This window comes from uncultured Kluyvera sp., assembly GCF_902485085.1.
GTDB lineage: Bacteria > Pseudomonadota > Gammaproteobacteria > Enterobacterales > Enterobacteriaceae > Kluyvera > Kluyvera ascorbata.
In genome coordinates this window covers 1-53,174 of sequence record NZ_CABTJS010000162.1, presented here as the reverse complement: position 1 = coordinate 53,174, position 53,174 = coordinate 1, and the positions used below count along the sequence as shown (strand labels likewise).

Here is a 53,174-nt window from a genome sequence, read left to right as displayed (position 1 = left end):
TCTACCAATTTCGCCACTCCCGCAAAAAAAGATGGTGGCTACGACGGGATTCGAACCTGTGACCCCATCATTATGAGTGATGTGCTCTAACCAACTGAGCTACGTAGCCATCTTTTTTTTCGCGTTACCTTATCGGCGTTGCGGGGCGCATTATGCGTATTGAGCCCAATACCGTCAACACCTTTTTCAATGAAATTCACCGGAATGTGACTGTTTGGTTGGGTTGTGAACAGCCTGGCGCATTATTCGGCAATTATTGGTTATTTCGCGTTAAATCATGCCATCAATACATCCGGATTCACTGCAAGGTTATCGCGTTAATACGCTAACAAGAGAAACCACCGGACCACCCACGGTACGCTTAAGCGCGCCGAAAGCCAGCGTTTTTAATAAATGACTGGCCCCTACGCGTAGGGTGTTCTCGATGTAGCTCTTATCTTTCTGGCTGCTAAGCCATTGCGCCTGTTCCAGCTCATTAAGCAGGGTTGAGGCAGAAATACGCGCGGGATCGAAGCTTACCGCCACGGAACCGGCATATAAGCGGTGAATCACCTCTTTAATACCGTCACGGGTGCGCAGTTGCTCAATCAACTTTTCAACCTCGTGCGGATGGCGCTGGATCCAGCTTGAGCGGATGCGGATGCGATTGGGGGTCTGGTGCAGGTAAGGAGTCATAGCCGCCTCATTTTTACTTATATAGTGGTAATGAGAGTAATTTATATTTGCATTCCGCCCGTGTCCAGCCTTCACCGCACGCAGCGCAAAAAAGAATCGGACGCTCCCTTTTGACGCATCGCAAGAGAAGGGCGATTAGTGCTATCTGGCGTTTTCTATCTGTGATTTCATTAATACCACCTATAAATATCAGGGTATTAAATGATATGCCTGCTGAATCCTTGGGCGACTTACTGACTTTGCGCCGCTTTGTTGAAGTGGCACACCATATCCCCGGGCGCTTACGCCTGCGGTTTTCCAACAAGCTTATAGCCAGCCTTAGCCAGGGGAAGCTCAAGCAGCTTGATGCTTATTGCTCTCCTGAAGGGTACCTCCGGCGTTATCAGATCAATAGCGATACCGGCTCTATCGTCCTTGAGTACGATGCAGCCGCGATTCGCCCGCACATCCTCAATCAGCTGTTTGGTCAGGATGGCGAGCAGGCCCAGCAGGCGCTGGAGCAACTGGCCGCCATTCTTAGCCCCTCTCACTAAATGAAAAAGGACAGTCATCATGAGCACCAATGACAACAACGCACAGCAAGTTCCACCGGCCGGTTACTATCCGCCATACGGCTACCCGTGGTATCCGTACCCACCAATGCCGCAGGGAATGGCGTGGCCGCAGAACGGGCAGGTTCCTCCTCAGCCACAGATGCCACCGCAGCCGCAAATGCAGATGCCACCACAAATGGCGATGGGTTTCCCACCTATGGGCTTCCCTCCGGCACCTCAGGGCGCAGTACCTCCGCAGTTTGCTCACCCGCATCACCATCATCACCATGCTGCCGCGCAGCAGGGCGTGGACTGGAGCCAGTACGCGCAGCACGTGGTTGATGGCGCGATGGGCGACCAGGCTGGCCTGCTGAAAAATATCATCAGCACCGTTGGGATGGACGACAAAGAGTTCTGGAAAGGGGCGATGGTTGGGGCGGCAGTGACGCTGCTGCTGACTAACGATTCCGTGCGCGGCATGCTGATGCAAACGCTGGCGGGCGCAGGTGACATGCTCAAAGCCGGTTCCAGCAAAGTCAAAGACGGCGTGAAGAATAGCTCTGAGGCCATCAAAGAGACGGCAACCTCCAGCGCGGCTATCTTTCGCGACACCATGAAAGCAGGGAAAGAGGGCTTTCAGGAGTCCGTAGAGCGCCATCGCCAACCGGGTGCCATGCCGTTTGATGATGAGGACGTAGCGGATGAACAACAGCCGTGACAGACAAAACCGAGTAGGCCGCGCCGCTATTGCCGGCGCGCTTGTCGGGGGAAGTGCTGCCTGCGCACGTGAATGGCAGCGCTACCAGCAAAATGAACAAACGCTGAATGAAGCGGCCTGCACGGTGATGAAGGCGACGGCGAAGGCCAGTCTTATCAGCGGAACGGTGATGGCGATAGCGGATGCCAATAAGACCCGTCCGCTGCAGTCCGTGCTGACCCTTATCGGGGTGGGTGCCGCTTCTCTTTATCTTATGGATGCGATAGCTAAGCGAGGAAACGATGAATCAGCCTGAATACCTGTACAACCCGTGGACCGGTGCGTGGGAACGTAATCCGGCAGCCATGCCGGTGCAGGCACCAGCGGCAACGACAAGCAATAGCCGCACCCACCTGTTAACCGGGCTGGTGGCCGGAGCGGCAATCACCTACCTTCTGACCAACCGTAACGTACAGCAGGGGATCACCAATACGGCGAGTAAAGCCTGGGGTACCGTGCGTGGCGAAATGGAAGAGATGAAAGAACGCATTGCCGATCTGCAGGCGGAACTGGACTACTACCGTAGCCAGAATAAGGATGAGATCGAGTGAGTGCGGTAGGCGAACGGGTTACCGTCGTTCACCAGATCCCCGGACGTGTGCGCCTGCGAATCGCGGCGCTCGGTGACTATCCGGATGCCGCCGGGTGGCTGAAACAGCAGATCCTGACGCTGCCAGGCGTCAGCGGTGTGCGCATTCGTCCTTCGGCGCGCAGTGCGGTGATCCAATGGGATCGCGCGCGAACGTCACTTACCGCCATTGTGGCGGCGGTGGATGCTCTGGACTGGCAAACGGCGGACGACTGCGAATTTGAAACCGAATACTGCGGCGGCGATAACCTCCTCAACCTCGCTGGGTTGGCGCTAACGCAGGTGCTGCCGCCTCGCTGGGCGCGTCTACCGGCGGCGCTGTTGACCGCTCCAACTATCCTGGAAGGGGCGAATACCCTGAGACAAGGGCAGTTGAAGGTCGAAGTGCTGGATGCGCTGGCGTTGAGTTTGTCGATGCTACGCGGGGATAACCGTACCGCCATGCTGACGCAGTCGCTGCTGACGCTCGGTGAGTACATGGAACAGGAGACCAGCCGTCACTCGGATGCGTTGCTGGCCGACCTGATGCAGCCGCGCGAGCACCCGGTATGGGTTGAGCGCGATGGCGAAAGCGTGGAGATCAACAGCAGCGAGCTGGTGGCGGGCGATGTGATGCTGCTTGGCCCGGGGGATAATATCCCGGCCGACGGCACGGTGCTGCGCGGTATTGCTCAGGTCAATCAGGCGTCGATGACCGGGGAAAGCGTGCCGGTACGTCGTGAACCGGGCTCCTGGGTCTATGCGGGAACGCAAATCCAGGACGGAAACGTCGCGATTACCGCCGAGCAGGTTGGGGAGTCTTCCTCGACGGCGCATATTCGCCGCTTTATCCGCGATTCGCTGACCCAGCGTAGTGAAACTCAGCAGGTTACTCAGGCCATGGCCGACCGTCGCGTCGGCATCACGCTTGGCGTGGGTGCGGCGGTGTTTGCCATGACCCGTAGCTGGCAGCGTCTGGCCTCCGTCTTCCTCGTGGACTATTCCTGTGCGCTGAAGCTCAGTACGCCAATCGCTTTTAAATCGATTATGTACCGGGCTGCGCAGAACGGTCTGTTGCTGAAAGGTGGGCGAGCGATTGAGAAGCTGGCGGATGTCGATACGGTGGTGTTCGATAAAACCGGCACCCTGACTCACGACGAGATGCAGGTGACGGACGTCATCAGCTTCAACGACCAACTGGTGCAGGCCAAGCGTCTGCTGGCGATTGCTGCCTCGGTAGAAGAGCACAGTAATCATCCGCTGGCTCATGCGGTCGTGGCGGCGGCAGAACACCACGAACTGCCGCATATTGCGCATGGTGAAGTGGAGTATGTCATTGCACATGGTCTGCTTTGCGCGCTGGAAGATCATCAGCTGGTGATTGGCAGCCGCCACTTCCTGGATTGCCACTACGACATCGATTTCACGCCGTATGAAGCGGAGATCGATGAACTGGCGGCCCAGGGGCGGCACCTGCTGTTTATCGGTTTTGATAATCAACTGGTGGGGATGATCGGCCTGCAGGATCATCTGCGCGATGAAGCCTCTGAAGTGATTGAGCAGCTTAAAGCGTCCGGCATTCGCCAGGTGGTCTTGCTGACTGGCGATCGCGCTGAGAAGGCGTGCCAGCTTGCAGAACGCGTAGGCATTGACCGCTACGTTGCCGAAGCCACGCCGGAGAGTAAGGTCGAGGTGGTGAAAGCGTTGCAGGAGGCGGGGCACAAGGTGATGTTCGTGGGGGATGGTATCAACGATGCGCCGGTGCTGACGCAGGCGGACGTTGGTTTAGCCATGAACCAGAGTACCGAGCTGGCACAGCAGGCGGCGGACGCCGTGCTGTTGCAGGACAATCTGTTCGGCGTGATTACCGCGCGTCAACTCTCGCTGGAGGCAATGAAGCTGGTGAACAGCAACATCAAGCTGACCGAGTGGGTGAACAGCGCCATTATGCTGGCAGCGGCGCTGGGCTGGTTGACGCCGGGGGCGAGTGCCATGTTGCATAATGGGACGACGCTGGGCGTGTTGCTGCGATCGCTGGCAGCGAAGAAGGGGCGTGGGGAGTAGTTTTGCTCTCACCCCGGCAAATAAAAAGCCCCTGATGTCACCATCAGGGGCTTTTTTCTATCTTACGACCACGCTTACTTGTAAGCCGACTGGTGCACGCCTACCGCACGACCAGAAGGATCGTCCATGGTTTTGAACGCTTCATCCCACTCAATTGCTTTCGCGGAAGAGCATGCAACGGATGGGCCGCCTGGGACGCATTCCGCAGCGCTTGGCACCGGGAATAGCTCTTCAAAGATTTCACGGTACAGATAGCCTTCTTTAGACGTCGGCGTGTTGTACGGGAAGCGGAAATGCGCGGTTTCCAGTTGCTGATCGGTCACCTGTTTCGCCGCCACTTCTTTCAGCGTATCAATCCAGCTATAGCCTACACCGTCGGAGAACTGCTCTTTCTGGCGCCATGCAACGCTTGCTGGCAGATACGATTCGAAGCACTCACGCAGCACGTGTTTTTCCATCTTGCCGTTGCCGCACATTTTGTCCTGCGGGTTGATGCGCATCGCCACGTCGAGGAATTTTTTATCCAGGAACGGTACGCGTGCTTCTACGCCCCAAGCGGACATCGCCTTGTTAGCACGCGCGCAGTCGTACATGTGCAGCGCCTGCAGTTTACGCACGGTCTCTTCATGCAGTTCTTTGGCGTTTGGCGCTTTGTGGAAGTACAGGTAGCCGCCAAACACTTCATCAGAACCTTCACCGGACAGCACCATTTTGATGCCCATCGCTTTGATTTTACGTGACATCAGATACATCGGTGTAGAGGCGCGAATGGTGGTCACGTCGTAGGTTTCGATGTGATAAATCACGTCGCGAATCGCATCCAGGCCTTCCTGCACGGTGAAGTGAATTTCATGGTGCACGGTACCCAGGTGGTTTGCCACTTCCTGCGCGGCTTTCAGGTCAGGAGACCCTTCCAGGCCGACGGCGAAGGAGTGCAACTGCGGCCACCAGGCTTCTGAGCGTTCCTGATCTTCTACACGGCGTGCGGCGAATTTTTTGGTGATAGCTGAAATGACCGAAGAATCCAGGCCGCCGGAAAGCAGCACGCCGTACGGTACGTCAGACATCAGGTGGCTTTTCACCGATTCTTCCAGCGCCTGGCGCAGTTCGTTTTTGTCGGTGACGTTGTCTTTAACCGCATCGTAGTCGAACCAATCACGCTGGTAATACTGACGGATTTCACCGTCTTTGCTCCACAGATAGCTACCGGCAGGGAACTCCTGAATGGTGCGGCAAACTGGGGTCAGTGCTTTCATTTCAGAAGCGACGTAGAAGTTACCGAATTCGTCGTGACCCATGTACAGCGGGATAATACCGATATGGTCGCGGCCAATCAGGTACGCGTCTTGCTCGCTGTCGTACAGCGCGAAGGCGAACATCCCTTGCAGATCGTCGAGGAATTCTGGACCTTTTTCCTGATACAGCGCGAGGATGACTTCGCAGTCAGAACCGGTCTGGAACTGGTAGCGGTCACCGTATTCAGCGCGCAGCGCCTGATGGTTGTAGATTTCACCGTTGACGGCCAGAGCGTGCGTTTTCTTTTCGTTATACAGCGGCTGGGCACCGGCGTTGACGTCAACAATCGACAAGCGTTCATGCGCGAGAATCGCTTTATCACTTGCGTAGATCCCAGACCAGTCCGGGCCACGGTGGCGCATCAGGCGTGAGAGCTCAAGCGCCTTTTTACGCAGCTCGACCGCATCAGTTTTAATATCCAGTACACCGAAAATAGAACACATAGACTTCTCCGTTAACCCTGTTGTGCTGTGAAATTGTGCGGCGCTGTACTGTCGCAGCGTCTTTGCATGACTAAAAAAATGCCGTAAAGGGTGAACAGGTGCAAGGTTTTTTCAGCCCCTGAAAGAAATAATGCAATAGGGGTTAATGAATACTAAAAAATACGTACGTTAACTTCTCTATTATTGATGAATTGTCATTTTAAACGTGTTTTTTTTAGTGAATCTGTTTTCTGTGGGGCAAGTTGTTAGCCAACTCTTCAGATATTACCGGGTGACGTTAGAACGGGTCTAAGCAACAGAAAAAAAAGATGAGAGAAGTCAGAGGGATTCGTTGGACCGATGCCCGAGCGGGCACCGGTGTTGCCGCTGCCATTTGCAGCGGCTGGATCATTAAAGGATATCGATTTCGGCAACCGATGGGTAAATCCACGACGGGCGGAACGGCATATTATCGATGTCATCAACGGTGGAGACGCCAGAGAGAACCAGAATGGTCTCGAGCCCTGCCTGGAAGCCAGCCAGAATATCAGTGCGAAGATTATCGCCGACGATAACCGTCTGCTCTGAGTGTGCCTGCATTTTGTTAAGGGCGGCGCGGATGATCCACGGGCTTGGCTTGCCAACAACAAACGGCTTACGGCCAGAGATTTTTTCGATACCGGCGCACAGTGCGCCACAGGCTGGGTAATAACCACGGCCATGGGTATCAGGGTTCGTTGCGATGAAGCGAGCGCCATTGGCGACGAAGAATGCCGCCTTGTGCATCATTTCCCAGTTAAAGGAACGTGTTTCACCCACGATAACGAAGTCCGGGTTGACGTCGGTAATGGTGAACCCGGCTTTATAGAGCTCGTGGATCAATGCCCCTTCACCAACCACGTAGGCTTTTTTCCCTTCCTGGCGGCGCAGGAAATCGGCGGTTGCCATGGCGGAGGTATAAAACACGCTGTCAGGCACGTCGATGCCTGCGGTGGCGAAGCGGTTTGCCAAATCCTGGCCCGTCTGTGAAGGGTAGTTGGTCAGACAGAGAAACGGCATACCTTTATCCAGTACGCGTGCGACGAATTCTGCTGCACCCGGCACGGCAACGTTGTCGTGCATCAGCACGCCGTCAATATCACAGATTACATTCTGAATGGTCATGGACTACCTGGCGTTTGTTTTTAAAGAGGCGTAATTATACACGTTATCCCCGGCGTTGCCTCTTAGGACTAACCTTCCAACAAATGTTGTAGCAGGATACCGTTGAGCATTGCGCGCTTGACCAGCGCAAATGCGCCAATCGCGGAGCGGTGGTCGAGGGTTGAACGTACCACCGGCAGATTCTTGCGAAAAGCCTTTAAAACCTGCGTGTTAATGCAGCCTTCAATGGCGGGCAGCAGGACGCGGTCGGCCTCGATGATTTCACCGGCAATCACCACTTTCTGCGGGTTAAACAGGTTAATGGCAATGGCGATGGTTTTACCGAGATGACGGCCTACATGCTCAATCACTTCGGTTGCCAGCGCGTCGCCCTTGTTAGCGGCTTTGCAGATAGTTTTGATGTGGCAATCGTCGAGCGTCACGCGGCTTTGGTAGCCCTGCTCCAGCAGATGGCGGACGCGTTGCTCAATGGCGGCATTGGCGGCCACGGTTTCCAGACAGCCAAAGTTACCGCAGTGGCAGCGCTCGCCGAGCGGATCGACCTGAATATGACCAATCTCACCGACGTTGCCGTTGCGGCCGATAAAAATGCGCCCGTTGGAGATGATGCCTGCGCCGGTACCGCGATGCACGCGCACCAGAATGGAGTCTTCACAGTCCTGGCTTGCACCAAAGTAGTGCTCGGCCAGCGCCAGGCTGCGGATATCGTGGCCCACAAAACAGGTCACTTTAAAGCGTTTTTCCAGCGCTTCAACCAGACGCCAGTTTTCCACCGGGATGTGCGGCATATAGCGAATAACGCCGCTCTCAGGATCAACCAGCCCAGGCAGAATCACTGAAATAGCAATCAGCTCACGAATTTTACGCTGGCACGATTCAATAAAAGTGCCGATGGTGTTAAGCAAGGCATGTTCCAGCGTTTCCTGGGTGCGCTCAGGCAGCGGATAGTGCTCTTCAGCAACCGCTTTACTGCTTAGATCGTACAGCGTGAGGGTCGTGTCGTGACGGCCAAGGCGAACGCCAATGGCGTGGAAATTACGGGTTTCGGTAATGATGGAGATAGCGCGGCGGCCTCCGGTGGAGGCCTGCTGATCGACTTCTTTGATCAATCCGCGCTCAATAAGCTGACGCGTGATTTTGGTCACGCTGGCGGGAGCAAGCTGGCTCTGCTCGGCAATCTGAATACGCGAGATTGGCCCATGCTGGTCAATCAGGCGGTAAACGGCCGCGCTGTTAAGCTGTTTTACGAGGTCAACATTACCAATTTGAGCTTGTCCGCCTGATGTCATACTTTCTCTTACTCAGTAACGACCTCGTTGCCATTAACGATGGTCTTGATGATTTTAAAGTCGTGCGTGAATGCGGTCAGGTTCGCGACCTTGCCCGGTGCAATGCTGCCGAGACGTTTTTCAACGCCAATGGCGCGAGCAGGGTAGAGCGTTGCCATGCGAAGCACTTCGTCGAGCGCAATATTGGCATGTTCTACCAGATTGCGAACGCCTTCGATCATGGTCAGCGAGGAACCGCTCAATGTACCGTTTTCATCAACACAGAGTCCATTACGGTAGTATATTGTTTTACCAGCAAAAATGAACTGATCAATATCGGCACCCGCCGGTGCGGTGGCATCGGTTACCAGACACAGCTTATCGCCTTTCAGGCGCTTGGCGTTACGGATATTGATGTAGTCCACGTGTAGGCCGTCAGCAATGATGCCGCAGTAGATTTCGTTCGCATCCAGGATAGCCCCGGTCAGACCCGGTTCGCGGCCAGACATATAAGGCATCGCGTTAAACAGGTGCGTCGCGAAGGTGATACCTGCGCGGAAACCTACGCGTGCTTCTTGCGCGGTGGCGTTGGAGTGGCCCGCAGAAACGACGATACCGGCATTGGCCAGCGCGGTGATGACTTCCGGTGCAACCATTTCGGGTGCCAGGGTCACTTTGGTGATGACGTCTGCGTTATCACAGAGGAACTTCACTAATTCAGCATCGGGTTTACGCACGAAGCTTGGGTTGTGAGTGCCTTTTTTCACCAGATTTAACCACGGGCCTTCAAGGTGCAGACCTAGCGCCTGGTTAGGATGCTTCGCCAGATATTCGCGCATCACGCGGATACCCTGTTTCATCAGGTCGTCGCTGGTGGTGATGAGCGTAGGCAGATAGTTAGTGCAGCCCGATTTCTCGTTGGCTTTCTGCATGATTTCCAGCGTTTCAACGGTGACCGCTTCGGCGGTGTCGTTGAACTGCACGCCGCCGCAGCCGTTAAGCTGAACGTCGATAAAACCAGGGGCGAGAATGCCGCCATTAACAGAACGCTGTTCGACGTTCGCTGGTACATCGGCCAGTGGGCAAATATGTTCAATAAGGCCATTGGCGACGATAATCGCATGGTCATCCAGAATTTCGTGGCCAGTATAGATTCGGCCATGGGTTAATGCATACATTACGACCCCCGGTGTTCTAAAAATTTGTCCCGCGGTAGATCACGGGACGATAAGACATTACAGACCTTTAATATTTTCAGCTTCTAATTCATTGAAATATTTCAGGGTCTTGACCTTCAACTCCATGGTAGAAGGTTCGTCGCAGACAATCAGCGATTTCGGATGCAGCTGCAGACAGGTGATGGTCCACATATGGTTAACGTTGCCTTCAACCGCTTGCTGCAGCGCCAGCGCTTTAGTTGATCCCTGCACCAGAATCATCACTTCTTCAGCGTCCAGCAATGTACCTACGCCAACGGTCAGCGCGTATTTTGGTACCAGTGCAACGTCGCCGTCAAAGAAACGGGAGTTTGCGACGCGGGTTTCATGCGTCAACGTTTTGATACGGGTACGGGAAGAAAGGGAAGACGCCGGTTCGTTGAACGCGATGTGACCATCGTTGCCCACGCCACCCATAAACAGGTGAATTTTGCCGTAAGAACGAATTTTTTCTTCATAACGACGACATTCTGCGTCAACATCCGGCGCGTTGCCGTTCAGCAGGTTGATATTTTCTTCTGGGATATCAATGTGGTCGAAGAAATTGCGGTGCATGAAGCTGTAATAGCTTTCCGGATGCTCTTTTGGCAGACCAACGTATTCGTCCATGTTGAAGGTGACGACATGCTTAAAGCTCACCTGGCCCGCTTTATGCATTTCAACTAATACTTTATAGGTTGCCAGCGGGGTGCCGCCGGTTGGCAAGCCGAGGACGAATGGACGGTCCGCGGTAGGTTTGAAAGCATTGATACGGTTAACGATGTGGCGGGCAGCCCATTTGCCGACTTGTTCAGCGTTAACGAGAGGAATCAGTCTCATTCTTCACCTCAAAATGTAAAATGTAAGAAGTTGGCGGATGGCATCTCCGTACACGCTTTAAGCGTCACCTGTTTGCATCGTCAGGGAGCAATCCGTTTTGATTTTTTGAATCATAAAATAAGTTTTCATGGTTAGCCAGCGAAAGGGAGTGGTGATAACAATATTTGGTGACAATAGTCACAAAAAACACGTGTTTAATTTGCGATACGAATTAAACTTCCACACACTCATAATCCTCAGAGTTGTGATTGCAGTTTACAAGACATCGCAGTGTCATGCTTTTTTGCACAATAAAAAAATGGCTTAAATGAGCCGTATCGGGGTCTCGTAGGGGGAATAAGATGAATATTTTAGGGTTTTTCCAGCGACTAGGTAGGGCGTTACAGCTCCCTATCGCTGTGCTGCCGGTGGCGGCGCTGTTGCTGCGATTCGGTCAGCCAGACTTACTTAACGTGCCGTTCATCGCACAAGCGGGCGGGTCTATCTTTGATAACCTGGCGCTGATTTTTGCCATCGGTGTGGCATCCAGCTGGTCTAAAGACAGCGCGGGTGCAGCAGCATTGGCAGGCGCAGTCGGTTATTTCGTACTGACTAAAGCAATGGTCACCATCAACCCAGCCATTAACATGGGTGTCCTGGCGGGTATCATTACCGGTCTGGTCGGTGGTGCCGTTTATAACCGTTGGGCGGGTATCAAACTGCCTGACTTCCTGAGCTTCTTCGGCGGCAAACGCTTCGTGCCGATCGCCACTGGCTTCTTCTGTCTGGTGCTGGCAGCCATCTTTGGCTACGTGTGGCCACCGGTGCAGAACGCCATCCACGCAGGTGGTGAGTGGATCGTTGGCGCTGGCGCGCTGGGCTCCGGTATCTTTGGTTTCATCAACCGTTTGCTGATCCCAACTGGTCTGCATCAGGTGCTGAACACCATCGCCTGGTTCCAGATTGGTGAGTTCACCAACGCGGCCGGTGCGGTCTTCCACGGTGACATCAACCGCTTCTATGCGGGTGACGGCACTGCGGGTATGTTCATGTCCGGCTTCTTCCCAATCATGATGTTTGGTCTGCCGGGTGCGGCGCTGGCGATGTACTTCGCAGCACCGAAAGCGCGTCGTCCAATGGTTGGCGGTATGCTGCTGTCCGTGGCGGTCACCGCATTCCTGACCGGTGTAACCGAGCCGCTGGAATTCCTGTTCATGTTCCTGGCGCCGGTACTGTACCTGCTGCACGCGATTCTGACCGGCGTTAGCCTGTTCATCGCAACGCTGCTGGGTATCCACGCGGGCTTCTCCTTCTCCGCAGGCGCTATCGACTACGTGTTGATGTACAGCCTGCCGGCAGCAAGTAAGAACGTCTGGATGCTGGTGGTAATGGGTCTGGTCTTCTTCGTTATCTACTTCGTCCTGTTCAGTGTGGTTATCCGCATGTTCAACCTGAAAACACCAGGTCGTGAAGATAAAGACGACAACGTGGTGACTGAAGAAGCGAACAGTAACACCGAAGAAGGTCTGAATCAGCTGGCAACTAACTACATTGCCGCAGTTGGTGGTACTGACAACCTGAAAGCGATTGATGCCTGTATTACCCGTCTGCGCCTGACCGTAGGCGACTCCGCGAAGGTAAGCGACGCGATGTGCAAACGTCTGGGCGCTTCCGGTGTGGTGAAACTGAACAAACAAACCATCCAGGTTATCGTGGGTGCGAAAGCTGAGTCTATCGGCGACGCGATGAAGAAAGTCGTTGCGCGTGGCCCGGTTGCCGCAGCAGCAGCGGAAAGCGCAGCGCCAGCAGCACCAGCGGCGGCAAAACCGCAGGCTGTGGCTAACACCGCGACCGTAGAAACTCTGGTTTCTCCGATTACCGGTGATGTGGTTGCACTGGAGCAGGTTCCTGATGAAGCCTTCGCCAGCAAAGCGGTCGGTGACGGTGTGGCGGTTAAACCAACGGATAAAACCGTAGTTTCCCCAGCAACGGGCACCATCGTGAAAATCTTCAACACCAACCACGCGTTCTGCCTGGAAACTGACAAAGGCGCGGAAATCGTTGTCCACATGGGTATCGATACCGTGGCGCTGGAAGGTAAAGGCTTCAAACGTCTGGTTGAAGAGGGTGCAGAAGTGAAAGCGGGTGAGCCAATCCTGGAAATGGACCTGGACTTCCTGAACGCCAATGCGCGCTCGATGATTAGCCCGGTAGTTTGCAGCAACAGCGATGATTTCGGCGGTCTGGTGATTAAAGCCGAAGGTCATGTGGTTGCCGGTCAAACGCCACTGTATGAGATTAAAGGTAAATAACTGCTCCTGAGTAAAGTGAGTTAAGTGCCTTAAGCGGCGGGGGGAAATCCTCCGCCGCTTTTTTTTGCAGCAAATACCCCCATATTCGATATTCCATCGCCTTTTTTGTGCAACAAATAGTTGTCTCCGGGCGCGGCTTATAAGATCATGTGCCGTTATACGTTGTTTACGCTTTGAGGAATCCACGATGAGTGAGGCTGAAGCCCGCCCGACTAACTTTATTCGTCAGATCATTGATGAAGATCTGGCTACCGGTAAGCACAACACGGTGCATACTCGTTTTCCGCCAGAGCCGAATGGCTATCTGCACATCGGCCATGCGAAATCCATCTGCCTGAACTTTGGCATTGCGCAAGATTATCAAGGCCAGTGCAACCTGCGTTTCGATGACACCAACCCGGTTAAAGAAGATATCGAATACGTTGAGTCCATCAAAAACGACGTCGAGTGGTTAGGTTTTCACTGGTCTGGCAACGTCCGTTACTCTTCTGATTACTTCGATCAGCTGCATGCCTACGCGGTCGAGCTTATCAACAAAGGCCTGGCGTACGTTGATGAATTAACGCCTGAGCAGATCCGCGAATACCGCGGTTCGCTGACCGCACCGGGCAAAAACAGCCCGTACCGCGATCGCAGCGTGGAAGAGAACCTGGCGCTGTTCGAAAAAATGCGTACCGGCGGCTTTGCTGAAGGTACTGCCTGCCTGCGCGCTAAAATCGATATGGCTTCGCCGTTTATCGTCATGCGCGATCCGGTGCTGTACCGCATTAAATTTGCCGATCACCACCAGACCGGCACTAAGTGGTGCATCTACCCGATGTACGACTTTACTCACTGCATCAGCGATGCGCTGGAAGGCATTACGCACTCCCTGTGTACGCTGGAATTCCAGGACAACCGCCGTCTGTACGACTGGGTGCTGGACAACATCACCATCCCGGTTCACCCGCGCCAGTACGAATTCTCGCGCCTGAATCTGGAATACACCGTGATGTCCAAGCGTAAGCTGAACCAGCTGGTAATGGAAAAACACGTAGAAGGCTGGGATGACCCACGTATGCCGACCATTTCCGGTCTGCGTCGTCGTGGTTATACCGCGGCGTCTATCCGTGAATTCTGTAAGCGCATCGGCGTCACCAAGCAGGACAACACCATTGAGATGGCTTCGCTGGAATCCTGCATTCGCGAAGATCTCAACGAAAACGCGCCGCGCGCAATGGCGGTTATCGACCCGGTTAAACTGGTTATCGAAAACTACCCGCAGGGCGAAAGCGAGCTGGTTTCTATGCCTAACCATCCGAATAAGCCGGAAATGGGTAGCCGTGACGTGCCGTTTAGCGCTGAGATCTGGATCGACCGCGCGGACTTCCGTGAAGAAGCCAACAAGCAGTACAAGCGCCTGGTGATGGGTAAAGAAGTTCGTCTGCGTAACGCCTATGTGGTGAAAGCAGAGCGCGTAGAGAAAGATGCTGAAGGCAATATCACCACCATCTTCTGTACCTACGATGCTGATACCCTGAGCAAAGACCCAGCAGATGGTCGTAAAGTGAAGGGCGTCATTCACTGGGTTAGCGCGGCACATGCGCTGCCGGTTGAAATTCGTCTGTACGACCGTCTCTTCAGCGTGCCAAACCCTGGTGCCGCAGAAGACTTCCTGTCGGTAATGAACCCAGAGTCACTGGTTATCAAGCAGGGCTACGCTGAGCCGTCTCTGCAGGCCGCTGAAGCCGGTAAAGCGTTCCAGTTCGAGCGTGAGGGTTACTTCTGCCTGGACAGCCGCTACACCACGGCTGAGAAGCTGGTGTTTAACCGTACCGTTGGTTTACGAGACACCTGGGTGGGGTAATTAACACCCAATAATAAAAACGCCGCCCATGCGGCGTTTTTTTTGCCTCGTTTTTAACGAAAACTTTCGTTGGAATAACGGTGTTCTTTCGGATGAAAAAATACGTCCCTCATAGTTTCGCGTAGCGAATTAATGCAAACCTTCTAAGCCTAAGCGCTTCTTCATTTTTGATCTCTTCTATCACAGAAACATTATGTAAACGCTCTCATTCACATTTAACCCAGAGCCCACAAGGCCTGACGTGAATATGTTTCAATAACGCACGCTGTTACAAACAGAAACCAAATATGTGCGCTTTGTCATAATCCTGCACTCTCGTTGAGGAAAAGGATTGATAATTCGCGTCGCGAAAAATAGTCTATCGGTGTAGCGAAACACCTTTTTTAAGAAGTTCATTTTTTTTAAAGTTTTTATTTTTTGCTTCTGCTTTGCAGCGGCATTTTTAAAAGTCAAAGAGGATATAACTATGCGTACGTTTAGTGGCAAACGTAGTACGCTGGCGCTGGCTATCGCCGGTGTGACAGCAATGTCAGGCTTTATGATGACCCCGGAAGCAAAAGCAGAAGGTTTCATCGATGATTCTACACTGACCGGCGGTATCTATTACTGGCAGCGTGAGCGTGACCGTAAAGATGTCACCGATAATGACAAATACAAAACCAACCTTTCTCATTCCACCTGGAACGCCAACCTCGACTTCCAGTCTGGCTATGCTGCCGATATGTTCGGTATTGATATTGCTGCGTTCACCGCAATTGAAATGGCGGAAAGTGCAGAAAGCGGTCACCCGAACGAAATTGCGTTCTCCTCTAAGAACAAAGGCTACAGCGAAGATTACAGCGGCGATAAGAGCGGTATCAGCCTGTACAAAGCGGCAGCTAAATTTAAATTAGGGCCAGCATGGGCTCGCGCAGGTTACATCCAGCCAACCGGTCAGACGCTACTGGCGCCGCACTGGAGCTTTATGCCAGGTACCTATCAGGGTGCTGAAGCTGGGGCCAATTTCGACTACGGTGATGCTGGCGCGCTGAGCTTCTCCTACATGTGGACCAACAACTACAAGGCGCCTTGGCACCTTGAAATGGACAACTTCTATCAGAACGATAAGAAGACCAAAGTTGATTACCTGCACTCCATCGGTGCGAAATACGATTTCAAAAATGACCTGGTGCTGGAAGCCGCATTTGGTCAGGCAGAAGGCTATATCGATCAGTACTTCGCCAAAGGTAGCTACAAATTTGATATCCCTGGCGGCCCGCTGACCACCAGCTACCAGTTCTACGGTACCCGTGACAAGGTGAGCGATCACGGCGTCAACGACATCTATGACGGCACCGCATGGCTGCAAGCATTAACCTTCGGCTACAAGCTGCAAGAAGTCTTCGACTTCCGTCTGGAAGGGACCTGGGTTAAAGCAGAAGGCCAGCAGGGTTACTTCCTGCAGCGTATGACGCCAACCTACGCCTCCTCTAACGGTCGTCTGGATATCTGGTGGGATAACCGCTCTGACTTCAACGCCAACGGCGAAAAAGCGGTCTTCTTCGGTACTATGTATGACCTGAAAAACTGGGATCTGCCGGGTTGGGCAGTGGGTGCTTCTTACGTTTACGCATGGGATGCTAAGCCAGCGACCTGGCAGTTGAGCCCGGATGCGTACTACGACAAGAACAACAAGATTAAAGAGTCTGCCTACAGCCTCGATGTAGCATACACCGTACAGGATGGTCGTGCGAAAGGTACGCTGTTCAAACTGCACTTCACTCAGTATGACAACCACTCCGATATCCCAAGCTGGGGCGGTGGTTACGGCAACATCTTCCAGGATGAGCGTGACGTGAAATTCATGGTTATCGCACCGTTCACCATTTTCTGATGCTAACGTGGCAGGGGGAGACCTCTGCCGCCGCTAAGAGGCTCATCGTATGAAAAAACTGATTATTGTTGCGCTGATGGCTGCTGGGTTAACCGCCTGTGCGCAATCTCCTGCGCCGAAGGAAGATAGCAAGCTGAAGGATGCCTACAGCGCCTGTATTAACACCGCAGAAGGCAACCCGGATAAAATTCAGGCCTGTCAAAGCGTACTGAACGTGCTGAAGCAAGAGAAAGCACACGAGCAGTTCGCGAACCAGGAAAGCGTGCGCGTCATCGACTACCAGAAATGCATTAACGCTAGAAAAATGGGCAATGATGAAGCAGTAGCAAAAAACTGCGATAAGATCTGGCAAGAAATTCGCAGCAACAATACGCCGCAGAAATAGGCTTACGCTGATAATAAAAAACCGCTGCTTGCAGCGGTTTTTTTGTGGGCGTCGTAAAACGCAGAGTATAAAAAAACCAGCGCATAGGCTGGCTTTTCGAGAGGCTGTACGCTTATTTTGCGACTGCGTCATGCGCGTGTTCATCTTCACGGCAGTCGCCTTCAGCGCAGTGACCGTAGAGATAAAGACTGTGGTTCGTTAAGCGAATACCATGCTTCGACGCGATTTCACGCTGACGAGCTTCGATGGAATCATCGCTGAACTCGATCACTTTGCCGCAGTCGAGGCAAATCAGGTGATCGTGGTGATGCTGCTGGGTCAGTTCGAAAACGGATTTACCGCCTTCAAAATTATGACGAGTCACGATGCCGGCGTCATCAAACTGGTTAAGTACGCGGTAAACCGTGGCCAAACCAATCTCTTCACCCATGTCGATCAGGCGTTTATATAAGTCTTCCGCGCTGACATGGTGGTTATCCGGTTCCTGAAGGACTTCCAGAATCTTTAACCGTGGAAGTGTGACTTTCAGGCCAGCCTTCTTTAATGCGGTATTGTTGTCAGTCATGCGGAATCTGTCCTGTTGCTAAACGATCAACTTCCATCAGCGAAAGTATCACAGAGAATGCACCCGAATTAATGCGTCTCATTATAGAATGACCCTATTGAAATGAAAACAGCAAGAGCCGGGTAAACTAAGCTATCAAAAACGAGGCTTCACCGACAAAGTTACGATGAGACCGCGCTAAATCAGAAGATATTGTACAGGTATGCGCTAAAAAGTTAAAAAATTGTAGCTATTATTTTAATTGCTTTTACCTATTAATGAGGCGTAGTTTCATCACTACGCCTCACTGTTTTGCATCAGGCGTTTTTGATCTCTTCCAGGTGCAGCTCTTCTGCAACCTGCTTAACCCATTTTTCAACGCGTTCAGCGGTCAGCTCAGGCTGACGGTCTTCGTCGATGGCCAGACCAACAAAGTGGTCGTCATCGGCCAGGCCTTTAGACGCTTCGAAATGGTAACCTGCCGTTGGCCAGTGACCGACGATGGTCGCGCCGCGTGGTTCAATGATGTCGCGAATGGTACCCAGCGCATCACAGAAATATTCAGCATAGTCTTCCTGGTCGCCGCAGCCAAACAGCGCGACCAGCTTGCCGTTGAAGTCCACTTCTTCCAGCGTTGGGAAGAAATCGTCCCAATCGCACTGCGCTTCGCCGTAGTACCAGGTTGGGATACCCAGCAGCAGAATATCGAATGCTTCCAGATCTTCTTTGCTGCTCTTGGCAATGTCGTGAACGTCAGCGACATCTTTACCAAGCTGTTTTTGAATCATTTTTGCGATATTTTCGGTGTTCCCGGTATCGCTACCGAAAAAGATGCCAACGATTGCCATGAGTAAAATAACCTCTTGAAACTTAATGATATGGTGGTGGCTTATTGCCCACAGATAAGGGCAATCATAGCAGAACTGAGAAGCGTGCGGAAACCGCTATCGTGCCGTACTGCACACTCTGCTACATGAAAGTGTGTTTTGGGGGGATTTTCAGACTTTCCCCTGTCCGTGTAGCTGGGCCAACTGGCTCATCAACATCTCTTCGATGAGTTCGCTACGGCTCATATCACGGGCAGTCGCCAGCTCGTTGAGCGCATCAACGGCTTCGTTATTCAACTTCAGCTCCACGCGTTTCAGACCGCGCACTTTGTCGCGTTTTAACTGATTACGCTTATTAATGCGCAGCTGTTCGTCACGCGAAAGCGGATTGGTTTTTGGTCTTCCCGGCCGACGCTCATTTGCGAACAAATCTAAGGTCGTACGGTCCGTTTGTTCTTTTGCCATGGTTCTGAGTGACTTCGGGGAAACAAGCTACCGGGCGGTGCCCAGTGCAGACAGCGCGCAATCATACATCAGTGAGGCCCACACGCCAACGACCACGGCCATTCTGGCGCGCGGTCGATGCATTTTTAATCATTCACTGAGGTAACGACGGATAGCCCGCAGTACCGCGTCCGGTTTTTCGGCGTGAACCCAGTGGCCCGCACCGGCGATGACGTGTGCTTTTGCCTGGGGGAATTGAGCCAGCAGCGCGCTGCGGTAGGCTTCGGTGACGTACGGTGAATTGCCGCCGGGAATAAACAGAGCAGGGTGGTCCCAGGCCGGAATGGCTTCCCAGCCCACGATATGCGGGTATTGCTCCCACAACACCGGTACGTTAAAGCGCCAGGCGCCGTCGACGAAGGATTTCAGCAGGAACTGAATCACACCTTCTTCTTTTAAGTATTCGCGCATTACCGTCGCGGCCTGCTGGCGAGTTGCTACACCGGCGCTGGTGACGGCGTTAATGGCCGCAAAAATCTCATCGTGGCGACGGACGTGATAATCCACCGGTGCAATATCAATTGCGACCAAGCGGTCGATGCGTTCTGGGGCCAGCGCGGTAAGCGCCATCACCGCTTTGCCACCCATGGAATGGCCGATAACCGTGGCTTTTTCGATGCCGTTGGCATCAAGCGTGTCGAGAAGATCCTGAGCCATGGCGGGATAGGTCATCTCATCGGCACGCGGTGAGAGGCCATGGTTACGCATGTCGACCTTGAGGATATCGTGATCGGTAACCAGGTCGCGGGCCAGGATACCCAGATTATCGAGGCTGCCGAACAGGCCGTGGACGAGAACGATGGGAGAATTATTGTGCAGGTTTTGTGCAGATTGCGCTCGGACATTCAATTTCATAGCAAAGTTCTTTTTTTCGCATTGTCGGGTTAGGGTATCATGTTGGACATTCTAACGCTCAGGGGCAAGAGAGGAACTCATCCGAATTTTGCCGTCTTCCTGGTTTGGCGCTACCCGCTGTTGGGTTTTGACTTTATAATCCCAATGAATTGTATTCAGAAAAATTATCGCACCGGATTAAGATGAAAACGATCGAAGTTGATGACGAGCTCTATCGCTATATTGCGGCTCACACTCTGCACATTGGCGAGAGCGCGTCCGACATTTTACGGCGTATGCTGAAATTCTCCGCCGCTTCCCAGCCCGTGGCTGCTGCCGCTGCGCCGGTCGTCAAAGCAGAACCGGCTCCCGCTCCGGCCCCGGCTGCTGCTCCCGTTGCTGACGTAAAAACGGTGAAAACCGCCAAAGATAAAGTTCGTGCCATGCGCGAGCTGCTGCTCTCTGATGAGTATGCCGAGCAGAAGAAAGCGGTTAACCGCTTCATGCTGGTTCTGACCACGCTGTACGCTCTGGACAACAAAGCGTTTGCAGAAGCTACCGAATCCCTTCACGGTCGTACCCGTGTCTATTTTGCGGCTGATGAGCAAACGCTGCTCAAAAACGGCAATCAGACAAAACCAAAACAGGTTCCGGATACGCCATACTGGGTCATTACCAATACCAATACAGGCCGTAAATGCAGCATGGTCGAACACATCATGCAATCAATGCAATTCCCGGCGGAATTGATTGAGAAGGTTTGCGGTACTATCTAATACTGACAATCTAACCCTTGCATAAGAAGGACCAGGCAATGGCAAACCATACCCGTGCAGGACAACCTGCACAGCAGAGTGATTTGATCAACGTCGCCCAACTGACGGCGCAGTACTACGTGCTGCAGCCTGACGTGAGTAACCCGGAACATGCGGTGAAGTTCGGTACGTCCGGCCACCGTGGGAGCGCGGGTCGTCACAGCTTCAATGAAAAGCATATTCTGGCCATTGCTCAGGCGATTGCTGAAGAGCGCGCGAAAAATGGAATTACGGGCCCATGCTATGTCGGGAAAGATACTCACGCGCTCTCTGAGCCGGCGTTTATCTCCGTTCTCGAAGTGCTGGCAGCAAACGGGGTGGATGTCATTGTTCAGGAAGACAATGGCTTTACGCCAACTCCAGCGGTATCAAACGCTATCCTGGTACACAACAAAAAAGGCGGCAAGCTGGCCGATGGGATCGTGATTACGCCATCCCACAACCCACCGGAAGACGGCGGTATCAAGTACAACCCACCAAACGGTGGCCCGGCTGATACCAACGTCACTAAAGTGGTTGAAGACCGCGCGAATGCGCTGCTGGCTGCAAATCTGGAAGGCGTGAAGCGTATTTCGTACGACGCGGCACTGGCTTCCGGTCACGTGAAAGAAGTCGATCTGGTGCAGCCGTTTATTGAAGGGCTGGCGGATATCGTCGATATGGCGGCTATCCAGAAAGCCGGTCTGACCCTGGACGTTGACCCGCTGGGCGGTTCCGGTATCGAATACTGGAAGCGTATTGCTAAGCATTACAACCTGAACCTGACCATCGTTAACGATCACGTTGACCAGACTTTCCGCTTTATGCACCTCGATAAAGACGGCGCGATCCGTATGGACTGCTCCTCCGAGTGTGCCATGGCGGGTCTGCTGGCGCTGCGTGATAAGTTCGACCTGGCGTTTGCTAACGACCCGGACTATGACCGTCACGGTATCGTCACGCCGGCTGGCCTGATGAACCCGAACCACTATCTGGCAGTGGCAATCAACTACCTGTTCCAGCATCGCCCGCAATGGGGCAAAGACGTTGCCGTGGGTAAAACCCTGGTCTCTTCAGCAATGATTGACCGCGTGGTGAACGATCTGGGCCGTAAGCTGGTAGAAGTACCGGTCGGTTTCAAATGGTTCGTTGATGGTCTGTTCGACGGTAGCTTCGGCTTCGGCGGCGAAGAGAGCGCGGGCGCTTCCTTCCTGCGCTTTGATGGTACACCGTGGTCTACCGATAAAGACGGGATCATCATGTGCCTGCTGGCGGCGGAAATTACTGCCGTCACCGGTAAGAATCCGCAGGAGCATTACAACGAACTCGCGGCTCGTTTCGGCGCGCCAAGCTACAACCGTCTGCAGGCTAGCGCCACCTCCGCACAGAAAGCGGCGCTGTCTAAGCTCTCTCCAGAAATGGTGAGCGCCAGTACGCTGGCGGGTGACCCGATTACCGCGCGTCTGACGGCGGCACCGGGTAACGGCGCTTCTATCGGCGGTCTGAAAGTGATGACCGACAACGGCTGGTTCGCGGCGCGTCCATCCGGTACCGAAGATGCCTACAAGATTTACTGCGAAAGCTTCCTCGGTGCTGAACACCGTAAGCAGATTGAGAAAGAAGCGGTAGAAATTGTCAGCGAAGTGCTGAAAAACGCCTGAGTGATGGGGTAAGAAAAGGGAGCCGAATGGCTCCCTTTTTTATCTCTCCGCGTGCTGGCGGCAGGTTAACATCTGGCAATCGATGCGCACGACGCAAACCGCTTTCAGCATGTCATCCCGATAGCTGAATGTTTGTCCCGGCACGGCCTGGCGCATAATGACATTTAGTCCGTGCACCATTTCCTCACGTTCATGCAAAATAGTCGCCCGTCCGCTGGCAATAATACTGGAATAAGCAAAGCTATAGTCGCATGCATCGGCAGCCGGAATTAATTGGTGATCGCCATCAATTTCAAGACTAATAGCAGGGTCTTTACGCAGTAAACGCATCTTTTTTCCGCTACGCGCGCCGTGAAAATAGAACGTCCAGCGCCCGTCTTCATGCGTATAGCCGAAATTGACGGGCACAATATATGGGCTGTACTCATCGTTAAGGGCGATGCGGCAAATCTGATGGTGCTGAAGCAGACTACGAATTTTATCGGGGTCGCTGACGATGCGTTCTGGATTGCTCATGATGATGGTCTTATCAGAAAAGAAGAAAAGTGGGCTGCAGTGGTCTGCAGCCCGGATAGATTTAACCGTGTTTGTTTTTCAGTTCAAAGCGCGGCGATACCAGCCCGTACAGCGTCCAACCGAGGAACGTCACGATGGAACCGTACAGCATCGCTTCTTCGCCGGAAGAGTAGAGCGCATAAAAACTATACATAGCCCCAATGAATGCCACGAAGTTGGCGATGCGTGCTTTGTTCATAGGCACGTTAGCCATCCGCTGGATAATCACCAGCGCAGCCATCGACAGGATGTACGGAATAATGTTGGTCACCACCGCCAGGTTAACCAGCACGTTGAACTGGTTGTTCAGCGACGGGCTAATGGTCATCAGCGACAGCCCGGACTGGATAATCACGATAACCAGCATCCCCTGAACCGGAGCATCAGCACTGCTGACGCGGGAGAAGATTTTCGGGAAGTAACCTTCGTCCGCCGAGGATTTGAACACCTGAGCAATGGTGAACTGCCAACCAAGCAGCGAACCGCAGCAGGACATCACCATCAGCGCCATAATCACTTTCCCGACTTCCGGGGTGAACATCTGCGCGAAGGCCAGACCGAACGGCGCGGTGGAGTTGGCCAAGTCCATGTTTGGCACGATACCGGCAATCACGTTGGTGGAGATGATGTAAATCACCGCTGCCCCGAGCGTCCCGCCGAGTACAGCAATCGGCACGTTACGTTCCGGATTTTCCACCACTTCGGCGTTTGCACAGGCAGATTCCAGACCAAGGAACGCCCACAGCGTCATGGCAATAGAAGAACCGACGGCGCTAAAGAACGGCACGTGGTGCGGGTTCCAGGATTCGACGTACATTGTTGGGCTGAACCAGTACCAGCCGATGATGCACAGACCCACCACCGGAATAATGACGCCCCATACCGTGATGCTGCTGATCTGCCCGGTAATGCGCGCACCACCGAAGTTAGCAACGGTACAGATCCACAGCACGCCGATGGTGGCGAGCCCGATCTGCACCGGGCTCAGTGCGGCACCGAAAAGCTCGGTGCCGTAACCCACCGCCGAAATGGCGATAGCGACGTTGGCAATCAGCAGTGAAACCCCGTAGGTATAGTTGGCCATGAAGTTGCCCGACTTACCGAAGGCATACTCCGCGTAGCCACCCATACCGCCGGGTTTCTTACTGAACATCCCGCATTTTGCAAAGGTCCAGGCCAGCGCCATCGAGCCGACGGCGGTGACCAGCCAGGAGATAATGGAGATGGTGCCGACTTCAGCGAGTTTGGTGGGCAGCATGATAATCCCGGAGCCCATCATGTTCACCATTGTCAGGATGGTGAGCTGAACAACACCCATCTTATTGTTGGCTTTGCTCATAATTTCTCCCCTTTCAGCAGGGCAGGTTGCGGCTGCTGAGTCTCAATCACGTTGCACCACACTTCTTTGCGGCCGTTGTGTTCCTGGATATAAACCCCCTGCAGCTCTGGCGCGAAGCCCGGCAGCAGGTTGATGCCTTCTTCCAGCGCTTTGAAGTAACGCAGAACGGAATCACCCCAGATTTCCCCAGGAACAACACACAGCACGCCTGGAGGATACGGCAGGGCACCTTCGGCGGCGATTTTGCCTTCCGCCATCGACAGCGGTACCAGCTCAACCTGACCACGAAGGTAGGCGTAGTTGGCGTCCTGTGGATTCATGCTGACGCGTGGGAAGTGTGATTTACGGAACATCTCTTTTTGCAGCTGTTTCACGTTGTGACGCGCATACAGGTCATGCATTTCCTGGCAGAGCTGGCGCAGGGTGTAACCGGCATAGCGGTCTTTATGCTGACCGTAGAGCGATGGCAGAACCTCTTGCAGCGGCGCATCGGCTTCCAGCAGCGTTTCGAAACGGACCAGCAGCGCGACGAGCTGTTGCAGCTTGGCCATATCTTCCGCTGGCGTCAGCAGGAACAGGATGGAGTTGAGGTCGCATTTTTCCGGCACCACGCCGTGTTCACGTAGGTAGTTCGCCAGAATGGTGGCCGGTACGCCGAAGGTGTCATATTCGCCTTCAGCATTAATGCCCGGGGTGGTCAGCAGCAGTTTGCATGGGTCGACAAAGTACTGATGTTCAGCATAGCCTTCAAAACCGTGCCAGCGCTCGCCCGGTACGAAGTGGAAGAAGCGCAGGTCGTTGGCAATGGTTTCGGTCGGCCATGACTGCCATGCTTTACCGTCAATTTCACCTGGTACGAACGGGCGAATATGGTGGCAGTTATCGAGGATAAGCTTACGCGCTTCGATACCGTTGGAGACGCAGTCCATCCACATATTGCGGCCAGCCTGACCTTCATGCATACGGGCGTTCACGTCCAGGGCGGCAAACAGCGGGTAGAACGGGCTGGTGGAGGCGTGCATCATAAAGGCGTTATTGAGGCGTTTATGTGGAACATAACGCTGTTGGCCTTTGATATGGCTATCTTTCTTGTGAATCTGCGAGGTCTGTGAGAAGCCTGCCTGCTGTTTGTGTACCGACTGAGTGACCAGAATCCCTGGATCGTTTTCGTTGAGTTCAAGCAGCAGCGGCGAGCAGTCGGCCATCATCGGAATAAACTGTTCGTAGCCGACCCACGCGGAGTCGAACAGGATGTAGTCGCAGAGATGACCAATTTTATCAACCACCTGACGGGCGTTATAGATGGTGCCGTCGTAGGTGCCAAGCTGAATCACCGCCAGGCGGAACGGGCGCTGATTACGCGCGCGGTTTGGTGCAACTTCGGCAATCAGTTCACGCAGATAACCCTCTTCAAAACAGTGGGCATCGATACCACCGATAAAGCCGTACGGGTTGCGCGCGGTTTCCAGATAAATTGGCGTAGCCCCCGCCTGTAACAGCGCGCCGTGGTGGTTGGATTTGTGGTTGTTGCGGTCAAACAGCACCAGGTCACCCGGGGTGAGCAGGGCGTTCAGCACCACTTTGTTAGAAGACGAGGTGCCGTTCAGAACGAAGTAGGTTTTATCAGCGTTAAACACTTTGGCGGCGTGCTGCTGTGCAATGCACGGCGCACCTTCGTGGATCAAGAGGTCGCCCATTGCCACGTCGGCGTTGCAAAGGTCAGAGCGGAACAGGGTTTCGCCAAAGTATTCAACAAACTGGTTGCCCGCAGGGTGACGGCGGAAGAATTCACCCCCCTGATGCCCCGGGCAGTCAAACGCACTGTTACCCTGTGCCACGTAATCAACCAGCGCGCTGAAGAATGGTGGACGCAGGTTCACTTCATACTTGTGCGCCGCCGATTCCAGCTGACGACCATAGAAGTCATTGCGGGTTTCGTCATGCTCGAATACCCCTTGAATACGTGAGAGATATTCGGCGGGAACAATCTGGTCTTTATTAATAGCAATAAATACTGGCAGGTTATAACCCGTCGCGTCTATTTCATCGAGTTTACCGCACTCAACGTCTTCAATAGATAATACGGCAGCAGCAACATCAATAAAGTGTGTGTCGCAGGTATTGATAATAGCGCGCTGGGTAGTAAAACAGTCCGGGCAAGTACGGCTTACGGCAATTTTTAATTCAGACATTTTTCATCTCTTTATTTTAGGTAATAGCAGTCCCTCAATTTCCCGAATGAGAAATTGATATCGCCGGAAAAAAAGCAAAACGATCTCGCTGACAATAACGTCAGGGCGTGAGCTTCTTTTGAATGTGGCAAACCCAGCCGGTCCGGTGGCCGGAAGCTTTTACCCGTCATACTTCAAGCTGCAGGTGCGTTGGCTGCGTTCGTTCACCCGAATGACTTACTAGAGCAAGCTCATCGGGATTCACTCTCTTGCTGCCTTCCTGTAACTCGAATTATTTAGGGTATAGGTTTGTCAGAGCGAGCGCTGGCTACAGGCGTGAGCCCGTATTAGCAGGGAATAACTGCGAGGCGCCCGAAGTCGGGAGACTTATCGGGCGTTAAAGAAGTGAAAATCGAAACTATTGCGATGGGCAAACATCATAATATGTGTTGTCCGTCGAATATGAGGCATCAATCGGTTATTGTTTTCCATTTCGTATACCTTCGATGAATATCTTATGGCGAGGTCATTTTATCTCTGAATTGGTTCAAAACTGTGAGATTGATCAATATAACAAGATCAATAGTGAAATTATCCATTATTGGTAGTGGTGATACCAGGATTAAATGCTGTTTTGTTTAAATATTGTAAATAAACTGTTTAATAATTATTTTAAATAAGGGTAATGACGCCGAGTAAATATTTTTCGGCTTGAGGTTAATCTTGCGGTGAAATAATAAATAAAGAATAGAGAGGTTGTGAATAAATATTCATAACATAAACCGATAACCAATTCCGGTTTCGGTTAATAAATGCTGTGGGCGCGCGGGATCTATTTCCAGCTTCTGGCGAAGGTGCCCCATATAAATGCGCAAATAGTGACTATGCTCTACGGCGTTGGGTCCCCAGACCTGGTTGAGCAGCTGGCGCTGGGTGAGCACTTTTCCCGCGTTGTTGAGCAGCACCGCCAGCAGACGGAATTCAATAGGGGTGAGGTGAATTTCTTCTCCGCCGCGAGTGATACGACGCGCGGCGAGGTCGACGGTGGTATCTGAAAAGGTCACGATAGGATCATTCGGCTGGCTGCCCGCATGGCGGCGTAGCGCAACGCGCAGACGAGCCTGAAGCTCGCCAATACCAAAAGGCTTACTGAGATAGTCATCCGCACCCGCGTCGAGCGCGGCAATTTTATCGCTCTCTTCGCTGCGCGCTGACAGCACGATAATCGGCACCGGGCTCCACTGGCGAATATCGCGGATAAAATCCAACCCGTCGCCGTCGGGCAGACCGAGGTCGAGAATGATCAGGTCAGGCTTGCGCGTGGCGGCTTCCAGCAGGCCTCGCTGTAGCGTGGGGGCGTCAAAAACGCGCAGGTCTTCTGCCTCCAGCGCGGTGCGCAGAAAACGGCGGATGGCTTGTTCATCTTCAACAATTAAAACGCTGGTCACAGGCCGTCGTGTCCCTCATCAAGTTCTGGCGGTTGTTCTAACGCTAGTGTAACACGAAAACAGGCGCCGCCTTCCGGGCGGTTGCTGGCGGTGAGTGTACCGCCGTGAATATCGACGATTGCCTGGCAGATAGCGAGCCCCAACCCCACGCCGGGGATCGCAGACTCTTTATGCCCACGGGTAAACTTGGCAAAAAGATGTTCTTCCTGTCCGCCGGGAATGCCGGGCCCGCTGTCCCAGACGTCAAGCAGCAGATGGTCATCTTTGGTAGTGGCAGCGATACCGATCTCCGCTTCGCTACCCGCGTATTTCACGGCGTTCTCCAGCAGATTAATCAACACGCGCTCGAACAGCGGGCCGTCGATATGTACCAGCATCAGCGGGTCGGGTAGGGAGAGGGCGATATGCCGACCGTTAAGGCTCGGCTCCAGCATACGCAGCGCGCTACCGACCACTTCTTCAAGCGTCAGCCACTCTTTATGCAAATTAAAGCCGCCCGACTGTAGTCGCGCCATATCCAGCAAATTGTTCACCAGTCGGGTGGTATTGAGCACGTGCTGGCGAATTTCGTTGGCCTGAGGCGCGTACGGCGAGCCGCTGCTGGCAAGGTCGAGCGTCAGGATTTCCGCCTGACCGAACAGCACGGTCAGCGGTGTGCGCAGATCATGAGAAAGCGCTGCCAGTAGCGAGTTGCGCAGGCTCTCGCGGGCGCTGATAAGCCGCGACTGCGCTTCGCTTTCGGTTAACGCCAGGCGTTCCAGCGCGCTGGCAACCAGCAAGGTGAAGGTTTCCAGCAGACGCTGCTGCTCGGGGATCATCAACTGGCGCAGGTTATTGGGTTCGACCACGATAAGTCCGTGGGTTTTATCGGCGCTGCGCAGCGGAAGAAGCAAGTAGGGCACGCCGGGCAGGGTATCGGTTCCCGCACCGGCCGGTAGCCCTTTATCAAAGCTCCAGTGGGCGATGGCTTCATCCCACGGCGTCATGCCCTCCTGGTGGGTCAGCGATGTTAACGTGCCGTGTTCATCCGGCATCAGTACCTGGCTGCGGGCGTGGAAGGTGGTGCGAATATACTGCTCGCAGGTGTGGGCGATATCATGGGCGTTGCGGCCCACGGCAAGCGCTTTGGACATCTCATAAAGATGACGGGTGCGTTGCTCACGATAGCGTGCAACGCGCGCCTGATAACGGACGCCCGCGGTAAGATTACCGATAACTAGCCCCACGGTGAGCATTACGCCGAAGGTGAGCAGGTACTGCACGTCGGAGACGGCAAGCGTCCCGCGTGGGGCGATGAAGAAGAGGTCGAAGCTGACCACGTTAATCACCGTGGCGAGCACCGACGGCCAGCGGCCGTAGAACAGCGCGACGATCACCACGCCCAGCAGATAAAGCATCACCAGGTTGGCGGCCTCAAAGGCCATCAGCCATTGGTTGGCAATCAGCGTAATACCGGCGCATAGCCCTAGCGCCACCAGACAGCCGCGAATCTGTACCCGCCACTTATCCATAAATGGTCGCTGATCGCGCGATCGCTCCGGCAGGGGAAGCGGCGATTCATCGACGCCGACGACCAGCAGATCCAGCTCTGGTGCATGGCGGGCGAGCCGCTCACCAAAGCGTTCGCCTCGCCACCAGTGGCGCTTTTTCTGACGGCCAATCACGATTTTGCCAAGATTGTGCTCGCGCGCGTAGCGGATCACCGCCGCCTCTTCCGACGGCTCAGAAAGCGTAGCCGTTTCGGCACCCAGCTCTTGCGCCAGACGCAGGGCGTTGAGAATAGCCCGACGCTGAGGTTCGGGTAGGCGGTGCAGGGTAGGGGTTTCCACATATACGGCATGCCAGACGCTGCCAAGGCGGGCCGCCAGGCGCGCGGCGGAGCGCACCAGCTTTTCGCTGCCGCTGTGGTGGCCGATACACAGCAAAATGGCATCACGGGTGTGCCAGACTTTTTCTTGCCCTTGACCATCGCGCCAGGCGCGCATTTGATCGTCCACGCGGTCGGCGGTACGGCGCAGCGCCAGTTCGCGCAGGGCAATCAGATTACCTTTGCGGAAAAAATTCTCGATGGCGCGTTCGGCCTGCCCGGCAAGATAGACCTTACCTTCGTTCAGGCGCTGACGCAGATCGTCCGGGGGAAGATCGACCAGCACCACCTCGTCGGCGGCATCAAAGAAGGGATCGGGTACCGTTTCGCGCACCTGAATACCTGTCACGCCGCTGACGATATCGTTGAGACTCTCCAGATGCTGAACGTTAACGGTGGTGAAGACATCGATGCCCGCTTCCAGCAGTTCATCAATATCCTGCCAGCGTTTCGGGTGGCGCGAGCCGGGCGCATTGCTGTGTGCCAGCTCGTCCATCAATACCAGCGCCGGACGACGGGCGAGGGCGGCATCAAGATCAAACTCGTAAACGTAGCGCCCGCGATAGGCGCTGCGCTTTGGCGGCAGGAGGGTGAGGCCGCTGAGCATTGCGGCGGTCTCTTTACGTCCGTGTGTCTCCACCACGCCGGCCAGAATATCGAGCCCTTGCGCCCGCAGACGCTGCGCCTCGGCCAGCATCGCCCAGGTTTTTCCTACCCCAGCACAGGCACCGAAGAAAATCTTCAGCTTACCGCGGTGCGCTTCGGCGGTTTGTTCCAGCAGGCGGTCCGGGTTGGGACGCAGCGGCTCGTCGGTCATCATTAGTTATCCTTGTGGGCATCCAGCGCCATATTCAGCTTAGTAATATTTACCACAGGTTGTCCGAGAAAGCCGAGCAGCGGAGAGTTTGTCGCGGCTTCAACTTCTTTACGCAGCCACTCCGCCGGGACGTTACGCGCTTTGGCAATACGCGGTACCTGCCACAGCGCGGCTGCTGGCGTCAGATTCGGGTCCAGGCCGCTGGCGGAGGCGGTAACCAGCTCAACCGGTACTTCATGGCTGGCATCCGGGTTAGCGGCACGTAGCGCGGCGATACGGTCGGTAAACAGTTTATCCAGCGCCGGGTTGCTGCCCGCGAGATTACTGCCGCCGGACGCCATCGGGTTATCCGGGGCGTCCGAGGTCGCGGAAGGGCGACCCTGGAAATAGCGGGGATCGGTAAAGTTCTGCCCGATCAGGTACGATCCGCGAATCTCATGGTTTTCGATAATTAATGACCCTCCCGACTGCGCCGGGAAGAACCACTGCCCCAGCGCGGTGGTCAGCAGAGGGTAGAGCCCCCCGGTGATAAGCGCCAGGAACAGAAAAATCACGATAGCAGGACGTAATGCAGACATGGCTATTTCCTCAGACCAGACCCAGCAGGGTCAGCAGTAAATCGATAACTTTAATGCCAATAAACGGCACAACCAGACCACCAGCACCATAGATCCACAGGTTACGGCGCAGCATGGCCGAGGCGGAGAGCGGGCGGTAGCTCACCCCTTTTAGCGCCAGCGGCAGCAGGAAGACGATAATCAGGGCGTTGAAAATCACCGCGCTCAGAATGGCCGAGTCAGGCGAGTGCAGATGCATGATGTTGAGCACGCCCAGCTGTGGCCAGCTTGCCGCGAACGCCGCTGGAATGATGGCGAAGTATTTGGCGACGTCATTGGCGATACTGAAGGTGGTCAGGGAACCACGAGTCATCAGCATCTGTTTACCGATATGCACGACTTCAATCAGTTTGGTGGGGTTTGAGTCCAGATCCACCATGTTGCCAGCCTCTTTCGCCGCCTGGGTCCCGGAGTTCATCGCCACCGCTACGTCGGCTTGCGCCAGCGCCGGGGCGTCGTTAGTGCCGTCGCCGGTCATCGCCACCATGCGACCTTCGGACTGATACTGACGAATCAGCGCCAGTTTGGCCTCCGGCGTGGCTTCGGCCAGGAAATCGTCCACGCCCGCTTCGGCGGCTATCGCGGCCGCGGTGAGGCGGTTGTCACCGGTGATCATCACCGTTTTGATACCCATTTTGCGCAGCTGAGCGAAGCGCTCTTTAATGCCGCCTTTGACGATATCTTTCAGCGAGATAACGCCGAGCACGCGAGCCCCTTCGGCTACCACCAGTGGCGTGGCACCAAGGCGGGCAACGCTCTCGACTTTTTGCTCCACGTCCTGCGGGAAGCTGCCGCCGTTGCTCTCGATATGGCGGCGAATGGCATCGACGGAGCCTTTACGGATCATGCGGTTGTCGATGTTGATCCCGCTCATGCGGCTTTGGGCGGTAAACGGCACAAAGGTGGCATGCAGCGTTTGCAGATCCCGCTCGCGCAGATTAAAGCGCTGTTTTGCCAGCACCACGATGCTGCGGCCTTCCGGCGTTTCGTCCGCCAGCGATGAGAGCTGTGCGGCATCGCCCAGCGTTTTCTCGTCCACGCCATCGGCTGGCAGGAACTGGGAAGCCTGACGGTTGCCGAGGGTGATGGTGCCGGTTTTATCCAGCAGCAGCACGTCCACGTCGCCCGCCGCTTCTACTGCGCGACCGCTGGTGGCAATCACGTTAGCGCCGAGCATACGGCTCATCCCGGCCACGCCGATGGCGGAGAGCAGGCCACCGATGGTGGTAGGAATCAAACACACCAGCAGCGCAACCAGCACGGTGACGCTAATCGGCGTGCCGCTCCAGGCGGAGAACGGCCAGATGGTGGCCGTCGCCAGCAGGAATACGATAGTCAGCGCGACTAACAGAATAGTCAGGGCAATTTCGTTAGGCGTTTTACGACGCTGCGCGCCTTCAACCATGGCGATCATCCGGTCAAGGAAGGTTTCGCCTGGGTTGACGCTACAGCGCACGACCAGCCAGTCTGAGAGAATGCGCGTCCCACCGGTGACGGAGGCAAAGTCACCGCCGGACTCGCGGATTACCGGTGCAGATTCCCCGGTTATGGCGCTTTCATCCACTGATGCGCCGCCCTCAATAACTTCGCCGTCACAGGGAATGATATCTCCGGCTTCCACCAGCACCACATCGCCTTTACGCAGTTCGTCTGCCGGGACGTGATCCATCGCGGCACCGTAGCGGGCCTCGCGCAGTTTGCGGGCAAACGCCGTTTTCTTGACGCCTTTCAGGCTGTTGGCCTGCGCCTTGCTGCGGCCTTCCGCCATCGCTTCAGCAAAGTTAGCGAACAGTACGGTAAACCACAGCCACAGCGCGATAGCACCGCTGAACCACGCGTTACCCGGCAGGGTTCCCAGCGCCATGGCGACGGCCAACCCGCTGGTGAGTACGCTGCCTATCCAGACGATAAACATCACCGGGTTACGCCACTGAATGGTCGGGCTCAGTTTCTTCACGGCATCGATCAACGCCTGGCGAACCAGAGAGGGTTCGAACAGGGCCAGTTGTTTGCGACTCATAACCAATAGCTCCGCATCACTCAAAACAGGGAAAGATGTTCCGCAACAGGGCCAATCGCCAGGGCGGGAATAAAGGTCAGGGCGCCAACCAGCAGCACGGTCCCCATCAGCAGGCCGATAAACAGCGCGTCATGGGTGGCAAGCGTACCCGGGGTGGCTGGCTGGATTTTTTTGCTGACCAGCGAACCGGCAATCGCCATCACCGGTACGATGACGCCGAAGCGACCGACGAACATGCAGAACGCCAGCAGGCAGTTCCAGAACGGTGAGTTGGCGCTAAGACCGGCAAAGGCGCTACCGTTGTTGTTGGCGGCTGACGATACGGCGTACAGCACTTCGCTAAAGCCGTGTGAACCGGGGTTAGCCATCGCGCTGCGGCCCGCGTCTGTCATCATCGCGAGCGCAGTGCCAAGCAGTACCAGCGTCGGGGTGACCAGAATCGCCAGCGCGGTCATCTTCATCTCCGGCACGTCGATTTTTTTACCGAGATATTCCGGGGTGCGGCCAATCATCAGACCGGCAATAAACACTGCCAGCATCACGAACAGCAGCATGCCGTAGAGACCAGAACCGACGCCGCCGAACACCACTTCACCAATCTGCATCAGCCACAGCGGGATCATGCCGCCGAGTGCGGTAAAGGAATCGTGCATCGCGTTGACCGCACCGCAGGAGGCGGCAGTGGTCACCACGGCGTACAGGCTGCTGGCAAGAATGCCAAAGCGGCTCTCTTTACCTTCCATATTGATGCTGCTGTCGGCACCGAAGGCCAACAGATGCGGGTTACCGCGGGTTTCAGCCCACATCACCACTGCGACGCAGATGATAAAGATAAGCGTCATGGCCCAGAGAATGGCGCGGCCCTGGCGGTTATCGCCCACCGCTTCGCCAAAGGCAAAGCACAGCGCGGCAGGAATCAGGAAAATAGCCAGCATCTGCACAAAGTTGGTGAGTGCCGTTGGGTTTTCAAACGGATGCGAAGAGTTGGCGTTAAAGAAGCCACCGCCGTTGGTACCGAGCATCTTAATGGCTTCCTGCGAGGCGACCGGCCCCATTGGCAGCAACTGATGCGCGCCCTCAATGCTGGTAAACGGCTGGTAGGGCAGGAAATTCTGCAATGCCCCTTGCTGAATGAAGAACAGCGCCAGCAGCAGGGAAATCGGCAGCAGCAGCCACAGCGTGATGCGGGTGATATCGACCCACGCGTTACCCAGCGTGTTCACGCTGTGGCGGGCAAACGCACGCACCAGCGCAAACAGCACGGCAATCCCGGTGGCGGCAGAGAGGAAGTTCTGTACCGTCAAACCCGCCATCTGGCTGAAATAGCTCAGGGTGGTTTCACCGCTATAGGACTGCCAGTTGGTGTTGCTGACAAAGCTGACGGCGGTATTAAGCGCCAGATGCCATGACAGTCCCGGAAGTTTTTGCGGGTTCAGTGGCAGCACGCCCTGCAACATCAGCATGGCGAAAAGTACCAGCAGCCCGACCAGATTCAGCAGCAGGATGGCAATGGTATAGCGCCCCCAGCTCATCTCATGGCCGGAAATGCCCATGACGCGCCAGAGCCCGCTTTCACAGCGGGCAAGCCCCGGCAGCGGCGTGTTGTTGATCATCCCTGCCAGCACTTTGCCCAGCGGACGGGCGAGCACAAACAGCACCAGCAGGAAGCTGGCAACGAGTAAAAATCCTTGAGCAGCCATTTACAGCGCCTCCGCCTTGAAAAGGGCATAAACCAGATACGCCAGTAACAGGAACACCAGCACCGTGCCGGCTATTACGCCTGTAGTCACAATCCACCTCCGGATGGTTGAGTTATTGCGCTAAGCGTAGGTTTTTGGGTGCAAAAATTTCGCAAAAATAGAATGGCGGGGTGTAAAAAAAGTATAAAAATGGCGTAATCCACAATTTAACTAATGGTTAGTATTAATTTAACAATTATGTAACTCAGTTACGGCGTGAATGTAAATAAACACTAAATGCACAAAAATTAGTGGTCGGATGAGTAGTAAAATTACACAAATAACGGTACTCTTTTAGTCAGATTACTGAGCTTCATTTTCCGGCGTGCCTTGCCGGCCAACTTAGGGGAGAGAATATGGACCTGTATAGAAAATATCCTGCACACATTGTGTTGTTGCGTCGTACTTTCGCCGTGGTGGCGGGGATTGTCGCATTACCGGTGATGCTGTTCTGGAAAGATCGCGCCCGCTTCTACAGCTATCTGCACCGCGTCTGGTCGAAAACCAGCGATAAGCCGGTATGGATGGCGCAGGCTGAAGAGGCCGCCCGCGGCTTCTATTGATAGTGTCGTGCTAATCCCGGCGGCGCTTCGCTTGGCCGGGCTACAAAGCCGTCCTTACCAGGGCGGCTTTTTTGTTTTTGTAGGCCTGATAAGCGCAGCGCCATCAGACAGTCGAGCCGCACGTTATCGAATAATTGTGTAATATGAATGTATTAGATAAATACATTCAGGATATTTATGTCTACCCATTTGATCTGGTTTCGCGCCGATCTCCGACTGCACGACAATTTTGCCCTTGCTGCCGCCTGCCGTGATCCCGATGCGCAGGTGCTGGCGCTGTTTATTGCGACTCCTGAACAGTGGAAAGCGCACCATATGGCTCCGCGCCAGGCGGCCTATATCGCCGCGCAGGTGAATGCGCTGCGTCAGGCGCTGGCAGAGAAAAATATCCCGCTAATTTTTCATGAGGTGGCCGACTTTGCCGCCAGCGTCGAAATCGTAAAAACGATTTGTCAGCAGCACGAGGTGACGCAGCTTTTTTATAACTACCAGTATGAATTCAACGAGCGCCAGCGCGATGCTGCCGTAGAGCGGGTGCTGACGGACACGGTTTGTCAGGGCTTTGATGACAGCGTGATCCTACCTCCCGGCGCGGTGATGACCGGCAATCACGAAATGTATAAAGTTTTCACACCGTATAAAAATGCCTGGCTGCGGCGCTTAAAAGAGCACATGCCGGAATGCGTGCGTGCTCCTGAGTCACGGAATACTTCGGCGGTAACCGACGCGGCAACCATTCATTTTCAGTATCCCCAGCAGCCCTTTGACCCGGCGCTTTTCCCAGCGGATGAAAAGGCAGCTATCGGCCAGCTTCGCCGTTTTTGTCAGGACGGCGCGGGTGAATACGAGGCTCAGCGCGATTTCCCGTCGATTGAAGGCACCAGCCGCCTGTCGGCCTGCCTCGCGGTTGGCGTGCTTTCACCTCGCCAGTGCCTGTACCGTCTGCTGGCGGAACAACCCGAAGCGCTGAACGGCGGCGCGGGTAGCGTCTGGCTGAACGAACTTATCTGGCGCGAGTTTTACCGCCACCTGATGACCTACTTCCCTCGACTTTGCAAACATCGCCCGTTTATCGACTGGACCGATCGCGTGTGCTGGCAAGAGCCGTCAGAAGCGCTTATCGCCTGGCAGGAAGGGCGTACCGGTTACCCGATTGTGGATGCGGCGATGCGACAGCTTAATGCAACCGGCTGGATGCATAATCGGTTGCGGATGATTGTTGCCAGCTTCCTGGTCAAAGATTTGCTGATCGACTGGCGACAGGGCGAGCAGTATTTTATGTCACAGCTGGTGGACGGCTGCCTGGCGGCTAACAACGGCGGCTGGCAGTGGGCGGCCTCGACGGGAACGGATGCAGCGCCTTATTTTCGAATTTTCAATCCCACCACACAGGGGGAGCGTTTTGATAAAAGCGGCGCATTTATTCGTCAGTGGCTACCGGAATTAGCCGAGGTGCCGGAGAAGGCGATTCACCAGCCGTGGGTGTGGGCGGAAAAGCAGAAGGTTGAGATTAACTATCCGCGACCCATTGTCGATCATGCTGAGGCGAGGGTAGCAACGCTTGCTGCTTACGAAGCGGCAAAAAAACACGGGATGTGATACTGGAGAATTCCCGGAGTTGGCGCTGGCGCGCCTCGTCCGGGATACAGGTTGTGGTTACGCTTCGGCGGCCAGGCGGCGGGAGCGAACTTTCACCGTATGGTACAGCCAGATAACCAGCACGACGGCGACACAGGCCAGTGCGCCCCAGGTTATCTGATCGAACACGTCAATGTAGGCGTTGATGGAGTAATCCACCGCGCCCGCGGTGTCGAATGAACCCTGAGAGGTCTGGTCGGCGATAATCCCTGCCACGTAGTTTGCCACCGCACCGGAAAGCAACATATAGATGCCGGTCAGCACGCCGGTGACGCCCGGGATCTGGATGCGGGTGATTTGCGACATCGCCACCGGGTCAATAAACAGTTCGGCAAAGCCCATCACCGACAGCCCCAGCAGCATCAGTGGCATGGAGGAGTGGCCGTAGCTTGCGGACAAACGTGCGCTCAGGGTCAGAATGCAGAAGCCTGCGCTCATCAGGCCAAGGCCTAATGCGTATTTGCCCCACAGACGCAGATCGCGGTTGGTGGTCACTTTTTCTTTGATCAGCCAGGCCAGTACGATACCGCACAGCATCACGGCAAAGGCGTTAACCGACTGGAACATCGCGGTTGGCACTTCATAGCCCAGCACGTTACGGTTAACGAAACGGTCGATATAGAGGCTGATGGAGCTGCCGCCCTGCTGAGCAAACGCCCAGAACAGCAGGCTAAAGAAGGTCAGTACGACAATCAGGCGCAGGTCTTTACGTTGTTCGGCGGTTTCGGCGCGACGATAAATTTTTGCCAGCACCACCAGACCGATGATTGACGCCACGATCAGCGCATAGACCGACCACTCTTTCCAGAACAGCACGGTAATAAACAGCGGCGCAACCACCAGCAGCACCAGCAGCCAACCCCAGTTGGGCAGCAGGAACTTCTTCGCGCACAGCACTTCTTTGTTCACACCGGCGGTGTGGGCAAAGTGACGACGGCCGCTGATGAAGATAACCAGACCCGCCAGCATACCCACTGCCGCCAGGGTGAAGCCCATGGCCCAGCTATACTGTTCCTGTGCGAAACCACAGGCGATAGGCGCGACGATAGAACCGACGTTACCCGCCGCATAAAGCAGCGAGAAACCGCCGTCACGGCGTGGATCGGTAGGTTCGTACAGTTCACCCAGCAGGCAGCTGACGTTGGATTTAAACAGCCCGTAGCCGCAGACGATAATCGCCAGCGACAGATAAAGGAACATCGGCGCCACTTCACTGGCCCCAAGCACCATATGGCCTATGACCATGAGCAGGGCGCCCAGCATCACCGCCATCCGGTTGCCGAGCACTTTATCCGCCAGATAGCCGCCAAGAATTGGCGTGACGTAAACCAGTGAACAGTAGGCGCTGAACAGCTCGTAAGCGTGGGTATCGTTGTATTTCAGTTGATTGGTGAGATACAGGATCAGCAGTGCGCGCATGCCGTAGAAACTAAAGTATTCCCAAATTTGCAGCGCGACAACGTAGTAAATTGCCTTAGGCTGCGAATGTGATTTATTCATTACCAATTAGACCTCGAAACCCGGCAACATCACGCTACGCAAGGCTTTGTTTCATTTATGTAATAATACGAGGATAATCGTATTATCTTTGTAATATGCGGTGTGGTTGCATAAATATACATGATTTTGGTCACACAAAAACAGACAAATTGTGTTGTTTAAGCACTTATTGCGCGTAATTAAGCGGGTCCGGAAAGAGGTTAACGAATTGTGTATCGACGCAATGCGCTGGGAACGCTATTTTATCCTGTAGTAGAGCATCACTTTTGAAGAGAGCGACGATGAAAAATACCGAACTAGAACAATTGATTAATGAAAAACTCAACGGTGCCGCCTTCAGCGATTACGCCCCTAACGGCCTGCAGGTTGAAGGCCGTGACACGGTGCAGAAAATTGTCACCGGCGTGACCGCCAGCCAGGCGCTGATTGATGAGGCCGTGCGTCAGCAGGCGGATGCGGTAATCGTGCATCATGGCTATTTCTGGAAAGGTGAGTCGCCGGTGATTCGCGGTATGAAACGTAACCGTCTGAAAGCCCTGCTGGAAAACGATATTAACCTCTATGGCTGGCATTTGCCGCTGGACGCGCATCCTGAGCTGGGCAATAACGCGCAGTTGGCACAGCTTCTTGGTATCAACGTGATGGGGGAAATCGAACCGCTGGTGCCTTGGGGTGAGCTGTCGATGCCGGTATCTGGTCTGGAGCTGGCGTCGTGGGTTGAAGCCCGTCTGGGGCGTAAACCGCTATGGAGTGGGGATACCGGGCCAGATAAGGTCTCTCGTATTGCCTGGTGTACCGGTGGCGGTCAGGGCTTTATCGACAGCGCAGCTCGTTTTGGCGTCGATGCGTTTATTACCGGTGAAGTGTCAGAACAGACTATTCATTCTGCCCGCGAGCAGGGGCTACACTTTTATGCAGCGGGCCACCATGCCACGGAGCGCGGCGGTATTCGCGCCCTCGGCGAGTGGCTCACTGAAACGACCGAGCTGGATGTCACCTTCGTGGACATCCCCAATCCGGCCTGATGATGAGGGAATAAAGTGCAGCGAGCACGTTGTTATCTGTTAGGTGAAACGGCTGTCGTACTGGAGCTGGAGCCGCCGGTGACGCTGGCGGCGCAGAAACGAGTCTGGCGTTTGGCTCAGCGGGCGGCAAAGTTGCCGGACGTGGTGGACGTCATTCCGGGCATGAATAATATCACGGTCACGCTACGTGACCCGCAGAGCCTGGCGCTGGATGCGATTGAACGTCTTCAGCGCTGGTGGGAAGAGAGCGAAGCCCTGGAGCCTGAATTTCGGGCCATTGATATTCCCGTAATTTACGGCGGTGAACAGGGGCCTGATCTTCCTGAAGTGGCCCACATTAGCGGCCTGACGCCGCGGCAGGTGGTGGAGCTGCACGCATCGGTTGACTACGTCGTGTGGTTCCTCGGCTTCCAGCCGGGTTTTCCGTATCTCGGTGGGCTGCCGGAACCCCTGAGAATGCCACGTCGCGCCGAGCCGCGGTTAAAAGTACCCGCGGGCTCCGTGGGCATCGGTGGCCAGCAAACCGGAATTTATCCACTGTCTACGCCGGGCGGCTGGCAGCTGATTGGCCGCACTTCTTTGCCGCTGTTCTCGCCTAATCGTGAGGAGCCGATTTTACTACGCCCCGGTGATACGGTGCGCTTTGTGCCGCAAAAGGAGGGCGTATGCTGAAGGTGACTCGTGCAGGCATGTATACCTCGGTTCAGGATGCAGGTCGCGAAGGATTACGGCAGTTCGGCGTAAGCCGTTGTGGGGCGTTGGATAAACCAGCGCTGGTAACGGCGAACCTGTTGGTTGGTAATGATGCCAACGCCGCGGCGCTGGAGATAACCCTGGGCATGGCAACCTTCACCTTTGTTCTTGAAGGTTGGTTTGCCCTTACCGGAGCTGGCTGCGAAGCCACGCTCGACGGCGAGGCAGTGTGGAGCGGCTGGCGGCACTGGGCGAAAGCCGGGCAGACACTGACGCTCAAACGTCCGAAGCACGGCATTCGCAGCTATCTGGCGCTGTCTGGCGGCATTGATGTGCCTGCCGTGATGGGCTCGCGTAGTACCGATCTTAACGTCGGCGTAGGCGGCTTCGAAGGCCGGTGTTTGCAAGATGGTGATGTGCTGCCATTGGGTCAACCAGTGCGTACGTTCCGCGAGCCGCGCGGCATCAAGCCGCTTATCGCCAGCAACCGTATTCGTGCGCTGCCGGGGCCAGAATATCATGAGTTTGATGCCACTTCTCAGGAGACCTTCTGGCGTTCTCCGTGGCAGTTAAGTCCGCAAAGTAACCGTATGGGTTACCGTCTGAAAGGGCAGCCGCTGGTGCGTGACAACGTTCGCGAGCTGGTATCTCATGGTCTGGTGCCTGGCGTGGTTCAGGTGCCGCATAATGGCCAGCCCATTGTGTTGATGAACGACGCGCAGACCACCGGCGGGTATCCGCGTATTGCCTGCATTATTGAGGCCGACATGTTTCAACTGGCGCAAATCCCGCTCGGACAGCCGATACACTTTATCCAGTGTTCGCTGGAAGAGGCGCTAAAAGCGCGACACGATCAGCAGCGTTATCTGGAACAACTGGCCTGGCGACTGAATGATGAAGATTGATCTTAACGCCGACCTCGGTGAAGGCGCGGCTAGCGATGCCGAACTGCTCACGCTGGTGTCATCGGCCAATATTGCCTGCGGCTTTCACGCTGGGGATGCCAGCACGATGCTGACCTGTGTACGTGCCGCGCTGATAAATGGCGTGGCCGTGGGGGCGCACCCAAGCTTCCCCGACCGGGATAATTTTGGCCGTACCACGATGCAGCTACCGCCGGAAACGGTCTATGCCCAGACGTTGTATCAAATCGGTGCGCTGTCAGCGATAGTCCAGGCTGAGGGCGGCGTACTGCGTCACGTGAAGGCGCACGGTATGCTCTATAACCAGGCCGCTAAAGACCCCGCTTTAGCGGATGCTATCGCTAAGGCGGTGTTCGCGACCAATCCGATGCTTATTCTGGTCGGCCTGGCGGGAAGCGAACTGATTCACGCCGGAACGCGCTACGGACTCGCCACGCGTCAGGAAGTGTTTGCCGACCGCGGCTATCAGTCTGACGGTTCTCTGGTACCCCGCGGCCAGCCGGACGCGTTGATTAGCGATGAAGACCAGGCGCTGGCGCAAACGCTGGATATGGTGCAGCGCGGGCGAGTGAGAAGTGTTGACGGTCAGTGGTCCAGGGTAACGGCGGAAACGGTCTGCTTACACGGCGATGGCTCACATGCGCTGGCGTTCGCTCGTCGCTTGCGGCGTGAATTTACGGCGCAGGGTATTCAGATAACGGCATGATGTTGTTAAGCGAGCACTGACAAACCCACTGGTAATTCGGAATTCATCAAGGCTGAAACGGGCGGGTATTGCAGTACACTCTCGGCGGGTGCTTGAGGCTATTTGTCTCAGGCATTAGCCGAAAGGCAGATAGAGAAAAGCCCCAGATAACCTTCAACGTCTTGCAGGACGTTAAACATTAATCTGAGGCCAAATCTAATGCTAGACCCATTAAGGTTAGCCTCTTACCGACCTTCGGGTCAAGGAGTAGCAGGCTATGAAACAGGAAAAGGCGATGGTTATCGCCCTGATTGTTATCTGTATCACTTTCGTTCTGGTGGTGCTGATCACAAGAGAAGATCTCTGCGAGGTACGGCTCCGAACCGGCCACGCGGAGCTCGCTGTCTTCACAGCTTACGAATCTGTTAAGTAAGAGCGCCGGCGGGGAGTCATCCCCGCCTTTTTTCGGTGTTGTTGCTATCCTCATGCACCCGTTCTTGTATTCGACGCGCCGTGTGCGAGCCAAACGTATTATTGATAATATTGTTGCCTTGACGTTTGAAAGGGAGCCATCACTATGCCTGAAGGTCCAGAGATCCGCCGGGCGGCGGACAGCCTGGAAAAGGCGATTCAGGATAAACCGCTGACTGAAGTCTGGTTTGCCTACCCTGAATTATCCTCTTATGCCCCCGATCTGATAGGCCAGCACGTCACCCACGTTGAAACCCGCGGTAAAGCGCTGCTGACCCATTTTTCTGGTGGCCTGACGCTCTACAGCCACAATCAACTCTACGGCGTGTGGCGAGTGGTTAATGCCGGGGAGATGCCAGATACCACGCGGGTGCTGCGGGTAAAATTACAAACCGCGGACAAAGCGATTCTGCTCTACAGCGCTTCTGATATTGAGATGCTGACGCCAGAGCAGGTAAAAACGCACCCGTTTTTACTACGTGTCGGGCCCGATGTGCTTGATATGGCCTTAACGCCGGAGGCGGTAAAAGCGCGGCTGCTGTCGGCAAAATTCCGCAACCGCCAGTTCTCTGGCCTGTTGTTGGATCAGGCGTTTCTTGCGGGGCTGGGTAACTATCTTCGGGTTGAGATCCTCTGGCAGGTGAGATTAACCGGGAATCATAAAGCTTCGCAGCTGGATGAACAGCAGCTTGAGGCGCTGTCGCATGCGCTGCTCGACATTCCTCGGCTCTCCTACAACACGCGCGGGCAGGTGGATGATAACAAGCATCACGGCGCGTTGTTCAGCTTTAAGGTGTTTCATCGCGATGGCGAGGCGTGCGAGCGCTGCGGTGGCATTATTGAGAAGACGATGCTGTCCTCAAGACCGTTTTATTGGTGTCCGGGGTGTCAGCATTAAGCGGTGAGATCTCCCGGGCGAGCGCAGCGACCCCGAGAAAAACGCCCACCACAGCCATAAAAAAAGCGCCCGCAGGCGCTTTTTTACTCTCAAACTCTCGATTACTTCTTGAGGTCTGATTTGAAGTCACGCTGCGTATAGCCAGTGTACAGCTGACGCGGACGCGCAATCTTCATGCCGTCGGTGTGCATTTCGTTCCAGTGCGCAATCCAGCCAATGGTACGCGCCATCGCGAAGATAACGGTAAACATGGACGATGGAATACCCATCGCTTTCAGGATGATACCGGAGTAGAAATCGACGTTCGGATACAGTTTCTTCTCGATGAAGTACGGGTCGTTCAGCGCAATGTGCTCAAGCTCCATCGCCACTTCCAGCAGATCATCTTTAGTGCCCAGTTCTTTCAGCACTTCGTGGCAGGTTTCACGCATCACGGTGGCACGCGGGTCATAGTTCTTGTAGACACGGTGACCGAAGCCCATCAGGCGGAAAGAGTCGTTCTTATCTTTCGCACGACGCACGAATTCAGGGATGTGCTCAACGGAGCTGATCTCTTCGAGCATCTTCAGTGCTGCTTCGTTGGCACCGCCGTGTGCTGGCCCCCACAGAGAAGCAATACCGGCCGCGATACACGCGAACGGGTTAGCACCAGAAGAACCGGCGGTACGCACGGTAGAGGTGGATGCGTTCTGCTCGTGGTCAGCATGCAGGATCAGAATACGATCCATCGCGCGTTCCAGGACCGGGTTCACTTCGTAATCTTCGCATGGGGTCGCGAACATCATACGCAGGAAGTTACCGGCGTAGGAGAGGTCGTTGCGTGGATACACAAACGGCTGACCAATGGAATATTTGTAGCACATCGCGGCCATGGTCGGCATTTTCGACAGCAGGCGGAATGCGGCAATTTCGCGATGACGCGGGTTATTCACATCCAGAGAGTCGTGATAGAACGCCGCCAGCGCACCGGTAATCCCGCACATCACCGCCATAGGGTGAGAGTCGCGACGGAACGCATGGAATAAACGGGTGATCTGCTCGTGGATCATGGTGTGGCGAGTTACGGTAGTCGTGAACTCGTCAAATTCAGCCTGGGACGGTTTTTCACCGTACAGCAGGATGTAGCACACTTCGAGATAGTTAGATTCTGTGGCTAACTGATCGATAGGGAAGCCGCGATGCAGCAAAATCCCTTCGTCGCCATCAATAAAAGTAATCTTAGACTCGCAAGATGCGGTAGAGGTAAAACCAGGGTCAAAGGTAAAAATGCCTTTCGAACCCAGACTACGGATATCAAGAACATCCTGACCGAGCGTGCCTTTTAGCACATCCAGTTCAATAGCAGTATCACCTGATAGAGTGATTTTTGCCTTCGTATCAGCCATTTACGGTCTCCTTAGCGCCTTTTTGCTTAAGACTGCTGGATGCCGGATTTGCAATTCAAAACATATTTCGACGTTGCCAGTTTGTTATTTGGCTCACGGCTCTGCTGTAGAGATAAAGCGAGGGTACAGAGCAAGGGCGCTTGACGGTGCACGTCTAATCTACAGTGAAACAACAGCAAATCAGGGTCTTAGCAATCCGATGATTCAAACCTGTATAACACTAATAACTGTCCTGATAAGTTCGGTCAATACCGTCACACTGTTACATAACTTATTATCAGGTGAAAGAGTGACCCCATAACTTTTGAGCATTATATGCTTTTACAGGTGATGGTTGTAACAATAATGTTTAATATTTGTCAACTCACGTGATTAATTTTTAAAAAATTGTTTTAATCGTGAGCATGATCACTGTTCTGCATAAAACCGGACAAACTATATGTAGGTTAATTGTAATGATTTTGTGAACGGCCTATACTGCCGCCAGGTCTCCGGAATACCCTGCAATCCCGAGCCACCCAGCGTTTTAACGTGTCGATTTAGCATCTGTGAGCAGATTTAACCATGACGCGAAGTTATAGAAAGGACGCTGCTTGACCCGCCTGCGGACCGGAGGAAGGAAATAATAAGAACAGCATGTGGGCGTTATTCATGATAAGAAATGTGAAAAAACAAAGACCTGTCAATCTGGATTTGACAACAATCCGGTTCCCAATAACAGCGATAGCGTCCATTCTCCATCGCGTATCCGGTGTGATCACGTTTGTGGCGGTCGGTATTCTGCTATGGCTGCTGGGCACCAGTCTCTCCTCCCCGGAAGGCTTCCTGACCGCTTCCTCTATTATGAGCAGCTTCTTCGTTAAATTCATTATGTGGGGCATCCTTACTGCGCTGGCGTATCACGCTGTCGTAGGTATTCGTCACGTGTTAATGGATTTCGGTTATATCGAAGAAACCCTCGAAGCCGGTCAGCGCTCTGCGAAAATTTCTTTTGTTATTACTGTCGTGCTTTCAATTCTTGCAGGAGTCCTCGTATGGTAAGCAACGCCTCAGCATTAGGACGCAACGGCGTACATGACTTCATCCTCGTTCGCGCCACCGCTATTGTCCTGACTCTGTACATCATCTACATGGTGGGCTTTTTTGCGATTCACGGTGAAGTCACCTGGGAAATCTGGAGCGGTTTCTTTGCCTCTGCGTTCACTAAAGTGTTCACCCTGCTGGCTCTGTTTTCTATCTTGATTCATGCCTGGATCGGCATGTGGCAGGTGTTGACCGACTACGTTAAACCACTGGCTCTGCGCCTGACGCTGCAACTGGTTATTGTTGTGGCCCTGCTGGTTTACGTTATCTATGGATTTGTTGTGGTGTGGGGTGTGTGATGAAACTGCCAGTCAGAGAATTTGATGCTGTTGTGATTGGTGCCGGTGGCGCAGGTATGCGCGCGGCGCTGCAAATTTCCCAAAGCGGCCAGACCTGTGCGCTGCTGTCTAAAGTGTTCCCAACCCGTTCCCATACCGTATCTGCGCAGGGTGGCATCACCGTTGCGCTCGGTAATACCCATGAAGATAACTGGGAATGGCATATGTACGACACCGTAAAAGGGTCGGACTATATCGGTGACCAGGACGCCATTGAATATATGTGTAAGACCGGTCCGGAAGCGATTCTGGAACTGGACCACATGGGGCTGCCGTTCTCCCGTCTGGAGAATGGGACCATCTATCAACGTCCGTTTGGCGGTCAGTCGAAAAACTTCGGCGGCGAGCAGGCGGCACGTACCGCAGCGGCGGCTGACCGTACCGGTCACGCACTGCTGCACACGCTTTATCAACAGAATTTGAAAAACCACACTACTATTTTCTCCGAGTGGTATGCGCTGGACCTGGTGAAAAATGCCGATGGTGCCGTTGTGGGTTGTACCGCACTGTGCATCGAAACCGGTGAAGTGGTTTACTTCAAAGCGCGCGCAACCGTGCTGGCAACCGGCGGGGCAGGGCGTATTTATCAGTCCACCACTAACGCCCACATCAATACCGGTGACGGCGTTGGTATGGCTATTCGCGCCGGTGTTCCGGTGCAGGATATGGAGATGTGGCAGTTCCACCCAACCGGTATCGCCGGCGCGGGCGTTCTGGTGACAGAAGGCTGCCGTGGTGAAGGTGGTTACCTGCTGAACAAACACGGTGAGCGCTTCATGGAGCGTTATGCGCCGAATGCGAAAGACCTGGCGGGTCGTGACGTGGTGGCGCGTTCCATCATGATCGAAATCCGTGAAGGTCGTGGCTGTGACGGCCCATGGGGTCCACACGCCAAGCTGAAGCTGGATCACCTGGGTAAAGAGGTGCTGGAATCCCGTCTGCCGGGCATTCTGGAGCTGTCTCGTACCTTCGCACACGTTGACCCGGTTAAAGAACCTATTCCGGTTATCCCAACCTGCCACTACATGATGGGCGGTATTCCGACCAAAGTAAGCGGTCAGGCGCTGACCGTGAACGAGCAGGGCGAAGATGTAGTGATTCCTGGCCTGTTCGCAGTAGGTGAAATTGCCTGCGTATCCGTTCACGGTGCAAACCGTCTGGGCGGTAACTCGCTGCTTGACCTGGTGGTCTTTGGCCGCGCTGTGGGCCTGCATCTGCAAGAGTCTATCGCCGAGCAGGGCGTACTGCGTGATGCGACCGAAGAAGAAATCGACGCTTCTCTGGAACGTCTGAATCGCTGGAACGGTAACCGTGACGGTGAAGATCCGGTCGAAATTCGCAAAGCGCTACAGGAATGTATGCAGCATAACTTCTCGGTATTCCGTGAAGGCGATGCGATGGCCAAAGGTCTTGAGCAGCTGAAAGCGATTCGCGAGCGTCTGAAAAATGCCCGTCTCGATGACACCTCAAGCGAATTCAACACTCAGCGCGTTGAGTGTCTGGAGCTGGATAACCTGATGGAAACGGCTTACGCCACCGCGGTGTCTGCAAACTTCCGTACCGAAAGCCGTGGCGCACATAGCCGCTTCGACTTCCCGGATCGTGATGATGAAAACTGGCTGTGCCATTCCCTGTATCTGCCAGAGTCGGAATCCATGACGCGTCGTAGCGTCAATATGGAACCGAAACTGCGTCCGGCATTCCCGCCGAAGATTCGTACTTATTAATGCGGAGACAGGAATATGAAACTCGAGTTTTCAGTTTATCGTTATAACCCGGACGTTGACGATGCTCCGCGCATGCAGGATTACACCCTGGAAGCGGAAGAAGGTCGCGACATGATGCTGCTGGATGCATTGATGCAGCTGAAAGAAAAAGATCCAAGCCTGTCGTTCCGCCGCTCCTGCCGTGAAGGGGTTTGTGGTTCTGACGGTCTGAACATGAACGGGAAAAACGGTCTGGCATGCATCACGCCGATCTCCGCGCTGAATCAGCCGGGTAAGAAAATTGTTATCCGTCCGCTGCCTGGATTGCCGGTTATCCGCGATTTGGTGGTAGACATGGGGCAATTCTACGCACAGTATGAGAAGATTAAGCCTTACTTGTTGAATAATGGGCAAAATCCTCCGGCTCGTGAGCATCTGCAGATGCCAGAGCAGCGTGAGAAACTCGATGGCCTGTACGAGTGCATTCTCTGTGCATGCTGTTCGACCTCTTGCCCATCATTCTGGTGGAACCCGGACAAGTTTATCGGCCCGGCAGGCCTGCTGGCTGCGTATCGCTTCTTAATTGATAGCCGTGATACCGAAACCGACAGCCGCCTGGAAGGGTTAAGTGACGCTTTCAGCGTATTCCGCTGCCATAGCATCATGAACTGCGTCAGTGTATGTCCGAAAGGTCTGAACCCGACGCGCGCCATCGGCCACATTAAGTCGATGCTGCTGCAACGTAGTGCGTAAGTAGTCATTGTTGCCGGATGGCGACGTACCGTCTTATCCGGCCTACATCCCCGTAGGCCTGATAAGCGAAGCGCCATCAGGCAACAAAAATGCAGGAAACCTTTAAAAACTGCCAAATCTGCTTTCTCTCATGAGAAAGGGTGAGCGCAAAGCGCTTAAGACAGTTTCTAAAGGTTCCTTCGCGGGCCAGTGCAAATACAAGAGCTCGCAAGTGAACCCTGGGACGTGTGCTATACCGGCGTACGTCGTAGTTATCCACGGCGAAATAAGCATAAGATGCTTAAGGGATCACGATGCAGAACGGCGCAATGAAAGCCTGGCTGGACTCTTCTTACCTCTCTGGCGCGAACCAGAGCTGGATAGAACAGCTCTATGAAGACTTCTTAACCGATCCTGACTCTGTCGACGCTCACTGGCGTTCAATGTTCCAGCAGTTACCTGGTACCGGAGTCAAACCGGATCAATTTCATTCCAAAACACGTGATTATTTCCGTCGTCTGGCGAAGGATGCCTCACGTTACTCTTCTTCGATTTCCGACCCTGACACGAATGCGAAGCAGGTTAAAGTCCTGCAGCTTATCAACGCTTATCGCTTCCGTGGTCACCAGAACGCGATCCTCGATCCGCTGGGACTGTGGCAGCAGGATAAAGTGGCTGATTTAGATCCCGCTTTCCACGATCTGACTGAGGCCGACTTCCAGGAGAGCTTTAACGTAGGTTCTTTCGCCATCGGCAAAGACACGATGAAGCTCGGCGATCTGATTGATGCTCTCAAACAGACCTACTGCGGCCACATCGGCGCGGAATACATGCACATCACGAACACCGAAGAGAAACGTTGGATCCAACAGCGTTTTGAAGCGGGGCATGCGACCTTTAGCGCAGAAGAGAAAAAACGCTTCCTGAGCGAATTGACTGCGGCAGAAGGTCTGGAACGCTACCTGGGCGCGAAATTCCCGGGGGCAAAACGCTTCTCGCTGGAAGGCGGCGATGCGCTGGTACCGATGCTCAAAGAGATGATCCGCCATGCGGGCAAGAGCGGTACGCGTGAAGTGGTGCTGGGTATGGCGCACCGCGGTCGTCTGAACGTGCTGATCAACGTTCTGGGTAAACAGTCCCAGGAGCTGTTCGACGAGTTCTCCGGCAAGCATAAAGAACACCTCGGCACCGGTGACGTGAAGTACCACATGGGCTTCTCCTCCGACATCGAAACCGAAGGCGGCCTGGTTCACCTGGCGCTGGCGTTTAACCCGTCACACCTCGAAATCGTGAGCCCGGTGGTTATCGGTTCCGTGCGTGCGCGTCTGGACCGTCTGGACGAGCCAAGCAGCAATAAAGTTCTGCCGATTACCATCCACGGCGACGCCGCGGTAACCGGTCAGGGCGTGGTTCAGGAAACCCTGAACATGTCCAAAGCGCGTGGTTACGAAGTGGGCGGTACCGTTCGCATCGTTATCAACAACCAGGTGGGCTTCACTACGTCTAACCCACTGGATGCGCGTTCAACCCCATATTGCACCGATATCGGTAAGATGGTGATGGCGCCAATCTTCCACGTGAATGCGGATGACCCGGAAGCTGTTGCTTTCGTCACCCGTCTGGCGCTGGACTTCCGTAACACCTTTAAACGCGATGTGTTCATCGACCTGGTGTGCTACCGCCGTCACGGCCACAACGAAGCCGACGAGCCAAGCGCAACCCAGCCGCTGATGTATCAGAAAATCAAAAAGCATCCGACCCCGCGTAAAATCTATGCTGACAAGCTGGAAGCGGACAAAGTCGCGACGCTGGAAGATGCCACTGAGATGGTCAACCTGTATCGCGACGCGCTGGACGCGGGCGAATGCGTGGTGAAAGAGTGGCGTCCGATGAACCTGCACTCCTTTACCTGGTCGCCATACCTCAACCATGAGTGGGACGAAAGCTACCCGAACAAAGTTGAGATGAAGCGCCTGCAGGAGTTGGCTACCCGTATCAGTACCGTACCAGAAGCCATCGAAATGCAATCTCGCGTAGCGAAAATCTACGGCGACCGTCAGGCGATGGCGGCGGGCGAGAAGCTGTTCGATTGGGGCGGCGCGGAAAACCTGGCGTACGCCACGCTGGTCGATGAAGGCATTCCCGTCCGTCTGTCCGGCGAAGACGCTGGTCGCGGCACCTTCTTCCACCGTCACGCGGTAATTCATAACCAGTCTAACGGTTCTACCTACACTCCGCTGCAGCACGTGCATAACGGGCAGGGCGTATTTAAGGTGTGGGACTCCGTACTGTCTGAAGAAGCGGTTCTGGCATTCGAATACGGTTACGCGACGGCTGAGCCGCGCACGCTGACCATCTGGGAAGCGCAGTTCGGCGACTTCGCCAACGGTGCGCAGGTGGTTATCGACCAGTTCATCTCCTCCGGCGAGCAGAAATGGGGCCGTATGTGCGGTCTGGTTATGCTGCTGCCACACGGTTATGAAGGTCAGGGTCCGGAGCACTCTTCCGCGCGTCTGGAGCGCTATTTGCAGCTTTGCGCACAGCAGAACATGCAGGTTTGCGTACCGTCTACCCCGGCACAGGTTTATCACATGCTGCGTCGTCAGGCGCTGCGCGGGATGCGCCGTCCGCTGGTGGTGATGTCACCGAAATCTCTGCTGCGCCACCCGCTGGCGGTCTCTACGCTGGACGAGCTGGCAAACGGCACCTTTATGCCGGCCATCGGTGAGATTGACGAACTGGATCCGCAAAGCGTGAAACGCGTGGTGTTGTGCTCTGGTAAGGTTTACTACGACCTGCTGGAACAGCGTCGCAAGAACGATCAGAAAGATGTCGCTATCGTGCGTATCGAACAGCTGTATCCGTTCCCGCACCAGGCGGTACAAGAAGTGTTGAAATCTTATGCTCACGTGCATGATTTTGTCTGGTGCCAGGAAGAGCCGCTTAACCAGGGTGCTTGGTACTGCAGCCAACATCATTTCCGTGATGTGATTCCATTTGGTGCTGGTCTGCGTTACGCAGGTCGCCCAGCCTCCGCCTCACCGGCGGTAGGGTATATGTCCGTTCACCAGAAGCAGCAACAAGATCTGGTCAATGACGCGCTGAACGTCGATTAATTAAGGATACAAAATGAGTAGCGTAGATATTCTGGTCCCTGACCTGCCTGAATCCGTAGCAGATGCGACCGTGGCCACCTGGCATAAAAAACCGGGCGATGCGGTAGTTCGTGATGAGGTGCTGGTAGAAATCGAAACTGACAAAGTGGTACTGGAAGTACCGGCGTCGGCGGATGGCATTCTGGATGCCGTTCTGGAAGATGAAGGTACTACCGTCACCTCCCGTCAAATCCTGGGTCGCCTGCGTGAAGGCAACAGCGGTGGTAAAGAAACCAGCGCTAAAACTGAAAGCAAAGAGTCTACCCCGGCTCAGCGCCAACAGGCCTCACTCGAAGAGCAGAATAACGATGCGCTGAGCCCGGCGATTCGTCGCCTGCTGGCTGAGCACAATCTGGATGCCAGCGCGATTAAAGGCACCGGTGTTGGCGGTCGTCTGACCCGTGAAGACGTTGAGAAACACCTGGCGAAAGCACCGGCGAAAGCCGCTGCTGCACCGGCTGCGGCAGCCGCAGCGCCGGTTGCTCCGCTGGCAGGTCGCTCCGAGAAACGTGTTCCGATGACCCGTCTGCGTAAGCGCGTAGCCGAGCGTCTGCTGGAAGCGAAAAACTCTACCGCGATGCTGACGACCTTCAACGAAGTTAACATGAAACCAATCATGGACCTGCGTAAGCAGTACGGTGATGCGTTTGAAAAACGTCACGGTATCCGTCTGGGCTTCATGTCCTTCTACGTGAAGGCGGTAGTCGAAGCGCTGAAACGCTACCCAGAAGTGAACGCGTCTATCGATGGTGAAGACGTGGTTTATCACAATTACTTCGATGTGAGCATGGCGGTTTCTACGCCACGTGGCCTGGTGACTCCAGTACTGCGTGACGTTGATGCGCTCGGCATGGCTGACATTGAGAAGAACATTAAAGAGCTGGCGCTGAAAGGCCGCGACGGCAAACTGACTGTAGAAGACCTGACCGGCGGTAACTTTACCATTACCAACGGCGGCGTTTTCGGCTCCCTGATGTCTACCCCGATTATCAACCCGCCTCAGAGCGCGATTCTGGGTATGCACGCCATTAAAGACCGTCCGATGGCGGTTGATGGCAAAGTGGAAATTCTGCCGATGATGTACCTGGCACTGTCCTATGACCACCGTCTGATCGATGGGCGCGAGTCTGTAGGCTTCCTGGTGGCAATTAAAGAGCTGTTAGAAGATCCAACCCGTCTTCTGCTGGACGTGTAGTAAAGAGTCGCCCGAGCGTTGTTTCGCTCGGGCTATCTGAACGAAAAAATCCAGACAACAACTCAACAACATTTTATAGGATGGATAGAACACATGAACTTACATGAATATCAGGCAAAACAACTCTTTGCCCGCTATGGCTTACCGGCTCCGGTGGGTTATGCCTGTACTACTCCGCGTGAAGCAGAAGAAGCCGCTTCAAAAATCGGCGCTGGCCCGTGGGTAGTGAAATGTCAGGTTCACGCTGGTGGCCGCGGTAAAGCGGGCGG

Annotated in this window: 48 protein-coding genes and 1 tRNA gene; 26 read left to right on the top strand and 23 right to left on the bottom strand. The window is 54.6% G+C overall.

Annotation, left to right across the window (positions count from 1 at the left end; genetic code table 11):
- Positions 1-32 precede the first annotated feature (32 nt).
- Together RDN66_RS19990 and RDN66_RS19985 are read right to left on the bottom strand one after the other, a co-directional pair.
- Positions 33-109, bottom strand: a tRNA-Met gene (locus RDN66_RS19990).
- 200 nt (positions 110-309) lie between these two features.
- Positions 310-675, bottom strand: a complete 366-nt coding sequence (locus RDN66_RS19985; RefSeq protein WP_202216233.1) for a hypothetical protein — start codon at positions 673-675, stop codon at positions 310-312.
- A 206-nt stretch (positions 676-881) separates the two neighbouring features.
- On the opposite strand from RDN66_RS19985, the gene RDN66_RS19980 reads away from it, so the two are divergent.
- Genes RDN66_RS19980 through RDN66_RS19960 form a run of 5 tightly spaced genes read left to right on the top strand, consistent with a single transcriptional unit; the run spans position 882 to position 4,597 of the window.
- Complete coding sequence (locus tag RDN66_RS19980) at positions 882-1,208, top strand: HMA2 domain-containing protein (RefSeq protein ID WP_072011359.1); 327 nt, start codon at positions 882-884, stop codon at positions 1,206-1,208.
- A gap of 19 nt (positions 1,209-1,227) precedes the next feature.
- On the top strand, positions 1,228-1,926 hold the full coding sequence (locus RDN66_RS19975) for a YtxH domain-containing protein (protein ID WP_051910728.1): 699 nt from the start codon (positions 1,228-1,230) through the stop codon (positions 1,924-1,926).
- The gene (locus RDN66_RS19970; RefSeq protein WP_123650119.1) at positions 1,910-2,221 is read left to right on the top strand and encodes a hypothetical protein; all 312 of its coding nucleotides are present in this window, start codon (positions 1,910-1,912) and stop codon (positions 2,219-2,221) included. The genes RDN66_RS19975 and RDN66_RS19970 overlap by 17 nt, the downstream gene beginning before the upstream one ends.
- On the top strand, positions 2,208-2,516 hold the full coding sequence (locus RDN66_RS19965) for a YtxH domain-containing protein (RefSeq protein WP_035892678.1): 309 nt from the start codon (positions 2,208-2,210) through the stop codon (positions 2,514-2,516). The genes RDN66_RS19970 and RDN66_RS19965 overlap by 14 nt, the downstream gene beginning before the upstream one ends.
- Positions 2,513-4,597: a heavy metal translocating P-type ATPase gene (locus RDN66_RS19960; RefSeq protein ID WP_308538133.1), complete on the top strand. Its 2,085-nt coding sequence runs from the start codon at positions 2,513-2,515 to the stop codon at positions 4,595-4,597. The genes RDN66_RS19965 and RDN66_RS19960 overlap by 4 nt, the downstream gene beginning before the upstream one ends.
- Before the next feature lie 74 nt (positions 4,598-4,671).
- Here the strand turns inward: RDN66_RS19960 and asnB are convergent, their stop codons facing one another.
- From asnB to nagB, 5 genes are all read right to left on the bottom strand, one after another.
- Positions 4,672-6,336, bottom strand: a complete 1,665-nt coding sequence (gene asnB / locus RDN66_RS19955) for an asparagine synthase B (protein ID WP_035892681.1) — start codon at positions 6,334-6,336, stop codon at positions 4,672-4,674.
- A gap of 390 nt (positions 6,337-6,726) precedes the next feature.
- Complete coding sequence (locus tag RDN66_RS19950) at positions 6,727-7,479, bottom strand: HAD-IIA family hydrolase (protein WP_035892682.1); 753 nt, start codon at positions 7,477-7,479, stop codon at positions 6,727-6,729.
- Between the two features lie 68 nt (positions 7,480-7,547).
- Positions 7,548-8,768: an N-acetylglucosamine repressor gene (locus RDN66_RS19945; RefSeq protein WP_035892684.1), complete on the bottom strand. Its 1,221-nt coding sequence runs from the start codon at positions 8,766-8,768 to the stop codon at positions 7,548-7,550.
- Positions 8,769-8,776: 8 nt separating this feature from the next.
- Positions 8,777-9,925 (bottom strand): N-acetylglucosamine-6-phosphate deacetylase, encoded by a 1,149-nt coding sequence (nagA, locus tag RDN66_RS19940; RefSeq protein WP_308538132.1) that lies wholly within the window; start codon positions 9,923-9,925, stop codon positions 8,777-8,779.
- Between the two features lie 57 nt (positions 9,926-9,982).
- Positions 9,983-10,783 (bottom strand): glucosamine-6-phosphate deaminase, encoded by an 801-nt coding sequence (nagB, locus tag RDN66_RS19935; RefSeq protein ID WP_035892686.1) that lies wholly within the window; start codon positions 10,781-10,783, stop codon positions 9,983-9,985.
- A gap of 341 nt (positions 10,784-11,124) precedes the next feature.
- On the opposite strand from nagB, the gene nagE reads away from it, so the two are divergent.
- From nagE to chiQ, 4 genes are all read left to right on the top strand, one after another.
- Positions 11,125-13,074, top strand: a complete 1,950-nt coding sequence (gene nagE / locus RDN66_RS19930) for a PTS N-acetyl glucosamine transporter subunit IIABC (protein ID WP_202216229.1) — start codon at positions 11,125-11,127, stop codon at positions 13,072-13,074.
- Between the two features lie 187 nt (positions 13,075-13,261).
- On the top strand, positions 13,262-14,920 hold the full coding sequence (gene glnS / locus RDN66_RS19925) for a glutamine--tRNA ligase (protein ID WP_035892688.1): 1,659 nt from the start codon (positions 13,262-13,264) through the stop codon (positions 14,918-14,920).
- A gap of 466 nt (positions 14,921-15,386) precedes the next feature.
- On the top strand, positions 15,387-16,793 hold the full coding sequence (chiP, locus tag RDN66_RS19920; RefSeq protein WP_248537458.1) for an OprD family outer membrane porin: 1,407 nt from the start codon (positions 15,387-15,389) through the stop codon (positions 16,791-16,793).
- Positions 16,794-16,842: 49 nt separating this feature from the next.
- The gene (gene chiQ, locus RDN66_RS19915) at positions 16,843-17,178 is read left to right on the top strand and encodes a ChiQ/YbfN family lipoprotein (protein ID WP_035892691.1); all 336 of its coding nucleotides are present in this window, start codon (positions 16,843-16,845) and stop codon (positions 17,176-17,178) included.
- A 112-nt stretch (positions 17,179-17,290) separates the two neighbouring features.
- Here the strand turns inward: chiQ and fur are convergent, their stop codons facing one another.
- From fur to ybfF, 4 genes are all read right to left on the bottom strand, one after another.
- Entirely contained in the window at positions 17,291-17,743 is a 453-nt protein-coding gene (gene fur / locus RDN66_RS19910) for a ferric iron uptake transcriptional regulator (RefSeq protein ID WP_035892692.1), read from the bottom strand.
- 296 nt (positions 17,744-18,039) lie between these two features.
- Positions 18,040-18,570: a flavodoxin FldA gene (gene fldA / locus RDN66_RS19905; protein ID WP_035892693.1), complete on the bottom strand. Its 531-nt coding sequence runs from the start codon at positions 18,568-18,570 to the stop codon at positions 18,040-18,042.
- Between the two features lie 150 nt (positions 18,571-18,720).
- Complete coding sequence (gene ybfE, locus RDN66_RS19900) at positions 18,721-19,014, bottom strand: LexA regulated protein (RefSeq protein ID WP_035892694.1); 294 nt, start codon at positions 19,012-19,014, stop codon at positions 18,721-18,723.
- A gap of 129 nt (positions 19,015-19,143) precedes the next feature.
- Entirely contained in the window at positions 19,144-19,908 is a 765-nt protein-coding gene (ybfF, locus tag RDN66_RS19895) for an esterase (protein WP_202216228.1), read from the bottom strand.
- 182 nt (positions 19,909-20,090) lie between these two features.
- Here ybfF and seqA point away from each other — a divergent pair, with 182 nt between their 5' ends.
- Together seqA and pgm are read left to right on the top strand one after the other, a co-directional pair.
- A complete protein-coding gene (gene seqA / locus RDN66_RS19890) occupies positions 20,091-20,663 on the top strand; it encodes a replication initiation negative regulator SeqA (RefSeq protein WP_035892696.1) in 573 nt (190 codons plus the stop codon).
- Between the two features lie 38 nt (positions 20,664-20,701).
- Positions 20,702-22,342, top strand: coding sequence for a phosphoglucomutase (alpha-D-glucose-1,6-bisphosphate-dependent) (gene pgm, locus RDN66_RS19885; RefSeq protein ID WP_308538131.1), 1,641 nt, complete (start codon positions 20,702-20,704; stop codon positions 22,340-22,342).
- Between the two features lie 39 nt (positions 22,343-22,381).
- Here the strand turns inward: pgm and RDN66_RS19880 are convergent, their stop codons facing one another.
- The 10 genes from RDN66_RS19880 to kdpF all read right to left on the bottom strand — a co-directional run bounded on the left by RDN66_RS19880 (position 22,382) and on the right by kdpF (position 34,966).
- Complete coding sequence (locus RDN66_RS19880) at positions 22,382-22,858, bottom strand: pyridoxamine 5'-phosphate oxidase family protein (RefSeq protein ID WP_123651698.1); 477 nt, start codon at positions 22,856-22,858, stop codon at positions 22,382-22,384.
- Between the two features lie 61 nt (positions 22,859-22,919).
- Positions 22,920-24,236 carry a putrescine-ornithine antiporter gene (potE, locus tag RDN66_RS19875; protein ID WP_308538130.1) on the bottom strand — a complete coding sequence of 439 codons (1,317 nt, stop codon included), beginning with the start codon at positions 24,234-24,236 and terminating at the stop codon, positions 22,920-22,922.
- Positions 24,233-26,428: an ornithine decarboxylase SpeF gene (gene speF / locus RDN66_RS19870; RefSeq protein ID WP_308538129.1), complete on the bottom strand. Its 2,196-nt coding sequence runs from the start codon at positions 26,426-26,428 to the stop codon at positions 24,233-24,235. The genes potE and speF overlap by 4 nt, the downstream gene beginning before the upstream one ends.
- Before the next feature lie 366 nt (positions 26,429-26,794).
- Complete coding sequence (speFL, locus tag RDN66_RS19865; protein WP_106875989.1) at positions 26,795-26,899, bottom strand: leader peptide SpeFL; 105 nt, start codon at positions 26,897-26,899, stop codon at positions 26,795-26,797.
- Positions 26,900-27,177: 278 nt separating this feature from the next.
- The gene (gene kdpE, locus RDN66_RS19860) at positions 27,178-27,855 is read right to left on the bottom strand and encodes a two-component system response regulator KdpE (protein WP_035892702.1); all 678 of its coding nucleotides are present in this window, start codon (positions 27,853-27,855) and stop codon (positions 27,178-27,180) included.
- Positions 27,852-30,539, bottom strand: a complete 2,688-nt coding sequence (kdpD, locus tag RDN66_RS19855; RefSeq protein WP_202218149.1) for a two-component system sensor histidine kinase KdpD — start codon at positions 30,537-30,539, stop codon at positions 27,852-27,854. The genes kdpE and kdpD overlap by 4 nt, the downstream gene beginning before the upstream one ends.
- 2 nt (positions 30,540-30,541) lie before the next feature.
- Complete coding sequence (gene kdpC / locus RDN66_RS19850; protein WP_035892703.1) at positions 30,542-31,117, bottom strand: potassium-transporting ATPase subunit KdpC; 576 nt, start codon at positions 31,115-31,117, stop codon at positions 30,542-30,544.
- 10 nt (positions 31,118-31,127) lie between these two features.
- Positions 31,128-33,176 (bottom strand): potassium-transporting ATPase subunit KdpB, encoded by a 2,049-nt coding sequence (kdpB, locus tag RDN66_RS19845; protein WP_202216226.1) that lies wholly within the window; start codon positions 33,174-33,176, stop codon positions 31,128-31,130.
- Positions 33,177-33,196: 20 nt separating this feature from the next.
- The gene (gene kdpA, locus RDN66_RS19840; protein WP_202216225.1) at positions 33,197-34,876 is read right to left on the bottom strand and encodes a potassium-transporting ATPase subunit KdpA; all 1,680 of its coding nucleotides are present in this window, start codon (positions 34,874-34,876) and stop codon (positions 33,197-33,199) included.
- Positions 34,877-34,966, bottom strand: a complete 90-nt coding sequence (kdpF, locus tag RDN66_RS19835; RefSeq protein WP_035892707.1) for a K(+)-transporting ATPase subunit F — start codon at positions 34,964-34,966, stop codon at positions 34,877-34,879. It lies immediately after the preceding gene.
- A 305-nt stretch (positions 34,967-35,271) separates the two neighbouring features.
- On the opposite strand from kdpF, the gene RDN66_RS19830 reads away from it, so the two are divergent.
- Together RDN66_RS19830 and phrB are read left to right on the top strand one after the other, a co-directional pair.
- The gene (locus RDN66_RS19830; protein WP_308538128.1) at positions 35,272-35,478 is read left to right on the top strand and encodes a YbfA family protein; all 207 of its coding nucleotides are present in this window, start codon (positions 35,272-35,274) and stop codon (positions 35,476-35,478) included.
- A 177-nt stretch (positions 35,479-35,655) separates the two neighbouring features.
- A complete protein-coding gene (gene phrB, locus RDN66_RS19825) occupies positions 35,656-37,077 on the top strand; it encodes a deoxyribodipyrimidine photo-lyase (RefSeq protein WP_202216224.1) in 1,422 nt (473 codons plus the stop codon).
- 57 nt (positions 37,078-37,134) lie between these two features.
- On the opposite strand, the gene dtpD is transcribed toward phrB, so the two are convergent.
- The gene (gene dtpD, locus RDN66_RS19820; RefSeq protein WP_202216223.1) at positions 37,135-38,616 is read right to left on the bottom strand and encodes a dipeptide permease DtpD; all 1,482 of its coding nucleotides are present in this window, start codon (positions 38,614-38,616) and stop codon (positions 37,135-37,137) included.
- Between the two features lie 281 nt (positions 38,617-38,897).
- Between dtpD and RDN66_RS19815 the strand changes: the two genes are divergently transcribed.
- The 6 genes from RDN66_RS19815 (at position 38,898) to nei (ending at position 43,311) form a co-directional block, all read left to right on the top strand.
- Positions 38,898-39,641 carry a type 2 GTP cyclohydrolase I gene (locus RDN66_RS19815; protein ID WP_202216222.1) on the top strand — a complete coding sequence of 248 codons (744 nt, stop codon included), beginning with the start codon at positions 38,898-38,900 and terminating at the stop codon, positions 39,639-39,641.
- A gap of 15 nt (positions 39,642-39,656) precedes the next feature.
- Entirely contained in the window at positions 39,657-40,313 is a 657-nt protein-coding gene (pxpB, locus tag RDN66_RS19810; protein ID WP_123651705.1) for a 5-oxoprolinase subunit PxpB, read from the top strand.
- A complete protein-coding gene (pxpC, locus tag RDN66_RS19805) occupies positions 40,307-41,239 on the top strand; it encodes a 5-oxoprolinase subunit PxpC (RefSeq protein WP_202216221.1) in 933 nt (310 codons plus the stop codon). The genes pxpB and pxpC overlap by 7 nt, the downstream gene beginning before the upstream one ends.
- On the top strand, positions 41,229-41,963 hold the full coding sequence (gene pxpA, locus RDN66_RS19800) for a 5-oxoprolinase subunit PxpA (protein ID WP_202218148.1): 735 nt from the start codon (positions 41,229-41,231) through the stop codon (positions 41,961-41,963). The genes pxpC and pxpA overlap by 11 nt, the downstream gene beginning before the upstream one ends.
- Positions 41,964-42,219: 256 nt before the next feature.
- Positions 42,220-42,375: a Hok/Gef family protein gene (locus tag RDN66_RS19795; RefSeq protein WP_035892715.1), complete on the top strand. Its 156-nt coding sequence runs from the start codon at positions 42,220-42,222 to the stop codon at positions 42,373-42,375.
- A 144-nt stretch (positions 42,376-42,519) separates the two neighbouring features.
- Entirely contained in the window at positions 42,520-43,311 is a 792-nt protein-coding gene (gene nei / locus RDN66_RS19790; protein ID WP_035892716.1) for an endonuclease VIII, read from the top strand.
- Between the two features lie 101 nt (positions 43,312-43,412).
- Here nei and RDN66_RS19785 read toward each other — a convergent pair whose 3' ends face one another.
- Entirely contained in the window at positions 43,413-44,696 is a 1,284-nt protein-coding gene (locus RDN66_RS19785) for a citrate synthase (protein WP_035892717.1), read from the bottom strand.
- A 636-nt stretch (positions 44,697-45,332) separates the two neighbouring features.
- Here RDN66_RS19785 and sdhC point away from each other — a divergent pair.
- The 7 genes from sdhC to RDN66_RS19750 all read left to right on the top strand — a co-directional run.
- On the top strand, positions 45,333-45,737 hold the full coding sequence (sdhC, locus tag RDN66_RS19780) for a succinate dehydrogenase cytochrome b556 subunit (RefSeq protein WP_035892718.1): 405 nt from the start codon (positions 45,333-45,335) through the stop codon (positions 45,735-45,737).
- Positions 45,731-46,078, top strand: a complete 348-nt coding sequence (sdhD, locus tag RDN66_RS19775) for a succinate dehydrogenase membrane anchor subunit (RefSeq protein WP_035892719.1) — start codon at positions 45,731-45,733, stop codon at positions 46,076-46,078. Before sdhC ends, sdhD begins: the two co-directional genes overlap by 7 nt.
- Positions 46,078-47,844: a succinate dehydrogenase flavoprotein subunit gene (gene sdhA, locus RDN66_RS19770; RefSeq protein ID WP_035892721.1), complete on the top strand. Its 1,767-nt coding sequence runs from the start codon at positions 46,078-46,080 to the stop codon at positions 47,842-47,844. The genes sdhD and sdhA overlap by 1 nt, the downstream gene beginning before the upstream one ends.
- Before the next feature lie 15 nt (positions 47,845-47,859).
- A complete protein-coding gene (gene sdhB / locus RDN66_RS19765) occupies positions 47,860-48,576 on the top strand; it encodes a succinate dehydrogenase iron-sulfur subunit SdhB (RefSeq protein WP_035892722.1) in 717 nt (238 codons plus the stop codon).
- Between the two features lie 293 nt (positions 48,577-48,869).
- Positions 48,870-51,671, top strand: a complete 2,802-nt coding sequence (gene sucA / locus RDN66_RS19760) for a 2-oxoglutarate dehydrogenase E1 component (protein WP_035892723.1) — start codon at positions 48,870-48,872, stop codon at positions 51,669-51,671.
- Between the two features lie 13 nt (positions 51,672-51,684).
- On the top strand, positions 51,685-52,905 hold the full coding sequence (gene odhB, locus RDN66_RS19755) for a 2-oxoglutarate dehydrogenase complex dihydrolipoyllysine-residue succinyltransferase (protein WP_035892725.1): 1,221 nt from the start codon (positions 51,685-51,687) through the stop codon (positions 52,903-52,905).
- Positions 52,906-52,998: 93 nt separating this feature from the next.
- Positions 52,999-53,174: ATP-grasp domain-containing protein (locus RDN66_RS19750; protein WP_238780751.1), on the top strand; the 176-nt coding region annotated here is incomplete at its 3' end.

Excerpts from the sequence above, each read along its gene's own strand:
- RDN66_RS19985 (WP_202216233.1), bottom strand. The coding sequence starts at position 675 with ATGACTCCTTACCTGCACCAGACCCCCAATCGCATCCGCATCCGCTCA.
- RDN66_RS19980 (WP_072011359.1), top strand. The coding sequence starts at position 882 with ATGCCTGCTGAATCCTTGGGCGACTTACTGACTTTGCGCCGCTTTGTT.
- RDN66_RS19975 (WP_051910728.1), top strand. The coding sequence starts at position 1,228 with ATGAGCACCAATGACAACAACGCACAGCAAGTTCCACCGGCCGGTTAC.
- RDN66_RS19970 (WP_123650119.1), top strand. The coding sequence starts at position 1,910 with ATGAACAACAGCCGTGACAGACAAAACCGAGTAGGCCGCGCCGCTATT.
- RDN66_RS19965 (WP_035892678.1), top strand. The coding sequence starts at position 2,208 with ATGAATCAGCCTGAATACCTGTACAACCCGTGGACCGGTGCGTGGGAA.
- asnB (WP_035892681.1), bottom strand. The coding sequence starts at position 6,336 with ATGTGTTCTATTTTCGGTGTACTGGATATTAAAACTGATGCGGTCGAG.
- RDN66_RS19950 (WP_035892682.1), bottom strand. The coding sequence starts at position 7,479 with ATGACCATTCAGAATGTAATCTGTGATATTGACGGCGTGCTGATGCAC.
- RDN66_RS19945 (WP_035892684.1), bottom strand. The coding sequence starts at position 8,768 with ATGACATCAGGCGGACAAGCTCAAATTGGTAATGTTGACCTCGTAAAA.
- nagA (WP_308538132.1), bottom strand. The coding sequence starts at position 9,925 with ATGTATGCATTAACCCATGGCCGAATCTATACTGGCCACGAAATTCTG.
- nagB (WP_035892686.1), bottom strand. The coding sequence starts at position 10,783 with ATGAGACTGATTCCTCTCGTTAACGCTGAACAAGTCGGCAAATGGGCT.
- nagE (WP_202216229.1), top strand. The coding sequence starts at position 11,125 with ATGAATATTTTAGGGTTTTTCCAGCGACTAGGTAGGGCGTTACAGCTC.
- glnS (WP_035892688.1), top strand. The coding sequence starts at position 13,262 with ATGAGTGAGGCTGAAGCCCGCCCGACTAACTTTATTCGTCAGATCATT.
- chiP (WP_248537458.1), top strand. The coding sequence starts at position 15,387 with ATGCGTACGTTTAGTGGCAAACGTAGTACGCTGGCGCTGGCTATCGCC.
- chiQ (WP_035892691.1), top strand. The coding sequence starts at position 16,843 with ATGAAAAAACTGATTATTGTTGCGCTGATGGCTGCTGGGTTAACCGCC.
- fur (WP_035892692.1), bottom strand. The coding sequence starts at position 17,743 with ATGACTGACAACAATACCGCATTAAAGAAGGCTGGCCTGAAAGTCACA.
- fldA (WP_035892693.1), bottom strand. The coding sequence starts at position 18,570 with ATGGCAATCGTTGGCATCTTTTTCGGTAGCGATACCGGGAACACCGAA.
- ybfE (WP_035892694.1), bottom strand. The coding sequence starts at position 19,014 with ATGGCAAAAGAACAAACGGACCGTACGACCTTAGATTTGTTCGCAAAT.
- ybfF (WP_202216228.1), bottom strand. The coding sequence starts at position 19,908 with ATGAAATTGAATGTCCGAGCGCAATCTGCACAAAACCTGCACAATAAT.
- seqA (WP_035892696.1), top strand. The coding sequence starts at position 20,091 with ATGAAAACGATCGAAGTTGATGACGAGCTCTATCGCTATATTGCGGCT.
- pgm (WP_308538131.1), top strand. The coding sequence starts at position 20,702 with ATGGCAAACCATACCCGTGCAGGACAACCTGCACAGCAGAGTGATTTG.
- RDN66_RS19880 (WP_123651698.1), bottom strand. The coding sequence starts at position 22,858 with ATGAGCAATCCAGAACGCATCGTCAGCGACCCCGATAAAATTCGTAGT.
- potE (WP_308538130.1), bottom strand. The coding sequence starts at position 24,236 with ATGAGCAAAGCCAACAATAAGATGGGTGTTGTTCAGCTCACCATCCTG.
- speF (WP_308538129.1), bottom strand. The coding sequence starts at position 26,428 with ATGTCTGAATTAAAAATTGCCGTAAGCCGTACTTGCCCGGACTGTTTT.
- speFL (WP_106875989.1), bottom strand. The coding sequence starts at position 26,899 with ATGGAAAACAATAACCGATTGATGCCTCATATTCGACGGACAACACAT.
- kdpD (WP_202218149.1), bottom strand. The coding sequence starts at position 30,539 with ATGACCGACGAGCCGCTGCGTCCCAACCCGGACCGCCTGCTGGAACAA.
- kdpC (WP_035892703.1), bottom strand. The coding sequence starts at position 31,117 with ATGTCTGCATTACGTCCTGCTATCGTGATTTTTCTGTTCCTGGCGCTT.
- kdpB (WP_202216226.1), bottom strand. The coding sequence starts at position 33,176 with ATGAGTCGCAAACAACTGGCCCTGTTCGAACCCTCTCTGGTTCGCCAG.
- kdpA (WP_202216225.1), bottom strand. The coding sequence starts at position 34,876 with ATGGCTGCTCAAGGATTTTTACTCGTTGCCAGCTTCCTGCTGGTGCTG.
- RDN66_RS19830 (WP_308538128.1), top strand. The coding sequence starts at position 35,272 with ATGGACCTGTATAGAAAATATCCTGCACACATTGTGTTGTTGCGTCGT.
- phrB (WP_202216224.1), top strand. The coding sequence starts at position 35,656 with ATGTCTACCCATTTGATCTGGTTTCGCGCCGATCTCCGACTGCACGAC.
- dtpD (WP_202216223.1), bottom strand. The coding sequence starts at position 38,616 with ATGAATAAATCACATTCGCAGCCTAAGGCAATTTACTACGTTGTCGCG.
- RDN66_RS19815 (WP_202216222.1), top strand. The coding sequence starts at position 38,898 with ATGAAAAATACCGAACTAGAACAATTGATTAATGAAAAACTCAACGGT.
- pxpC (WP_202216221.1), top strand. The coding sequence starts at position 40,307 with ATGCTGAAGGTGACTCGTGCAGGCATGTATACCTCGGTTCAGGATGCA.
- pxpA (WP_202218148.1), top strand. The coding sequence starts at position 41,229 with ATGAAGATTGATCTTAACGCCGACCTCGGTGAAGGCGCGGCTAGCGAT.
- RDN66_RS19795 (WP_035892715.1), top strand. The coding sequence starts at position 42,220 with ATGAAACAGGAAAAGGCGATGGTTATCGCCCTGATTGTTATCTGTATC.
- nei (WP_035892716.1), top strand. The coding sequence starts at position 42,520 with ATGCCTGAAGGTCCAGAGATCCGCCGGGCGGCGGACAGCCTGGAAAAG.
- RDN66_RS19785 (WP_035892717.1), bottom strand. The coding sequence starts at position 44,696 with ATGGCTGATACGAAGGCAAAAATCACTCTATCAGGTGATACTGCTATT.
- sdhC (WP_035892718.1), top strand. The coding sequence starts at position 45,333 with ATGTGGGCGTTATTCATGATAAGAAATGTGAAAAAACAAAGACCTGTC.
- sdhD (WP_035892719.1), top strand. The coding sequence starts at position 45,731 with ATGGTAAGCAACGCCTCAGCATTAGGACGCAACGGCGTACATGACTTC.
- sdhA (WP_035892721.1), top strand. The coding sequence starts at position 46,078 with ATGAAACTGCCAGTCAGAGAATTTGATGCTGTTGTGATTGGTGCCGGT.
- sdhB (WP_035892722.1), top strand. The coding sequence starts at position 47,860 with ATGAAACTCGAGTTTTCAGTTTATCGTTATAACCCGGACGTTGACGAT.
- sucA (WP_035892723.1), top strand. The coding sequence starts at position 48,870 with ATGCAGAACGGCGCAATGAAAGCCTGGCTGGACTCTTCTTACCTCTCT.
- odhB (WP_035892725.1), top strand. The coding sequence starts at position 51,685 with ATGAGTAGCGTAGATATTCTGGTCCCTGACCTGCCTGAATCCGTAGCA.